The sequence below is a fragment of the Methylophaga sp. genome (assembly GCF_030651745.1).
In genome coordinates, this window is the sequence record NZ_JAUSCC010000025.1 from 1 (window position 1) to 57,671 (window position 57,671).

Sequence of the window (57,671 nt, forward strand, 5' to 3'; positions counted from 1 at the left end):
CTCAGTTTAGCTAATGATTTCATTTGTATCTCCTTAAAGTGTACTAGGGTTGGTAGCATTTCCATTTCGTTTGTAAATGCAAGCCTGACAAAAGGCTAGCAGGAAATATTTATGCTGTCTATTGCCACAAATTTAAACTGCTAACCGGTGGCGATAGTTGGTATAATTATGCTCTCTTTTTTTGGACTGGAATAGTATTTACTATTTCTGTCGCATTCTTTTTTTTGCTCTGGAAAAATTTGTTCTATGCATCCAATGCTGAATATAGCCGTACGTGCGGCTCGTCAGGCAGGTAGCCTGATTATGCGTTCTCTACAACATGTCGATCATTTGGAAATTACTGCTAAAGGATTGAATGATTTTGTCACCGATGTTGACCGCCTGGCGGAACAGGAAATCATCAACACGATTAAAAAATCTTATCCTGACCACGCCATCATGGCGGAAGAGTCGGGTGAAACAGGTGAAAACGATGTGGTCTGGATTATCGACCCATTGGATGGAACAACAAATTATCTGCATGGTTTTCCGCATTATTGTGTATCGATTGGTGTGATGGTCAAAGGCCGTATCGATCATGCTGTTGTATTTGATCCAATGCGCGATGAATTATTTACTGCAAGCCGTGGTGAAGGTGCCAAGCTCAATGATCGCCGTCTGCGTGTCACTAAACGCAAAGATCTCAATGGTGCATTGATTGCTACCGGTTTCCCTTTCAAATATCCGCAACATATTGATGTTTATATGCAGATGTTTGCTGCTGTGTTTCCTCAAGTGGCGGATATTCGTCGTGCTGGTTCGGCAGCATTGGATTTAGCCTATGTCGCCGCCGGCCGAGTGGATGGTTACTGGGAAATTGGCCTGGAAAACTGGGATTTAGCAGCTGGTAAATTGTTAGTTGAAGAAGCGGGTGGTTCGGTGACGAATTTTACCGGCGGTGACAAGGTTTTGGATAAGGGGCACGTAATTGCGGGCAACTTATCGATCCATGCTCATCTGCAAAAAAGTATTACCCCGTTTGTGTCGGGTAACCTGAAGTGATTGAGGTCCCCAACGGGACATTTTTTAACAGCGCATGCCTGACATGCCTTAATGAACTGATTTTATGAGTAATAATTCTAGAGATATAAACAAACTACGTAACATTGCCATCATCGCTCACGTCGATCATGGTAAAACAACATTGGTTGATCAGCTGCTGCGTCAGTCCGGTACCTTCAGTGAACATGAAGAGTTACAGGAACGGGTAATGGACTCTAATGATTTGGAACGCGAGCGTGGTATCACCATCCTTTCCAAGAATACGGCCATCCGCTGGAATGATTACCGTATCAATATCGTGGACACACCAGGCCATGCTGACTTTGGTGGTGAAGTTGAACGTGTTCTGTCTATGGTTGATTCAGTCTTGTTGCTGGTCGACTCTTCTGAAGGTCCGATGCCGCAAACCCGTTTTGTAACTCAAAAAGCGTTAGCGCTGGGCCTGAAACCAATTGTTGTTATCAATAAGATTGATAAACCAAGTGCTCGCCCAGGCTGGGTATTGGATCAAACCTTTGATCTGTTCGCTAATCTGGATGCTACCGACGAGCAGTTGGATTTTGACGTGATTTATGCATCAGGCCTGAATGGTTTTGCCGGTATGGAAGATACGGTTCGTGATGGTGATATGACGCCTTTATTCCAACTTGTTGTGGATAGAGTGAATCCTCCTGCAGTTGACCCTGAAGGTCCTTTCCGTATGCAGGTAACTTCACTTGATTACAACAGCTACGTTGGTGTTATCGGTATCGGCCGCATTGAACGCGGTAAGGTTAAAACCAATATGCCGGTGACCGTAATCGATCCTGAAGGCAAAAAACGCAATGGCCGCGTGATGCAGGTAATGGGCTTTATGGGCTTGCGTCGTGAAGAAGTTGAAGAAGCACATGCTGGTGACATTATTGCGTTTACCGGTCTGGATCCACTGAATATCTCCGATACATTGTGTGACCCCAGTGCGGTTGAAGCTCTACCACCTTTAAGTGTTGATGAACCAACTGTAACCATGACCTTCCAGGTAAACAACTCTCCGTTTGCCGGTAAAGAAGGTAAATTTGTTACCACACGTCAGATTAAAGAGCGTCTGGATCGTGAGTTGATTCATAACGTCGCGTTGAAAGTTGAACAGCTGGTTGAAGATCCAGACAAATTCCGTGTTTCTGGCCGTGGTGAATTACATCTTTCTGTATTGATTGAAAACATGCGTCGCGAAGGTTTTGAAATGGGCGTATCACGTCCTGAAGTAATTATTCGTGAAGTAAATGGTGTTAAAGAAGAACCCTACGAAGCTGTAACCATTGACGTTGAAGATACCCATCAAGGTTCGGTGATGGAAAAAATGGGAACGCGTGGCGGTGAATTAAAAGATATGTCGCCAGATGGTAAAGGCCGAGTGCGTCTCGACTTTATTATTCCGTCACGTGGTTTGATTGGTTTCCGTACTGAGTTTTTAACTGCCACTCAAGGCACAGGTTTGATTTACAGCGTTTTTGATCATTATGCGCCAGTTAAACCGGGTACCTTCGGTAAACGCATCAATGGTGTACTGATTGCCAATGGTGTTGGTAAAGCCGTGGCATTTGCCATCTTTAACCTGCAGGATCGTGGTCGTATGTTTATCGGCCATGGCGATGAAGTCTATGAAGGTATGGTTATCGGTATTCACTCACGTGATAACGATTTAGTGGTTAACCCGTTAAAAGGTAAACAGCTGACCAATATGCGTGCATCAGGTTCTGATGAAGCAGTGGCCTTAGTTCCGCCAATTCGCATGAGTTTGGAACAGGCGCTGGAATTTATCGGTGACGATGAATTACTGGAAGTAACGCCTAAATCCATCAGAGTACGGAAGAAATTCCTGCTGGAGCATGAGCGTAAGCGGGCTTCGCGTGGCTAGTTGTATCGCCAACTGAACAAGAAAGGGTATCCTATAACGGATGCCCTTTTTTTTGAGGTAAACCATGCGAATTTTGCTCCTGCTGGCGATAGGCCTGCTGCTATTTATAATCTTCCGGAATTTATATCGGCAGATAAAAAACGAAAGACAAATCGAAAAAACCGAAAAAATGGTGCGCTGCGAACAATGCGGATTGCATTTGCTGGAACAGGAAGCAATTCAGAAAAATCAGCATTATTTTTGTACTACCGAGCATCTTGAGGCTTATCAGCATCAAAAATAATGGCTGGCGAATATTTCAGCACTACTAAATCAGAACAGGATCAGGCCTCCTGGCGGGCGCTAACGTTATTTTCCGGCTACCGTCTATTTCTGGCGGCCATTTTGTTTGTTGTTTTTTATCTTGAATTAGCCCCTGAATTCATCGGTAATAAATACCCCTTATTGCATCATTTTGTCAGCCTGAGTTATTTGATGGTGGCAGTGTTGCTGATGATATTTTCCAGTCGACACTGGGGTGTATTTGTCACTCAATGCAGTATTCAGCTGATCATTGATATTATTGCGCTGGCATTAATTATTCATGCAGCCGGCGGTTTGCAAAGTGGTCTAGGGGCATTACTTGTCGTGGTGGTGGTTGCCGGTGGAGCGCTAATACCTGGTCGATTGGCCGTCTTTATCGCTGCAATAGCGACCTTATCAGTTTTACTTGAAGCGGTTTATGCTGAATTGACTGGAGTAGGTCAAAGCCATTTTGCTCAAGCCGGTATGTTGGGTGCGATATTTTTCATTACAGCACTGCTGGCACATCTACTGTCACGAACCATGCAACGTTCACAATTGCTGGCAGAACAACAGGCGCAGGATCTTAATAAGCTGGCAAGTCTCAATCAACATATTATCAGTCGCATGCAGGTGGCCGTTCTGGTACTTGATGAACAGGGAAGGGTGACGCTGTGTAATCAATCAGCAGCCAAGTTTATGGGCATTGAGCATGCACCCACAGCCTTTTTACTCAAACAATATGTGCCTGAACTGGCTGATCAGATATGGCGCTGGAAACAGCACTTACCTGACGCATTTGAACCGTTTCAGGCACGGGCGGATTTGCCTGAATTATTGGCTCGTGCCACCCAGCTGGATTCTGGTGAAGTGCTGGTATTTATCGAAAACACCACTGCACTGGCCCAACATGCCCAACAACTAAAATTGGCATCGTTGGGGCGTTTGACGGCGAGTATTGCACATGAAATCCGCAATCCGTTAAGTGCTATCAGTCATGCTGGGGAATTGTTAGCTGAAACCCTCAGCCATGATGCATCAGTAAGTAAGCTTACTGGTATCATTCAGCGTCACAGTGTCCGGATGAACAGTATTATTGAAACCATCCTGGAAATGAGCCGACGGAAGAATGTCGAGCCAAGTGTCGTGGTATTGAGCCCGTGGCTGGAAAAACTGTTGGAAGAATATTGTGAAATCAAACATATTCCACCACAGCAAATATTATTGACTTCAATGGCCCCGCTGGCGCGGATCTGCACTGATGAAGAACAACTGCATCAAGTGATGTGGAATTTGATTGATAATGCATGGCACTATGCTGATAAAGAACAGAATCAGCCTGTTGAAATCCGTATCACGCAGCAGTCCGAGGATATTCAAATTGATGTTATCGACAATGGAGCCGGTGTGAGTCCTCAAGCCATGCAGCATTTGTTTGAACCATTTCACTCAGAACGCACTGGCGGTACCGGCTTAGGGTTGTATCTGGCGCGAGAGCTATGTCAGGCCAATGGTGCCAGATTAAGTTATCTGCCTGAATTAGGCAGTTGTTTCAGAATCAGTTATCCACCGCAACGACAAGAGTTTATTCAATGAATCCACAAGCGTTGATCGTCGATGATGAGCCTGACATCCTTGATTTGTTGTCAATGACCTTGTCCGGCATGTCGATTGATTGTGTGACGGCAGAAAGCATCGCTGAAGCGGAGAGATTGTTGTCACAACAATCGTTTGATCTATGTTTCACCGATATGCGCTTACCCGATGGCGATGGGTTACAGCTGGTCAAAAGTATTCAGGCCACTCATCCCGAATTACCCGTTGCGGTGATAACCGCTTATGGCAATATGGATTTAGCAGTCACCGCATTGAAATCCGGTGCATTTGATTTTGTTTCCAAGCCATTGAAATTACGAGTTTTACGTGAGCTGGTGGAGGCCGCTTTAAAACTGTCGCCGAACAGACCGCATAAAAATGATCGTCGTTCGCGGGATCGTTTGTTAGGTGAAACCGAGGTGATGCGCGAGTTGCGTGGCAAAGTTGCCAAATTGGCACGCAGTCAGGCACCTGTTTATATCAGTGGGGAGTCTGGAACCGGTAAGGAACTGGTTGCTCGCTTAATTCATGATTTGGGAGCGCGATCAGATAAAGCTTTTGTACCGGTGAACTGCGGTGCGATTCCTAACGAGCTGGTGGAAAGTGAATTTTTTGGTCATAAAAAAGGCGCATTCACTGGTGCGGTCGCCGATAAACAGGGTCTGTTCCAGCATGCTGATGGCGGTACCTTGTTTCTGGATGAAGTCGCTGATTTACCTTTGATGATGCAGGTTAAATTGCTGCGGGCGATTCAGGAAAAAGCCATTCGGCCGGTGGGTGGACAAGAAGAAATCAATGTCGATGTACGGATTTTATCGGCAACCCATAAAAATCTGGCGGATTGTGTTGAGCAAGGAACATTTCGCCAAGATCTGTTCTATCGATTGAATGTTATTGAGCTGCAAGTCCCGCCATTACGTGAACGTAAAGCGGATATCCAGTTACTGGCCGAACATATTTTGCAAAATCTGGCTGGCAAAACCCATTCAGTTGTTACCAAGTTAACGCCAGAAGCGATTAGCGCTTTGCAGCAATATCCTTTTCCGGGAAATGTACGCGAGCTGGAAAACACGCTGGAAAGGGCGTTGACCTGGGCGGAAGGCACACGCATTACCTCAGCGGATTTAATGTTACCGGTGACCACGCAATCGACAAAAATCGATCTTTTGCTATCCGGTTTGAGTGAACCGCTGATGGATCAGGATCTGGAAAGTCATCTGGAAGATCAGGAGCGGGCCATTATTGAAAAAGCGCTTAATGAAACCCGCTGGAATAAAACGGCTGCTGCTAAACGCCTGGGCATTACTTTCCGTGCATTACGTTACAAACTCAAAAAACTGGATCTCGAATAACTTCTTTTAGACAGCAGATGGCTGAACTTGCTCAATAGCCGTGCCATCATTTAAAAATAAATTTAGATCGGCGCCCTCCAGCTTTAAGCTCAATTGCAATAACAGTTGTTGATCAGGGCCTTGAATAGCTCTAACAATATGGCCGATCACGGCACCATCTTTATCGTTAACTGTTTCACCCACAGCTGGCAGATTATTGGTATTTGCAACAGCATGAAACAAACGACGTTTAGGCTCGCCCAGATAGTGCAGGCGAGCAACCACTTCCTGTCCCGGATAACAGCCTTTACGAAAGCTGACACCGCCTATTAAATCCAGATTCAGCTGTTGTGCAGTAAACAGCTCACGGCTTTCCGGCAAAATATAAGGTATGCCAGCTTCAATTTCATGGATATGCCAACTTGCCTCTGCAGCAAGCGGCCAACCATTCTGAATTAATGGTTCCAGTTCTGAGGCCATCTGTTCAGGCGGTAAAACCAGCAAAGCACGTGATGTTACTGGTAAGGCAACTGCTGATGTGGATTGAGCATTGCCGAGTACACCACAAACCTGTAAATCTTCGCTATGGTCGGTAATTTCAACTTTGCTGCGTAATTTAAACATGTTCAGCCGCTGCGCCAGAAAAGCACATTGGCTTTTTGGTAACACTAACTGATAGCCGTCTGGTGTTTTTATCAAAAGGAAAAGCGCCAGCAAACGTCCTTTGGGATTACACATTGCGGTGATCTGCGCAGGTTGAGCGTCTAATTGTTTAACATCGTTGGTGAGCAGATTTTGCAGGAAGCTACCAGCTTCCTCACCTGTGACCGTGATGACGCCATAACCTGGTAATGGAATCAACGATGGGTTTTCATCATCCCGCTCTGCGAATCCGGCAGAAGCCTGTTGTTGCAAAATGGATTGATAGTCAGCAGTCATGAATTTACTCTTAAGCATAGGAAGAATGTGGGCGAGTCATTGTAACGAGTTTATGTCGAAAATATGGAATCAAGATGCAAGAAAAAGGATTTTCTCTACCGTTAAAGCGATCAACATATCTGGTGGTTTACAGCATTATCGTGCATTTTCTGGCGCTGTTAAGCGTGTCGTTACTGGCTGTCGAAGTCTTTTTAAAAATACTGTTTAGCTTGGCGCTGGTGGTAAGTCTGTTTTTTCATCTCTATCGTTTGGGCCTTATCGGCCAATATCCAAAACGTCCTGTTTTGTTATTGAACTCGGATAAGGAATTCTGGCAAATCAGATATGCTGATGAATCATCCTCCGTAGCTCTGATGCTGGAATCTGCATGGGCAACGCGATTAGCAGTTATTGTTAATTTCAAGTCAGTTACTAATCAGCGTTTGTCGATAATTGTAATGAATGACGCTGTTGATAAAGACCAATATAGACAATTACGAGTACGAATCAGATTGGCTTTTTTCCAGCAATAATACTGTTGCTGGCATTGTTATCAGACATTTCAGGATAATCCAGGGTGTAATGCAAACCTCGACTCTCTTTACGCTGTAAAGCCGATTCAATAATCAATTCCGCCACATCGGCAAGATTACGCAATTCCAGTAAATCGTTACTGATATGGTGCTGACTGTAAAACTCATGAATTTCCTGTTGCAAAAGAAACAGGCGCTGCTTTGCACGATTGAGTCGTTCAGTACTGCGGACGATACCTACATAATCCCACATAAAACGGCGTAGTTCATCCCAGTTATGACTGATGGCAACGGCTTCTTTGGCCGGATGCACGCGACTGTCATCCCAGTGAGGAATATTTTCCGGAAGCGGTTTTTTCACGCGGCTGGCAATATCTTTTGCAGCCGCATCGGCAAATACCAGACACTCCAACAGCGAGTTACTGGCCATCCGGTTGGCACCATGTAAACCGGTATGAGCCGTTTCGCCAATGGCATACAGGCCATCTATATCTGTTCTGCCCCGCATATCAGTCATGATGCCGCCACAGGTGTAATGGGCTGCGGGCACTACCGGTATTGGTTCTTTTGCCATATCCACACCAAATTGCAGGCAGCGCTTATATATGGTGGGGAAGTGGGAAGTAATAAATTCTTTGGGTTGGTGGCTGATATCCAGATAAACACAATCCTGGCCCAGGCGTTTCATTTCATGGTCAATGACTCGCGCCACAATGTCTCGCGGTGCCAGTTCAGCCTGTGGATGAAAAGCCGGCATAAATCGCGTGCCATCTGCCAGTTTTAAGGTAGCGCCTTCACCACGTAAGGCTTCACTGATTAAAAACGATTTGGCTTTCGGATGATAAAGACAGGTCGGGTGGAATTGAATAAACTCCATATTGGCAATACGGCATCCGGCGCGCCAACCCATGGCAATGCCATCGCCTGTCGATACGTCGGGATTACTGGTATAGAGATACACCTTTCCGGCACCACCGGTGGCGAGCACGGTGACTGGGGCCAGAAAGGTTTTGGGTTGATCTTTTTTGATATCCAGAACATAACAACCCAGGCAGCTATTATCTTCTGTAGACAGATGTTTACGTGTGGTAATCAGATCAATGCCGATATGGTACGGAAACAATGAAATATTCGGATGTGCTTTGGCTTTATCCAGCAGTGTGGTTTCTACCGCACGTCCGGTTGCATCTGCCGAGTGAATCACCCGTCGATGACTATGACCACCTTCCTGGGTCAGATGATAAGATTCGTTGGTCATATCATCACGGGTAAAGGAAACGCCTTGTTCAATCAGCCATTCAATACTTTCCCGCGCATGTTCAACGGTAAATCGCACCACCGCTTCGTCGCATAATCCGCCGCCGGCGCGCAAAGTATCATCAATATGGGATTGCAAAGAATCGGCTTTATCTAGTACAACAGAGATGCCACCTTGAGCATAAAGTGATGCGCCTTCCTCAAGCTGGCTTTTGGATAGAACGGCAACACGGGCTTGGTCTGCCATCTTTAATGCCAAGGTTAAACCTGCCGTACCGCTGCCGATAATCAGCAGATCAAAATGATGAGTTGTCGTCATGGGTCCTGTTACAGGTAGAATGCCAACAATTATTGTGCACTGATTGTGGAACAAAAATAAATGACAATGGTCAATCAAGCATTAAACAGAAATCGTCTCCGGCTTGTCGGAGTAGGCCGGATAAAAAAATGAACGTGGATCAGGAATTAGTTCAGCGGGTGCAGGCGGGCGATAAAAAAGCCTTTGATCTGCTGATCATGAAATATCAACAGCGAATAATACATGTGATAACCGGTTTTGTGCATGACCCCGTAGAAGCAATGGACGTTGCGCAAGAGGCTTTTATAAAAGCATATAGAGCATTGCCGAACTTTCGTGGCGACAGTGCTTTCTACACCTGGCTATATCGCATTGCTATCAATACCTCAAAAAATCATCTTACCGCCAGTTCGCGCCGCCCTCCCATGAGTGATGTTGACGCCATGGATGCAACTAATTATTACGATGCGCCAGAACTTAAGGAATTTGAGACCCCTGAAAACAGTCTCATGTGTGTACAGCTGGAAGAGGCTATTCAGCAAGCGATTGAAGACTTGCCTGAAGAAACCGCCACCGCAATAAAATTGCGGGAATTTGAAGGCATGAGTTATGAAGAAATCGCAGAAGCGATGGATTGTCCGATTGGTACCGTCAGGTCGCGGATTTTTAGGGCAAGGGAAGCTATCGATAAACAAGTTAAGTCAGTTATGGGTGAAGAGGAATAATAACAATGGCAATTAATCATCTCGAATTAGTGTCTGCATTGGTTGATGGCCAGCTGACCGGTAGTGAACTTGAACAGGCGTTGGTGTTGATAGCCAACGATAATACTGCCCGTGAAGCGTTTATGCGCTACCAGCAATCAAGTGACATCCTCCATGGATACACCCGAAGCATTAACCTGAGTCCTTTACAATTGACCTCTCGAATTTCTGCTGCGCTTGATGATGAGCCAGCTTATTCAATGGCAATCGATAACAAATCGACAGCAAAACTGATTCGTTTCCCGAAAAGTTTCTGGAAGCAGGCCACCGGATTGGCCATGGCGGCTTCAATAGGTGCACTTGCTGTAGTAGGTGTGGTCCAGCAGCAGTCTTCAACAAATAACATCCCGATAGCCAGTGTCATTGCCAATGAAGCCCCAACAACTATGGTCAGCCAAACATCTAATCGTTGGACAGTGGCGGAGCCGGAAATTGAAGACAGGCTCAATACCTATCTGGTAGATCACAACGAATATGTTGGTGCATCAGGTATGTTTTCTTACGGACGTGTCGTCTCTTACGGCACGGAGCGTTAAAAATGCACCAACGATTTCGTTTTTGCGTTGCACTGTTGGTGTTATTTATCCCGACAGTACAGGCAGAGTCCGCGTCGATAGCATTACTCGAGCGAATGAGCCAAGCAGCCAAGCAACTCAACTATGAAGGTGTTTTTGCCTACCAAAGTGGTAAAACATTCCAATCTGTTCGTATTTACCACCGTAATGATGACGGCACAGAATCAGAACGCCTTATTTCATTGAATGGTGCCGCTCGTGAAGTTATCCGTTCGGATGATACTGTTACCTGTATCAATCCAGACGGAAAACAAGTCAATGTAAGTCAACGTCCTTTAGGTCGAGGATTTCCCAGTGATTTACCAAGACGCTTAAGTTCAGCAACTGCTTTCTACGAGTTAAAGCTGGGTGATGAGGATCGGATTGCTGGTAAATTGACTCAGCGAGTGGATATCAAGCCGGTTGATAATTATCGCTACGGTTATCGGCTTTGGATGGATAAAGATACCGATTTATTGCTCAAATCAGAACTGATCGATGAACAAGGTGAAGTATTAGAAACCTTTGAATTTACCGATATTCAAACTGGTGTCGATATTCCGGACGCGTCTCTGAAAGCACAAATGTCTGGTAATGAAATGGTTTGGAATCGTACCGAACCAGGTGAAATGACAACTCAGGACCTCGCGACCTTTTCAAATTGGCAGACTAAATGGTTGCCCGAAGGTTTTACTCTGGTTGCTCATCAAAACCGTTTACGCTCCAACAATGGCGCGCACGTCGAACAACGTGTTTATAGTGATGGTTTGAGTTCAGTTTCGGTGTTTATCGAAAAAATGCGCGCTCAGCATAATCATTTTCATGGTGGTTCTCATATGGGCGCGGTCAATGCTTTTGGCAGTGTTATCCATGCACATTTTGTTACTGTTGTAGGTGAAGTGCCGGCAGTGACTGTGGAAAAAATAGGTGCGGCGATCGAATACGCTGGACCGGAATCGAGATGATCGAACAAAAAGCCAAAGTTATCCGCTCAGATGATTCAACCATCTGGCTGCAGGCTGAACGCCAATCCACCTGTGATAAATGCCAGGTTAAAAAAGGCTGTGGTACCGGACTGTTAAGTGAACACGTCGGACGACGTTTCTCTACGATTAGCGTACCTAAAAAACATGATGTGCAACCCGGCCAGCAAATGAATGTTTCTATTCCTGAAGAAGCCTTATTACACGGTGCCTACATGATGTATCTGTTACCGATACTGTTTATGTTTGCTGGTGCAGGACTCAGCCGATTTATGTTCGCCAATGAGTTACTGGAAATTATTACTGGATTGGCAGGTCTGATGCTTGGCTTTTATTGGGTTAAAAATCGACTCAAACACCAGAAAATTGCCATCGAAACTCAATTAATAGAGGAAAAATAATGACGCAATCCAAAACAACTGGCGCCATGATCATGGCATTGCTGATGTGGTTAATGTTGAGTTCAGCGGTTCAAGCGCGAGGTTTACCGGATTTTACGGAATTAGTAGCTGAAAATGGCGAAGCAGTTGTTAATATCAGTACCAAAAGTAAACCAAGTGAAGCAATGGCTTCCTCACCATTTCCGCCGGGTATGGAAATGCCGGAAGGCACACCGTTTGATGATTTTTTCAGACGTTTTTTTGGTGATCCTTCCCAACCCCGTGCGCCACAACCCAGTTCATTAGGTTCTGGTTTTGTGTTGTCGGTGGATGGTTATATTTTAACCAATCACCACGTTATCAAAGATGCTGACGAAATTATCGTCAGGTTCAGTGACCGTACTGAACTGGTCGCCGAATTATTAGGTAGTGATGAGCGCAGCGACGTAGCTTTATTAAAAGTCGATGCGGAAGGCATGGATTTAAAAGCCGTTAAACTGGGTGACTCAAATAATCTCAAAGTTGGCGAATGGGTACTTGCTATCGGTTCACCATTTGGTTTTGATTATTCTGCTACTGCCGGGATCGTCAGCGCCTTAGGTCGTAGCCTGCCAAGTGATAGTTATGTTCCCTTTATTCAAACCGATGTTGCCATCAATCCAGGTAACTCTGGCGGCCCGTTATTTAATCTTGATGGCGAAGTAGTGGGTATTAATTCACAAATCTACAGCCGTACCGGTGGCTTTATGGGGGTGTCATTTGCTATTCCGGTTGATGTGGTCATGGATGTGGTCGAGCAAATCAAATCTCAAGGTTATGTGAGTCGTGGCTGGTTGGGTGTGGTTATTCAGGATGTCACACGTGAATTGGCTGAATCATTTGGACTGAGCAAACCACGTGGTGCTTTGGTGTCCCGTGTGGTTGCCGGAAGTCCTGCCGAGAAAGCCGGTTTTCAAGCTGGCGACGTAATTCTTAAGTTTGACGAGCGCATTGTAGACGCTTCATCAGATTTGCCTCCGATTGTAGGTCGAACTGCAATTGGTAAAAAGTCTAAAGCGGAAATCATGCGTAATAACAAACTGATGACAATTTCAGTGGTTGTTGAAGAATTGCCGGAAGATGAGAAAATTGCCAGTGGCAGCGCTCCGCGGACGGGCCAGTTTCACGATAGTCGCCTGGCTATGGAAGTTACTGATTTATCAGCTGAACAACGTGCTGAATTAGGTCCAAACCAAAGTGGCGTGACCGTCAGAAAAATTGAGTCTGGTCCTGCTTCAGAAGCAGGTATTGCTCCAGGCGATGTTATTCTGAGCATTAATAACGAAAAGATTGTAGATGCAAAACAGTTTATTGAATTGGCTAAAAAGCTACCAGCCAATAAAGCGATCCCAGTGTTGGTTCAACGCGCAGGGGCATCTCAATTTCTGGCGTTAAAAATTCCGGAATAATTTATATGTAGTTTCATAAAAATTATTTCTGGCTTGTATGAAAAGCAGTTGATGGTCTTCCATCAGCTGCTTTTTTTTGCCTGCAATACCTGGCACCTAATAAAACAAAGTTTCTTATTTAGATGATTCGTTTTATCATTAATGATAATTATTATCATCTAGGTGCAAAACATCTCATATTCCATGACCGACAAAAATAAACTTGCTATCAGCATTCTCATTATTGAAGACGATCCGGTATTAAACCATCAGTTAAAGCAGCTGCTCACACAACAGAACTTTAGCGTAACCCAATGTTTTAATGGCGAAGAGGGCTTATTGACTGCGGTAAGCGGCCAGTTTGATTTGATACTGCTTGATGTCAGCCTGCCTGAACGTGATGGCTATTCTGTATTAAATATTCTTCGTCAGAGTCGACAAACGCCGGTGATTATCTTGACGGCAAATGGTGCAGAGGAAGAACGCATTATGGGTTTTAAAAACGGGGCGGATGATTATTTACCAAAACCGTTTAATTTCACCGAACTGGTATTGCGTATTGAAGCGATTTTAAGAAGAGTCGGAGTTATCGACCATTCGCAACACGACAGCTCAATTCTGCAGTATGAAGGACTAAAGCTGGATAGAAAAAAACAGCAGGTTTTTTTTCATGATCATGTTGTGCAGCTGACACCTATCCAGTTCAAATTGTTATGGACGTTGACCCAGCATGCCAATCATCTCTTGAGCAAACCGCAATTGTATAGATTAGTGATGGAGCGTGATTTCAGTCGTTACGATCGCAGTCTGGATATGCATATGAGCCGGGTTAGACGGAAATTAACGGAGGTCGGTATGCCCGTGGACAGACTGCAAACCGTTCACGGTACGGGCTATATGCTGCTATGAAGCGCCGTTTATTCTGGAAATTATGTGCGACGATTACCTTGGGCACAATTGTGCTGTTCTGGATAATCCATCATTTGATTGTACGGACTGAGCAGCATATGAGTTTTATTGATAAACAGTATCAACAACAGTTACTTGACTATGCCAGACATGCCGAAGAGCTCTATATGCAAGACGAGCATGAAAAGCTGGCCGAGTGGATTAAAACCATCCAGCAACAGGAAGACACATGGGTAGGGTTGGTGAGATCGCAACTCACTCTGCTAGCTGACAGTGAAATGGATGATTATTTTATTGAAAACTTCGCTCTGGGCAGAGATCTCAGCTGGAAAATACATCTTTATTTCGCTCAAAACCCGATTATGGATATCACCTTTGCAGATAGACATACCCATTTTCTGATTCGCTTGCCACAACGTATGCGGCCTGGCGGTTATTGGACTTATGCCAGTCTGTTATTACAGATTGCTTTGCCCATGCTACTGATGGCTATCTTGAGCATGGTGATTTACCGGCATGTGATTTCGCCATTAAGACAACTTGAAAAAGCCACCAAGCAATTCAGTGATGGAGATTTTGCGGTGCGGGTCCGAGATGATATGGGAAAACGTAACGATGAAATCGCTACTCTTGCCAGTACTTTCGATAGCATGGCAGAGAGAATTGGCGAGCAGATACAGACTCAGCGTCACCTGACTTCAGATTTATCACACGAATTACGTACCCCATTAACACGTGTTGAGTTAGCGCTTAGTATTGCTGAGCAAACCACTCCTGAAAATGACTCTTTGCAGCGGATCCGCTATGAGTGTCAGCAAATGCGAGAATTAGTCGAGGATGCATTAACACTTGCCTGGCTGGAAAACGAACGGCCAGCGTTACGAAATGAATCACTGGATCTGACTGATCTGATTGACAGTATTGTCGAGAATGCACGATTCGAATTCCCCAATCATATAATTACTGTGCAAACTCCAGAAACCGCTTGCCTTCATCAAAGCAGCGATCGGGCATTAGGTCATGCCATCGAAAATATATTACGTAATGCTCTTTCATATACTCCAGCGCACGGCACGGTAAGCATCAACTTGCAACAGCTTGCCGATCGATATGAGTTACATATCGATGATCAGGGGCCCGGGGTACCGGAAGAACATCTGCAAAATATTTTCAAACCATTTTTCCGTTTACCCAGTTCCCACTCCAGTGAACAAAAAGGCTTTGGGGTTGGGTTGGCACTTGCCCGGCGACAAGTTGAAGCAACAGGTGGCAAATTATGGGCAGAACTTCATCGATTTGGCGGATTACGAATGATTATGCAACTGCCCGTAACCACTGTAATTGACTGAACTGAAAAGCAGAGTAATTGTAACAATTGTAAATTTGATTTTAATCTCGCTTCACTCTGAATAGAATGCGAATCTGTTCTATTTGATAATGATTATTATTCGCGAGGTTAAAGTGAAATTAAACCGGAGTTTTGTAAGTCGGCCGACCATATTTACGTTGGCAATAGCAGCTGCTTTTTCAGGTCAAGCTGTATGGGCTGATGAAAATATTCAGCTTGAGATTGTAAAAGTTACTGGAAATACAATTACCCCAGAAACCAATAGCGTAACGGCAGAACAAATTGAAAAGCTACAAGCAAACGATTTAAGAGATCTATTCAGTCAATCACCAGAGGTAACTATTGGTGGTGGACCTGGTTTTGCCCAAAAACTCTATGTCCGTGGTATTGAAGACCAGCTGTTAAGCATCACAATCGATGGTGCTCAGCAAGCGACACGCCAATTTCACCATGCTGGCCGGATTAGTATTGAGCCTGAATTATTAAAACGTGTTGAAGTAAATGCCGGCGCGGGTAATGCATTGTCTGGTCCTGGCGCGTTAGGTGGCTCAGTCAAATTTGTGACTAAAGACCCGGAAGATATGTTGAAGCCAGGTGAACAGTTTGGCGGTTTAGTTAAAGGCATGTTTTCCAGCAATACCGATAGCTTCAAAACCAACACCAGTCTGTTTGGTCGTTTGACTGATGATTGGAGCGCCATGGTTTCCTATACGCAAGCAGACGTTAAAAACTATAAAGATGGTGATGGAAATGAGATGCTCGGAACTGAAGCGGACCAGGAGTATTTGTTTGCTAAAGTTGTTGGTCACTTAACCGATAGTCAGACCGTACGTTTAAGTTATGAAAAACATGAAGATGAAGGCGAGAGAACACAACGCCCTCAGTGGAAAGTGGCTGGTTTTAATCCTCTTTATCCTATAGAGTCTGAGCGTGAAACGGTCACGTTGAATTACAACCTTAATCCAATTGATAATCCCTATTTGGATTTGGGACTGACTGTTTATAATACCGAAACAGAAATGTTTCAAAATGGTAGGTATGGTCCATTCACCGGTTCCGGTGAAAGCGTAGGATTTGATTTACGTAACACCTCTATTTTAGGGATGCATAAAGTTACCTATGGTGTGGATTATCGTGAAGATAAAACGATTGCTAAGGAAGCGGTTGGCCCCAACAGTAAAGACGAATCAACAGTAAAGGGTATTTATATTCAGGATGATATCCAACTTTCTGATGATCTGCTGTTAAGTGCTGGTCTTCGCTATGATGACTATGAGTTGGATAATGAATTTGCCAATACCTCATATGATGAAAACGATGTTAGTTCTAATATCGGTCTGAATTATCACTTTACCGATAACTGGAGCGTATTTGCCTCCTATGCAGAAGCTTTCAAAGGCCCCTTGGCACAGGATGCATTTAAAATTGGTTTCACCAGTAATGCACCAGATCTGAAGCCTGAAAAAGCTAAGAATGTTGAATTCGGCGTGGCTTATGAGTCATTAACATGGTTCGGTTCTGCTAAAGCATACAGAAGTGAAATTCAAGACGTTATTGGGGTTTCTCCACTTAATAGCCGTCTGTTTGTCAATCTCGGTGACTTAGAATCTGATGGATATATTTTAGAGTTGGGTCGTCGCTGGGATAGCGTGATGGCACGAATCAGCTACCACTACAATGATGCGGAAGTTGATGGCGTTAAAGCAAATGCTTACGACCATAATGGTATTGCCAATACAGTCCGTGACACCTTAACTGCCTCGCTTGATTACCAGTATGACCCTCAGTGGAGTTTTGGCTGGAATGCACGCTTTGTGAAAGGAAATAAAGTGGATTCTCGAGTCATAGGTGAGGCAAATCAACCTGGTTTTGGTGTTCATGACTTATATGCTCAATGGATGCCATCTACTACTAAAGATGTTCGCATAGCATTGACTGTTCGAAATGTTTTCGACAAAAACTACATCGATCATTCAAGCGTAGCGGATTACGAGCCTGTTTTAAGTGGGTATGAGGAGCCCGGTCGTGATGTCCGGTTGAGCGTGGCATGGCAGTTCTAATCCATCAAGCTGTATCCCCTGAATGAATGCTTGATGAGCTTTGGCCGGATGTTGCAATGACATCCGGCTTTTTTTTGAGACAAACCAGCGGAGACAATCATGCTGAAAAAAACAGCTACCATCAAAACTGAACAAGCTCGACGTTATCTGCAAATGCTCTGCAAACACTTTAAACACAAAGTATCAGCAGGCTGGGATGAAGATCAGGGCTGGGTTGAATTTGCCATGGGACGTTGTGAACTGAACTGCACGAATGATTTATTGCAGGTTCATTGTCAGGCGGAGAATGCTGCTGATCTGCAAGAAATTACCGAGACCGTAAAGTCGCATTTTGAAAGGTTTGCACAAAAGCAGCAGCTCACCTTGCAATGGTCAAATTGACCATTGCAATTAGTATTAAGCTAGCTGGCCAGACGTTGTTGTTTGTATAGTTGTTGTAATTGCTGTGAATCATGTTGCAGCACTGAATGAACGGATGGACCAAACCATTCCAGAGAAGCCTCTATCTTGAAACTGTCTGATAGGGTTTGCAGGAATGACCGATAATCCAGTGCACCCTCAAACAAGCTCACCATCCCGTAGCGATCACCTGCCGGCGAGTAAACATTAGCAGGGGCAAACACCTCTAACTGCTGACTGGAAAGAATATTCTTAAGATGCATATGTTCCACATAAGGCAGCAATTTAATGAAAGACTCCTTAGGGTTTTCACCGGCTTCCCATAAATGTAATACATCAAAATTTACGGCAAGCGCCGGGTGATCAACTTCCTGGAGTAAACGTAACGTCGCTGCAGTACTATCAGCCAGCGTTTGTGGGTGTGTTTCAACCAGCAAACGTATGCCATGCTGATGAGTGCGTTCGGCTAACAAATGCAAACGTTCCGTCCAGCGCTGGCGTTCTTCATAGTTAACTGCCTCACTGGCCTTCTGACCGGCAAAAGTGCGTAATTTGCGACTTCCCCAGCGTTGTGCCAACAGGCATAAATCATCTACTTTCTGATAAGCCAGCTGCAGAGATCCTTGTAGTGGAAGATAGTCACTTATCATCGATACCGATAAGTCGTAGCTATCCAGCCACTGTGCATTCAACTGAGGTTGGTCGGCGAGATTAAGTGCATGAATTCCCCACAGTTCAATACCATCAAAGTGTTGCTGTTGCGCCCAACTTGCAATGTCTTCCATAGACGATAAGTGATGGCGAAAAGAGATAGTACAAAGTGATAAGTGCATTTTCAGATTCCTTCTGCTGTTGCCAGTTCATAACAATCTTCCGTCGGCGCTTGGCTGGCGGCCCATTGATTGAATACCTGTTGCAATTTATGTTTGATAGTAAATTCTCGTTGGTCCTGATCATCGAGTAACTTGAATATCGGGACTGCTTGTGTGGTCTGTTGGGTCATTGACAGTTTCATGCAGTGGTATTGAATTTTGGTGTAACCGGTCACCAGTGATTCGATCTGATCACACCAGTATTCAAATTCATCTGCATCCAGAGATAGGGCTTCCCAGAAATATGCAAAAGCATGCTCATAGGCATATTTGCGTATGGCCATTACTGGAATTTCCCTGAGTGCCTCGCTGAGTCGAATCAAGGGAAAATCTGAGTCATAAAGATGTTTTTCAACAATCCGCCGCAGGGCATCGGTAAACGGGTTTTGTTGTAGCTTGAGGCACTGTGCAAAATAGGCCTTAACGGTATCAATCTCTGTATGGCGAATATTGACTGTATCGAAATAAAAGCCACCGGCCACACTGGGTTGGTTAATCGCATTGAGAATACGATCTTTAGCTAAAGGACCTTCCCAGCGAAAATCCGGATCATGCATAAACCACATATCCGGATCATCGGTGGTTTCCAGCATCACGTAATGAGGGAACGGATTCTGGTTAAATTTGTTTTCCCGTTCGGGCAACTGGTACATATCCAGCATGACCATCACATGGCGGTCAGCGGGTTTGTTTTCCAATAAAGTCAGCAAGGTCTGGATATTGTCATGCTTGCTTTGCTGCGGCTGATACCAGGGAGTGATATCAATGCCGTAGAGCAATCGATACCAGGTGCGGAAAAATTCATGTTGTGTATGTTCCGAATGATAGGAAAGCTGCTGTTGTGGATTCACACTGAAATCAGCATCCCATACCCCAAAATAAAATGGACGGTGATCGACGCCGGGTGTTTTTTTGATGACTTCACAGACACAGCTGACAAAACAATGCACTTTAATCATGTGCTGGCTCCTGTTGTAGTTTGAGCAACAGATCCGCCAGACTGGCGACACTTTCAAACGCCTCGCCAGATAAGGCCTCATCTGGAATGAGATAGCCTTTTTCCAGTTCGAGACTTAACAGCAATTGTAAAAACAGCACCGAATCCAGATAGAGATCCTGATTTAACCGTGCTGATGGATGAAAGTTCTCAACGTGAGGTAGCCGCATGCTGTTAACCATAATCTGGCGTATATCTTCAATTACGTCTTCATGGTTCATGCCCGTAATAACTCCTTATCTTGTTCGGTTTTTATTTCGGTGAGTTCACGTCGATTGATTTTGCCATTCGCTAGTTTGGGGATTTGTGTTACTTGTTCAATTTCCAGTGGTATTTGATAAGGAGAAAGCTCAGTGGCACACCAATCACGTAATGCTCTGATGTTGATAGTGGAATCGGCTGTAAATTTCAGGCACACGCGTTCACCGGCAAACGTATCAGCACGTTTGTAGACAACGGCTTCATTAATGTCTGGATACTGCAGCAGTACGCTTTCCACTTCCTGCGGGTAAACATTGATCCCTGCCACATTAATCGTGTCATCAAGTCGTGCAACGAAATGCAGGTTTCCTTGTGAATCCAGATATCCCAAGTCCCGGGTAAAAATATCCTTATGTACAGTTTTAACGATGATTTCTTCCGGCTGCTGTGCATTTGAGCCGGCCTTGAGCTGAAAATGCGTCAGGGGTTTACCCATATCTGTCACCGATTGGCAGTTACTGGTCAGTGAAATACAGCCAGCTTCCGAACAACCATATTGCTGGAATAAATATTGGGTACGTGCCCCAATGGTCTTGAATTGAGTAACCGACATCATTGAACCTGAGGTCATCACCGCGTGAAAGCTTTGTGATGGCGGCATCAGTTTGGCTAATACATCCAGCATGGTTGGAGAGGAATACAACAGACTATTGCTAACTTGCTGCAGTTTTTTTAAAACATATTTGGGATTGAGCTCGGTCAGAATAATCGGTTGTTGACCACGTTTGAAACTGGCTAATACGCCGCATAACAAGCCATATGAATGGGTTACCGGGCAGCAGACAATCACATTCATCTGCTGAGCGTCCCGCAAAGCAATATTGTAATGCTGTAATTCTTGATTGATATCCGACCAACTGCGTTCGATACACTTCGGGGCACCTGTCGTTCCTGAGCTGAATTGCACCAGCCCTGGAGTGACCGAACCACTGCTATTCTCCAATACCTCTATCTGCTCAAGATGTTGATAAACAAGCAGATGGCTATCAGCCTGAATCGCTGTACGACGGGCGGCAGCGATGGGTAAAGTGGCCGGTAATGGTACTACCGAACCTCCACGTTCCTTGAGATACAGTACCAGTGCAATCCACTGTGCCGTATCCTGCAAACACACAGCCAGTCGATGTCCACGGCAATCTCGAATCAGTGGAATAGCATCAAACTGGCGGTAATAATGGCCAAATTGGTTGTTGTCATAAAAATCGTCATTGATATACATCATGAATTACAGACTCTGTTGTCGTTTCAGAAGAATAAAAAGGGTTGTTGATCAGATGATGTGATTCTGCTGTGGAATGCAGATGTAATTTACGGGTCAGCAGCGACTCAGTGTTGATGGTCTTTTGTTCAAGATTCAGCCTTGCCAACCGTGTCGGATCGGTATTCTGATCAAGATGGTAATGTTTGATTTCGGTTTGCAGCATTTGCCAAAAGCGGATTTCGTCAAACTGATAATGCTGAAGCAACAGGTTCGCTAGCTCTGCAAGGTTGAAGACAAACAATGTATCCACAAACAGCTCACGTAAGGCTTCAACGTTTTCCATCCAGTAATATTGATTTGGTTCAGCTTGCTGATAGCAGTCATCCAACGAGGTGAAATCAGGCGCCCATTCAGGATTTCGCAAAAAATCATCCACATATTCAATGCTTTCATGGAAATCACGGGCCGCAATTCTGGTCGGCCAGCCGTTTTGATGTAGCAGAATAAGATTCTGGGCATGCGCTTCAATAGCAATCCCATGCTGAATCAACAGATGCCAAACTGGTAATACGCTGGTTTTGAATAGTTGTCTTAACCAGCGTTGCAGACCATATTGTTGAATCCAGTCATCAATAAATGGCCGACCATCGGCTTCATTGACCAGAAGGGCTGTAAAAGGTACGGCGGCTTCGCCAGTATGCAAATGTGTTAATACATTGTCTCGCCAGATGGCGGCCACTTGCCCTTGCAGTTCAGCTTTATCTGTCACCAGTAGCATACCGGCATATTCCTGCAGGATAAGCAGTGGCTGTATTTGATTTAAATAGTCATCCTGTTCGACTATGTGTTGCAGCCAAACTGAAATAACTGGAGCAGTGCATACCGCATGTGGCTCCAAAGTTCTTAAGGAAGAGGTATTGACCATGTTCAGTGGCAATTTTAGATGTGCTGCTTTAGCCGACTCGACAGGTATAAGTGTTCTCACGGACTGGCTGGCACGATAAAGTGGGCCAGCTGCTCCAAGATAGATCAGCTGACCTTTTTCCAGTAATGATTCGAGCATGGTGTGTTGTAAGGTTTTCCACTGCCATGGATGAATTGGCATCAGAGCATGCTGCGTTGGATCTCCGCCAAGTAGTACCAATCGTCCACACAATAGTTGCCAATCTCTGACACCGATTTCCTGTTGCCAGAACTTATCTTCGTTCACCGGAAAATTACTTTTCAGACAATCACGTCTTACTGCTAGCCAATGCACCTGAAAGGATTGACCGGCTTCCGGCCCAAATTGCTGGTGATCCTCCAGTGTAAATCCACTACGTGCTCTGAAACAGGGATGATAGGGATGGCCTTCAGTAATGGCTTGTTCGAGATCGTTGAAAGATAAATAACGACGGTTTAAGGGAGTAAGCAGATTTTGCTGGTTCCACGCAGAGAGTTTGATGGTTTGCCGCAGTTCGTGGGTCAGTCGTGTTATCGCAAGCCCACTGGCTGGAAGTTGTTGAAGCAGAAGTTCGAGACTAATTGCACTGTTTGATAATGAGTCAGCGGTAATATGAATACGATCAAACCCACCGAGACAGCCTTTAAGCTTGAAAGATTTTGAAGCTATCTGCAGCTCGATAATCAGCTGATCAGTAATGCCATCTGCCGATTTTCGACACGTTAATAAACCTTCAAACAGCATGGCTTCCAACAGCTGGCGTGTCACTCGAAGCTCACTGTCTTGCAGGACTTCAGGCGGAGATTGATAACAAACGGTCGGCATCTTTAACAGATTGAGTAGTGGTAAAAAAAGGATTGTTAATAGTGATGTAGACGGCTTGTTCTTTATCCGCGGTCAGTTCATCCACATCATGAACCCGGGTCAGTAAGTTGGCCTTACATGGCAGCATCGTCGAGCTTAACAGGCGCTCGATAAGTCGGTAACCCGCTTTATGAAAGTGTTGTTGCAGTGAAAGCAATTTATGACGGCTTAGATCCACCAGACAGTCTTCACTCAACAAACCATCAGCACCAAAGCGGTGAATAACAGCTGCTAATTGATTGAGAAACAGGTAATAGCCAAATCGATCGGCAATCGTGGATTCCGGATAAAACAGTTCGTCACATTGAGCTATTTCAGCTGACAGGTTTAGCAGGGAAGGGCGATAAACTTCGTTTAAATAAAATCCCTGATTATCCCGATAAAAATACCGGCATGGATAACCGGAAGACACATCCAGCAGACTGTTCTGCTGATGGGCTTCCAGCGCAATACCATGTTTTTCATATAAATTTAATAAGGGCTCAATCGCACAACGCCAATAATGAGAAAACCAGTCCTGACTGACTTCTTTTATCGAACGCCCCTCACTTAATGCGAGGCCTTCTATCAAACTACGCAAACGGGAAGGACGATTTGTTAGCGGTTCCTGCAACAAGGCCGCCAGACAGTGGATGCCGTTATCCTGACCCGTCATAAAGGGATTTTCTCTAAACACCACCTCAAATCCGGAGAGTGGCATATCAGGAATATTAAGCGAGATATAAGCCGGATCATTGATCAGTTGAAAGTGTGGGAATTCGTCGCTGAATCCAGTGTTTTGAATCAATTTGGCAACCATCACACCAGCTTTTAATTCGTGGGTCTGGTTTACTCGTAATGAATTGGTAATTTTGACCGGGATGGAGAATTTGGCCATCCATTTGCAATCGGGGTTATAAAGGGTTCGGACCGAAGAGGTTGGCGTAAAATGAAGCCCGGCTGGTCCCAGTTCACGAATAATCCCTGTCGCAAAAGCTTGCTGTATCGCGGGTTGATGCTGTAACCAATATGCTTGCAGGGGATGCAGAGGAATCAGTCTTTCATGCGATTTAGCAGCAAAACGGGTTTTATCGGCCCCGAGCATGTTATGAATGATTTGTTGTGATGAGTCCTGATCCAGCGAAAATTCATCAACGTATTGTTGATCGACAGCGTAATAGATCAACTGAAACTGACCTTTCAGTTCCGGGCTATAGATGGATTGCTGCCAGTTATGGATACCTTGCCGACTTTTGGGAGTGGGATGATGCCAGTGTCCGAATAGCAGCGATTGTTCGGAGGCGATGAAATGATCTTTATTGAGTAATGGATCATTCCAGCGTTCGCTTATATAGCGTGACATCTGCTGATAGCTATCAATTAGTCGGTAGAGTAATTCAGTTTCCTGTTGGCAAGGCTGATCGATATGATTCTGCCATTGCAGATTAAAGATATGCCTTACCAGCATGATTAATACATTTAATGGGCTGATCGGAGCCCACTGATTATGTGATGATTGCTGGATCCAGCAGGTTCCAAACTGATGATGGCCGGTGAGTGACGAATAGGTAACATCAATGGCCACGGTTACCGGCGGACAGCTAATGGCGAGTTCTACAACCTGGGTTCCATGCACGAGACCGTGCATATTGTGTTGTTGTTGCCAGTGTTTGCCGTTATGCCAGTTTCCTGAGTCAACTTCACTGAGGTAACAATTAACAAAAGCTTTATAGGTGGCAGATTCTGCAATGAGAGGGGCAGATAGATTCATAAAACAATGTCCTGGAAACCTGAAGGTTTCGTATGCTTGTTTGCGGAGTGAATGTTTTACTATCTAAATGCAAATGAGTATTATTATCAATAAAATTTACAATTGTTACATTTTGAGCGGGTTCAGCTGCTTCTCTTAATAACTTTGCTGGGTGAAAAATGCCAGCAGAGCATCAATGCCAGAATAAAAGTCAGTGCTTCTGCCAGCGGCAAGGCGATAAGAAATTGTTTGTCGGGCAGCCATACAGAGAGCAGCAGCAATAAACTGACAGGCAAGATTAACCCCCGTGACAAAGCGACGCACATGGATGGCAATGGTTTTTGCATGGCCGTCAAATAGACTGATAAGGTGACATTTAGTCCATTTACTGCAAACAAGGGCCAAACTAATTGAATAAATTCAGCGGAGAGCTGTTGGCTTTCCAATGCACCTTCTTGTAAGAACAATTGGATCAACCACTGCGGATAAAGCAATAAAATGCTCACTAAAAACATTGAGATCACAAATACTGTGGCTAGGGAAATCGTGACAAAATCGCGGATCCGCCGCGCATTGCCTGCACCGTGGTTTTGACTGATTAACAAATGCAACGCGTCTGCAATGCCGTAATAGATCATCAGGCTGATGAAAATCAGGTAATTAATCACGGCAAATGCTGCTAAACCACTGACCCCTTGATAGATGATTAGCAACCAGTTCAGCAATAAAATAACCATGCCACCAGAAAGTTCGTTAACAAATTCTGATAGGCCGTTATAAGCAACTCTGCTGACTTCTGACCAGTTTCCAGGTCGTAAAATTAGCATTAAGCGCCGTTGTTTATTGAGAAAATAAGTTAAGAGGATCAGCATCTGGACAAGCTGGGCGATCAATGTGGCCCACGCTGCGCCGCTTAAGCCCATCTCCAGTCCAATAATGAACAGTGCATCGAGCCCGATATTGATGAACGCACCAGCAATCAGAGCTGCTGTGCCCAATTTCTGACAGTTATCCAGCCGGATAAAGTAATAAAGCACCATACTGGTTATCTGAATAACCAGCACCACACAAATAATATGAAAGTAAGGTAATACCAGAATTATTAATTCTTCTGGCGCACCGAGCAGCGCTAAGATCTGTTGATCCAGCGTTAATGAAATGCCCATAAACAACAGACCAACGATGAAAATGCTTATCAGACATTTACTGAAAACCGCAGAAGCGGCTTTGGTTTTATTTTGTCCGAGATAGCTTCCCGCCCGCACAGCACCACCAATTGACAACATCAGCGCTATGGCAAAAACCAGGGTAAAAAACGGAATCAATAAGGTAATCGCGGCCAGGCCTTCTGAACTGACAAATTGGCCGATAAAAATTCCGTCCACAATGCTGGCGGTTGTGATGGCCAGTAAACCCAGAATGGATGGGATAGCAAAGCGTAGAAAGGTGGAAATAATCGGACCGGTGAGGACGTCATTGTCGATTTGGCTAGCCTGCATGGAATTTCCGTTGTTAAAGATGAAATGCTTGAAAATGATTAATGCTAATGATTCTTATTAATTAAGCAATGTTTATACAGTGAACTTTCCGGACCAGTACCACAGATCAATTCAGTATCACAGTATTTATTATCGTTATAACTCAGTTAAGTGCGTATAATACCGGGTCATTTGCACGATGCGTGATTCGCGTTGGCAACACATTCTAAATCATGGAGCTGAACACATCTTGCCACACCCTATTTCTACCTCCGCTACGTTCATAATCGCTACTCAATGAAAAATATTAGAAACTTCTCAATCATTGCTCATATTGACCACGGTAAATCCACCATTGCAGATAGATTTATTCAAATCTGTGGCGGCCTGAGTGAACGTGAAATGTCTCAACAGGTTCTGGATTCGATGGATATCGAAAAAGAGCGGGGCATTACCATCAAGGCGCAAAGTGTCTCTCTTGATTACACTGCGAAAGATGGCGAAACCTATCATCTCAACTTTATCGATACGCCTGGCCACGTTGACTTTTCCTATGAAGTTTCCCGTTCGCTAGCGGCTTGTGAAGGCGCATTGCTGGTGGTTGATGCTGCGCAAGGTGTTGAAGCACAAAGTGTTGCTAACTGTTATACCGCTATTGATCTCGGTCTGGAAGTATTACCGGTGTTAAACAAAATTGATTTACCTGCAGCAGAGCCGGATCGGGTTGCTCAGGAAATTGAAGATATTATCGGTGTTGATGCTCTCGATGCGGTTCGCTGCAGTGCCAAGACCGGCATCGGTATTGATGAAGTTTTAGAAGAGCTGGTTGCCCGTATTCCACCACCCAAAGGTGATCCGGAAGGCCCGCTGCAGGCACTGATTATTGATTCCTGGTTTGACAGTTATGTCGGGGTTATCTCTCTGGTTCGGATCAAACAGGGCAGACTGAAAAATCGCGACAAAATCAAAGTCATGTCTACCGGACAGGAATATCAAGTTGATGAAGTGGGTGTGTTTACTCCCAAACGCAGCAAACGTCCCGCACTGAACTGCGGTGAAGTTGGCTATGTTATTTCCGGTGTTAAAGAAATTGATGGTGCGCCGGTGGGTGATACCTTAACCACCGCTCAACATGGCGCAACCGAAATGTTACCGGGCTTTAAATCGGTTACACCACAGGTGTATGCCGGTGTGTTCCCGGTCAGCAGTGATGATTACGATGCGTTTCGTGAAGCATTGGGCAAATTGCGCTTAAACGATTCTTCATTGTTTTTTGAACCGGAAAATTCACAGGCATTAGGCTTTGGTTTCCGTTGTGGTTTCCTCGGCTTGCTGCATATGGAAATCATTCAGGAACGACTCGAACGTGAATACGATCTGGATCTGATCACCACAGCACCAACCGTAGTATTTGAAGTAGTCACCAAAAAAGGTGATGTGATTAAGATTGAAAATCCGGCCTCATTACCGGATGCCGGCTCAGTTGAAGAAATTCGTGAGCCTATCGTTATTGCCGATATGCTGGTGCCGCAGGATTATCTTGGTGCGGTTATTACCCTGTGTATCGAAAAGCGCGGTGTACAGAAATCCATGCAGTATATGGGCAAGCAAGTTGCCCTGAGTTATGAATTGCCAATGAATGAAGTGGTCATTGATTTCTTTGATCGCATCAAATCGGTCAGTCGCGGTTATGCGTCACTGGATTATCACTTTATTCGTTTCGAAGCGGCTCCTTTGGTTAAGCTTGATGTGTTAATCAATGGTGAAAAAGTCGATGCGTTATCAATGATTGTGCATAAAGACCAAAGCGTGTCGCGTGGCCGTCAATTAGTTGAAAAAATGCAGGAATTGATCCCACGTCAAATGTTTGATGTGGCCATTCAGGCAGCCATTGGTGGGCATATTATTGCGCGCTCAACGGTCAAAGCAATGCGTAAAAATGTGTTAGCAAAATGTTACGGGGGCGACGTTTCTCGCAAACGTAAATTGCTAGAAAAACAAAAAGCCGGTAAAAAACGTATGAAATCCATCGGCAAAGTGGATGTGCCGCAGGAAGCCTTCTTGGCGGTTTTGCAGTTATCCAAGAAATCATAAAAGGAGCGTCAAGTGAGTTTCCCAGCAATAATGGTGTTACTGGTCGCGATAACCGGCCTGATATGGGTAGTTGATCGTTTCTGGTTAGCACGCCAGCGTCCTGCCAGTGAAAGTGAACCGGCGATGGTTGAATACGCCAAATCATTTTTCCCGATTATTTTATTGGTGCTGGTGATTCGTTCATTTGTCGCTGAACCGTTCCGTATTCCATCATCATCCATGTTACCGACCCTGCATATCGGTGATTTTATTTTGGTGAACAAGTTTTCCTATGGCATTCGTCTGCCGGTGGTTAACACTAAAATCCTCAATACCGGTAGTCCGGAACGTGGCGATGTGATGGTATTTCGTTATCCGCAACAACCTGAGATTGATTACATTAAACGGGTCATCGGTTTGCCTGGTGACACAGTGGGCTATTTCAATAAAACATTGTTTATCAACGGCCAGGAAATCAAACAACAAGCTGGTGAGAAACCGGCGGAGTTGGCGGGGATGATCGCACCGCGGGCTGAACTTAAGCATGAGCAATTAACGGATAATTCGCATGACATTTTGCTGGATCCTCAACGCATGTCGATGGAAGGCGAAATAACGGTTCCGGAAGGTCACTTTTTTGTGATGGGCGATAATCGCGATAACAGTAATGACAGCCGTGTATGGGGAACTGTGCCGGAAGAAAATCTGGTGGGTAAAGCCTTCTTCATCTGGATGAGCTGGAATTGGGATGATGGTGGTATTGTCTGGTCAAGGGTGGGGCGTTCTATTAATTAGAGGTGCATCATGAAAAAACAACAGGGAATGACGTTAATCAGCTGGGTAATCGTGCTGGCAATCATCGCTTTTTTTGCCACATTAACCATGCGATTAGTACCGATGTATCAGGAATACTACGGTGTTTTACAAATCATGAAGTCGATGGAAACCGAATTAAAAAATAATAAACTCACCAATGAACAGGTAATGTTATTACTCAGCCGTCGTTTTAACACTGGCTATATTTCCAGCGTTAAGAAAGAAAATATCGAACTCTTCCGTGGCAGAAGCAATACCTACGTCACTAAAATCGTTATTGATTATGAAGTGCGGAAACCGTTCATTGCCCATGTTGATTTAGTCGGACATTTTGTCACTGAAGTGGATGTGGAACCGGCCATTCGATGATCAATATCAAGCAGAAAAAACTATGCCAGCAACTTGGCATTCAATTTAATAACGACGATCTTTTATTGCAGGCCCTGACGCACCGCAGTGCCGCCCCGAAGAACAATGAACGACTGGAATATCTGGGTGACGCAATATTAAGCTTTGTCATCGCTGAAGAATTATTTAACCGTTTTCCACAGGCTAAAGAAGGCAAAATGAGCCGGCTGCGGGCCAGTCTGGTCAAAGGTGAAACACTGGCAGAAATCGCCCGTGAACTGAAATTAGGCGAAGTGTTAATTCTCGGTCAGGGCGAATTAAAAAGTGGTGGTTTTCGCCGTGAGTCGATTCTGGCGGATGCGTTGGAAGCTATTTTAGGCGCGCTGTTTCTGGATAGTGGTATCGACGTGGTCAAGCCATTGATTCTGAGACTTTATGATGAACGTCTGGATTCTATTGATGTGACCGAAACGGTTAAAGATCCCAAAACCCGTTTGCAGGAATTATTGCAAAGCCGCAAATTACCATTACCGCTCTATAGTGTAAAAGAGATTGAATCCGCCGATAACCAGCCTGTATTTGAGGCCTCCTGTCAGGTGAGTTTATTGAATAAATTAGTCGTGGCTCAGGGAAGCAGTCATCGTAAGGCTGAAAAAAAAGCCGCTGAACGTGCCCTGACGCTAATCGAGTCAAAATTATGAATGAAGAACCAGCTTTCCGTAGTGGCTATGTCGCTATTATAGGTCGTCCCAATGTCGGTAAATCCACTCTGATTAATCGGATATTGGGACAAAAACTCTGTATTACCTCTCGCCGACCACAAACCACCCGGCACCGTATTCTGGGCATTAAAACCACTGAGCAAAGTCAATTTATCTATGTGGATACGCCAGGTATTCACAGCGATGGCAAACGGGCGATGAATCGATATATGAACCGTGCTGCTGCCGCTTCGGTAGAAGATGTCGATGTTGTCGTATTTGTTATCGAGGGCATGAAGTGGACTGACGAAGACGAGCGAGTGCTGAAGAAACTGCAGGAAACCAGCAAGCCGGTCATTCTGGTGATGAACAAAATTGATAAATTAGAAGATAAAGCGACTTTGTTTCCACAGGTAGAAAAGCTCGCAGCATTGTTTAAATTTACCGATATCGTGCCTTTATCAGCGCGTAAAGGTATCAATCTGGAATCTCTTGAAGAGTCGATATATAAACTAATGCCTGAAGGCGAGATGATTTTTGATGAAGATCAGCTTACCGATCGCAGTTCACGTTTTCTGGCAGCCGAAATGGTTCGTGAAAAACTGTTCCGTCATTTAGGCCAGGAACTACCGTACTCACTGACGGTTGATATTGAACAGTTTGAAGATGATAACGGCATGTTCCGCATCAGTGCTGTGATTTATGTCGAGCGCAGTGGTCAGAAATCCATCGTTATCGGTAAAAAAGGCGAGCTGCTCAAGCAGGTCGGCCAAGATGCCCGTGAAGATATGGAAAAGCTGTTTGGCTGCAAAGTGTTTCTGCAATTATGGGTCAAAGTTCGCGAAGGCTGGTCTGACAATGAACGTATGTTAAGAAGTCTGGGCTACAACGACGATATTTGATTAGGTAACCCGGTGGAGTTCACCCAGGCATTTGTTTTACACCAACGCCCCTATCGGGAAACCAGTTTGCTGCTGGATGTTTTTACCGCAGATTATGGTCGCTTAAGTCTGGTAGCAAGAGGCATGCGACAAAATAAACGCCGTCACTCCAATCCACTGCAATTATTTCAACCGCTGTGGTTGAACTGGTTTGGTCGAGGTGATTTGCTGACACTAAGTAAAATTGAAACGACCACCGCCCCTTATTGGTTGCAGGGCCATGCCACCCTGTGTGGCTTGTACATTAATGAATTACTGGTCAGATTATTAACGCAGCAACAGCCTGAACCTTTGGTGTTTGATGCTTATCAAAAAGCATTAGAGGGGCTACAACAATCCGAACAAGCTGAACAAGTGCTTAGACTTTTTGAAAAACGCTTGTTAGAAGCATTAGGCTATGGGGTGGATCTGACAACCGATTGTCAGGGTGAGGCGGTGGAATCGCATCTGCATTACCACTATCAGCCAGATCTGGGCTTGCAGCCATGTTTAGAAAATGACACAAAACGTATTATTTCAGGTGCCAGTTTGATCCAATTGCATCAGGAAAATCTGAATGATCCGCTTAGCCTGACTGAAACAAAGCAGTTAATGCGTTTAATAATAAATTACTATTTAGATGGCAAACCGCTGAAAAGCCGGCAGTTGTTTGCTGAAATGCAGCGTTATGCCGGCACTAAAAACAGTTAATTAAGGAACATCATGTCGATTTATCTTGGCGTCAATATTGATCATGTGGCAACGTTAAGACAGGCTCGCGGTACCCGCTATCCCGACCCGATTCAGGCGGCTATTGAAGCTGAACAAGCCGGAGCAGACAGTATTACGCTGCATTTACGCGAAGATCGTCGGCATATTCAGGATCGCGATGTCAGAATGCTGGCGGATATCCTACAGACTAAAATGAACCTTGAAATGGCGGTCACCGAAGAAATGCTCAGTATTGCCGAACATTATCGACCAGCCGATTGCTGTCTGGTACCGGAACGCCGTGAAGAACTCACGACCGAAGGTGGATTGGATGTTGCCGGTCAGCAATCCCGTATGCACGATGCCTGCGTCCGCCTAGCAGAAGCTGGAATAACGGTTTCATTATTTATTGATCCCGAATTAAAACAGATTGAAGCGGCTGTTGCCTGTGGCGCACCAGTAATTGAACTGCATACCGGCCGCTATGCTGAGGCCAGTTCAGCTGCAGAAGCCAAAAAAGAATTGAAGATTATCCGTAAAGCGGCTGAACAGGCTCATGCGCTGGGATTGCAGGTTAATGCCGGCCATGGCTTGCATTACCATAATGTGCAGCCTATTGCGGCCATTAAAGAGTTGGTTGAACTCAATATCGGTCATGCCATTGTGGCTCGCTCATTTTTTACCGGCTTTCAGGCTGCGGTACGTGAAATGAAACAATTAATGATGGAAGCCCGTCGCGGATGATCAGTGGTATTGGCACGGATTTAGTGCATATTCCCCGCATAGCTGAAATGTTAGCAAAATACGGCGATAAAGCGGCGCAGCGCATCCTGGATATCACTGAATTCGAATTGTTTCAAAAAAACAAACAACCAGCAGCCTTTCTGGCCAAACGCTTTGCCGCCAAAGAAGCCACTGCCAAAGCTTTAGGAACGGGTTTTCGTGATGGGTTGAGCCTGCAGCATATCGCTGTGCGCAATAACAGTCTGGGTAAACCCGAGCTGGTATTTCATGACTATGCAGAGCAATTATTGTCTGAAAAAAATATTCAAACCGCCATGCTCAGTCTCAGTGACGACGGTGATTACGCCACTGCGTATGTTATTTTAGTGGAAGGCCACAATGACTGAGTATCCAACCATAGAATCATTCATTGGCAATACACCTCTGGTTCGTTTACAGCGCCTGCCCGGTAATACCAGCAATATTATCCTAGCCAAACTTGAAGGTAATAATCCGGCTGGTTCAGTTAAGGATCGCCCAGTTGCCAGCATGATTCGTCATGCACAGCAGCGAGGTGATATACAGCCAGGTGATACTTTGATTGAAGCCACCAGCGGTAATACCGGTATTGCTCTGGCGATGGTCGCTGCCATTCTGGGCTATCGAATGATTTTGATTATGCCGGAAAGCATGAGCCTGGAACGCCGGGCGTCAATGCGGGCTTATGGTGCTGAAATCATCCTGACCGATGGGATGGAATCTGCACGTGATTTGGCTTTGCAAATGCAGGCAATGGGAGAAGGCAAGGTACTGAATCAGTTTGGTAACTTTGATAATCCATTAGCACATTATGAAACCACTGGACCGGAAATCTGGCGTGATACAAAAGGTGAAGTAACCCATTTTGTCAGTGCCATGGGTACCACTGGCACCATTATGGGTGTTTCCCGATATTTAAAAGAACAAAATCCAGGGGTGCAGATTGTTGGTGTGCAACCGGTAGATGGCGCGAAAATCCCGGGAATTCGCCGCTGGCCGACTGCTTATTTACCGGAAATATTCGAGCCAGAAAGGGTCGATATCACACTGGATATGGAGCAAGAAGTCGCTGAGGAAACCATGCGTCGACTTGCCAGTGAAGAAGGCATTTTCTGTGGTGTTTCATCGGGTGGTAGTGTGGCTGCTGCTTTACGATTATCCGCAACCATCAGCAATGCGGTGATCGTCTGCATTATTTGTGATCGTGGAGATCGCTATCTTTCCACAGGTGTGTTTCCAGCAGACTAATGCCATTCAACACGAGAAATGTAATCGTTTTAATGGTTTTGTTACTCGTGGTAACCACCTCCGTACGTGCTATAGAACAGATCTCTATTCAGATTGGTCTCTGGTCAAGTGAGCAGCTTGATATCACTGATCTGCAAGTTGACATTACCCTCTTGGCTACAGGATTGGCTGTTTCCGCCAGTGCCAGCAAAGTTCGCTTGGTGGAACCCCTGGGGCAGTTGTCCAATGTCAGACTGCGTTGTGATAATTTGCGCTGGCTATCCGGCCAGCTTGATTGTCGGGCTGGTCAATTTGACTTCATTCATGCGCAATGGGGCAGTCAACAAATTAGTTTTGAAGTGCAATCCAGAGCGGAAGAAGAGAATTATCAGATAGCACTTAATGGTATTCGCATCGAGCAAGGTCATCTTGATGTCCGGGCAACTTACCATCAGGGCAAATGGCAAGCCGATCTGACGGGACAACAAATTGAGGTAGCGAGTCTCATCAACTTTGTCAGTGCCTATGTCTCAGAGCAGCAACTGAGTTTGCTTGCGCAATGGAATGTGAATGCCAAAGCAGATATCGATGCCAGACTTAACGGACTGCAACAACAACTTAATTCGGCTGATGTTAACGCTAAACTGAGCAATATCGCCTTCTCTGATCCGGCGGGAAGTTATGTTGGTGAGTCGTTGACAGCAGACGTTAGTCTGCAATTGCAAGCTGATACCGATAGCTGGAACTGGCAACAAACGCTCACGATAGATGAAGGTCAGGCGTATTTTGAGCCAATCTTTCTGGATTTAGCCGAGCAATCTGTAACCCTTCATAGTGAAGGTCGATTTGTTAAACACGATCAACAGTGGCAGGTAAACCATTTCAATTTTGAGCAGGGAGAATCTGTTCAGGCCGCAGGACGGTTACAAGGTAAAGCTTTGCAATTAACCAGCATGGAACTGTCGTTTAACAGCGATGATGTCGACTCGCTTTATAAAGGTTGGTTACAACCCTTTTTCCCAGGCTCATCGCTAAGTCGTTTGCAAACGAACGGACAAATTAAAGCCAACGTAGAATGGCTGCCAGAACAATATCAATTCAAAATGGATTTGCAATCTGTCAGTATCATCGATGAGGCGGGGCGGTTCAGCATCGAAAATCTGGAAGGACAGTTGGGATGGACGAATCAGGCAGCTATTTTACCGATAGCGTTAAATTGGCAATCGGCTTCGGTTCTGTCTTTACCGTTGGGTGGCTCGAAATTACTGGCCGAGGTTAGTCAGAATCAAATTCGTTTTATTGAAAGCCTGGCTCTGCCAATTCTGGACGGTGAATTATCGTTAAATAATTTCCAATTAAGTCTGGCAGGAGAGCAAGGGATGCAATGGCAGTTTCAAGGATTACTCAGTCCGATATCGATGTCTCAATTGAGTAGCCAAATGGGGTGGCCTGAGCTACAGGGAAAACTGTCCGGCATGATTCCAAACGTCAGTTACCGGGATGAAATCATCACAGTGGATGGCGCGTTATTGCTGAAAATATTTGATGGTACTACCGTTATCAGAGATTTACGTTTGCAGCAGCCATTTGGCAGTTTGCCGCAGCTCTATGCCAATATCGATATCAGTCGTCTGGATTTACAGACCCTCACCAGCACCTTTGATTTTGGTAATATAAGCGGCAAAATTGATGGGCGCATACATAATCTACGTTTATCAAACTGGGAGCCAGTGCAGTTTGATGCGGTCTTTATGACACCGGAAAAAGAGCCCGGGCGGCGACGAATTAGTCAGCGCGCAGTGAATAATATTTCGCAAGTCGGTGGTGGACCTTCGGCACTTTTATCTCGTGGATTTATGGGCTTGTTTGAAGATTTTTCCTATCAGAAAATTGGTCTAAGTTGCCGGTTGATGAATTCGGTATGTCAAATGGATGGTGTCGAACCCAGCGAGCAGGGTTACTATATTGTCAAAGGTGGTGGTTTACCGCCATGGATTAATGTGGTGGGCTATACCCGAGAAGTGGATTGGCCTGAATTAATTGCCAGATTAAAAGCGGTCAGTCAAAGTGACGGGCCAGTCATTCAATAAAGGAAATGCTAATGCGTTTATTAAAATGGTTAATGGGAAGCACAGCGGGCTTGATGCTGATTTCCTGCGTCACAATAAATATTTATTTTCCTGCCGCTGCTGCTGAAAAAGCCGCAGATCGGATCATTGAAGATGTCTGGGGCAGAGAAGTACAAACCCAGCCAAAATCGACTTCTCCGGAAGACACCAGTGAGCTGAAACAAACGCTTCCTATCGCTATGCAAGTTTTGAATTGGCTGGTCTCACCGGCACAAGCAGAAGTTAATCTAAATATTAATTCACCGGCGATTAATGCACTGCAGGCGAAAATGAAACAACGCCATGAACAGTTGCATCCGTTTTATCAAACAGGCGCGATTGGCTTGACCAGCAACGGATTGATAACCTTGCGTGAAGCCTCAGCGGTACCGCTCAAAGATCGCAATGCAGTGAATACATTGATTGCTGAAGAAAATCAGGATCGTAAAGCTTTATATGCTGAAATTGCCCGCGCCAACGGTCATCCGGAATGGGAATCTGATATTCAGGAAACCTTTGCCAGACGCTGGATAAGCAATGCTGCAAAAGGCTGGTGGTTCCAACAAGGCGGCGGTTGGCAGCAAAAATAATTTTTAAGCTAGTGAAAGTCCGGTCATGCAAAAACATGGCCGGACTTTTTTTATGTATTTTCAGTTTATAGGTTTGAATAAATGGCACGACGTAATCACAGACAACGGCTTCCAACTGAAGCTGTTCAGGCAACCATCGAAAGTTTTTCACATGACGGTCGTGGCATTGCTCGGATTGATGGTAAAACCGTTTTTGTCGATGGTGCGTTAGCTGGCGAAAACATCTCTTTTCTCTATACCCGCTTGCATAAAAAATATGATGAAGCCAAAACGATTTCTGTTGAAACAGCTTCAGCAGATCGTGTCGAACCTAAATGCCAGCATTTCGGTATTTGTGGTGGTTGCAGTTTGATGCATATGGCACCAGAAGCTCAGTTAAGCCTGAAGCAGGATACTTTAAAAGAACAATTCTCACATTTTGGTCAACTTACTCCAGAACATTGGCTGCCACCGTTAACAGGACCATTATGGGGCTATCGTCGTAAAGCTCGGTTGGGCGTGCGTTATGTGACCAAAAAAGAAAAAGTCTTGGTTGGTTTCAGAGAAAAAGGCACACCATATCTGGCTGAACTTACTCAATGTGAAGTGCTGGACCCTCGAGTTGGTTTACGTCTTGAAGAACTGGGCAAAATGATTGCCAGTCTGGAAGCCTATAATCGCATCGCACAGATAGAAGTAGCGATGGATGATGCTAATACGGCGTTGGTTTTTAGAAATATGGACCCATTGAGTGAGTCCGATACACAAATATTAATCGCTTACGGTCAACAGCATGATTTGTGGATCTATCAGCAGCCAGGTGGTCCGGATACCGTCAGTCCGTTATGGCCGGCAGCACCGCAATTGCATTATGCCCCAGAAGAAGGGCTCAGACTGGAGTTTGCACCGGGTGATTTTACTCAGGTCAATGCTGGTATTAATCATAAAATGATCGCCAAAGCGATTGAGTTACTGGATTTAAAGCAAACTGATCGAGTGCTGGATTTGTTCTGTGGACTGGGGAATTTTACCCTGCCTCTGGCCAAGCGGGTCAGCAGTGTCATTGGTGTCGAAGGTGATAAATCATTGGTAGCCCATGCGCAGCGTAATGCCACAATTAACAGCTTGAATAATGCTGTATTTGAATTGGCCGATCTTACCACTACACAACTTAAAGATTATCCATGGGCACAAGCCGGTTTCACTAAAGTGTTACTGGATCCACCGAGAAGTGGCGCTTTTGAAGTGCTCGGTCAAATTGCCGACCTGGGAGCCGAGACGATTGTCTATGTTTCTTGCAACCCGGCAACTCTGGCACGTGATGCCGGGGAGTTAGTCAATCAATATGGTTACACCCTTGTCAAAACGGGCATTATGGATATGTTTCCACACACCAGCCACGTTGAATCTATCGCTTTATTCAAAAAAATTATTAGCTAGTACCAAGGTACAATAGTTTTAATAATTTATTCCTCTAAGATTGGCACCATTGCTCCAGATGGGTATCGGGACAATATTAATTAACTGAGTGCCAACCTTGGTGTGAGCCAAGAGACGGAAAGCCACGGGTCTTGAATGAAAGATAGCCGGGTTGCTTTTTTTCTGAAAAGGAAGATTTATGAAAAATTTGCTACTTTTTGCTTCACTTTTGGCTGCTTCTCTGACAGCTAATGCTGCAACTTTCCAAGGCAGCACATCTGGAACATTTGAAAACCCTACTGGTCCTGCGGGTATGGTAACTACTGGAGTAGGTACCAATGTATTTACCTGGGGTGAAGGATATGAAGAATCAGTTAGATCTTGTTTTTTGTTCTTCTGTAATACCAAAGATATCAAACATGATCCTAGTAAATTAACCTACACTGGTACAGGTTTTAATACAGATGTGGATCAAACGTTTGTTGCCGGTTACCTGAACTTTTATAATGGAATCATCAATTTAGGATCGCAGGCGGAAAGTGTAGACCTTTCTTTAACATTCAATTTCACTTCCCCATCATTATTTTCTGAAGTCTTTACCTTTGGCTTTGCATTAGATAACACCGTTAATCCTGAAGGTGATACCACAACGCTTTTGACTTCAGTACCAACAAAATTCTATAGCTATGCTGGTACGGACTATTACTTTGAATTATTAGGTTTTGGTATCTATGACAAAAAAGGTAACTTGACCTTGATTGATCAGTTATTCCTGAAAGAAGGCAAAAATATAACAGCGAAATTGATTGGTCAGTTTACTTCAATGCCATCTGAAGTACCTCTACCTGCAGCAGTATGGTTGTTTGGTTCTGGTTTGATGGGCTTTATGGCGATTCGTAGAAGAGCAAAAACACAAGCTTAATTATTTCGCATTATTCCGCGATACCGTATAATAAAAAAACCGTGGCTTTTCAGCCGCGGTTTTTTTTGCGTGGTTTTTAAGAGTTTAGCGTAACTCGATATTGCTAAAAAATTCGATATGTTTATTCACTGCTGAATTTGTCATCAAATCTTAATATTGAACAATATAATTGAGTAACCTCTCGTCAATGACTGTTTATGGTGCAGGGATGAGAGGGAACTTGGTGACAAATGATCTATCCAGCAATGAGGCCTATGATGGAAAAATAGCCTCAAGTACCCAAGGTACAACATTAAGGTTTTTTATCACTAAGCTAACGTTCTTTACTCCAGTAGAAAACTGGAACAATACAAATGACAGCCAACCTTGGTGTGAACCAAGAGACGGAAAGCCACGGGTCTTGAATGAAAGATAGCCGGGTTGCTTTTTTCTGAAAAGGAATATTGATGAAAAATTTGCTACTTTTTGCTTCACTTTTGGCTGCTTCTCTGACAGCTAATGCTGCAACTTTCCAAGGCAGCACATCTGGAACATTTGAAAACCCTATTGGCCCTGACGCTATGGTAACCACTGGAGTAGGTACCAATGTATTTACCTGGGGGGAAGGATTTGAAGAGTCAGTTCAAACTTGCTCTTTTGGTACTTGTGAGACCAATCCAGTCAAATATGAACCTAGTAAATTGACCTACACTGGCGCAGAGTTTGACACAGATGTGGCTCAAACGTTTGTTGCCGGTTACCTGAATTTTTATAATGGAATCATTAATTTTGGTTCAGGAGCAGAAACTGTAGACCTTTCTTTAACATTCAATTTCACTTCCCCATCATTATTTTCTGAAGTCTTTACCTTTGGCTTTTCATTAAATGATACTGTCAATCCTGAAGGTGATACTGCGACGCTTCTGACTTCAGTACCAACAAAGTTCTACAGCTATGCCGGTACGGATTATTACTTTGAATTATTAGGTTTTGGTATCTACGACGAAAATAATAACTTGACTTTGATTGATCAATTATTCCTTGAAGAACGCCAAAATATAACGGCTAGATTGATGGGACAGTTTACTACTATGCCATCTGAAGTACCTTTACCTGCAGCAGTCTGGTTATTTGGTTCTGGTTTGATGGGCTTTATGGCGGTGCGTAGAAGAGCAAAAACACAAGCCTAATTATTCCTCGATATCGTACAATAAAAAACCGTGGTCTTTGTACCACGGTTTTTTTTATGTCTGAAATAAGTGAGTAGTACAGATGGCCAATATAAAACCGTCTGCTGATTCCACCACAGCACCTTTATTAAAAGATCATATCAATCCTGTCTCCATAGCCAGCTTGGGCCAATTAATCAAGCAATATCAGCCTGTATTTCCCATTAGTGAATTTATAGAACAGTCGGTTTATCAATTGGAACACATGGCGCTTAAAGACCGGGTAAATCACCTTAGTACGGTTTTATCCGGCGTATTGGTAGAAGATTATGCATACAATGCCAAATGGCTTAAAAAGCTTGCTGAAAACTGGCCAGATAGGGAGATTAACAACGGCTGGCACAGTTTTATGGGATGGCCATTAATCGACTATGCGGGCAAACAGGGGTTGCAGCAACCTGAAATAGCGTTGGATTTATTGAAACATTTGACACCGTTGTTTACTGCAGAATTTGCCATCAGACCCTATATCGAAACGCATTTTGAATTAACGTATGGCTATATGCTGAAGTGGTGTGATGATGCGGATGAACATGTCAGGCGTTTGGCGTCAGAGGGTATACGTCCACGGTTACCTTGGGGGGGGCATTTAAAGGCCTTACAGCAAAATCCGCAGCCCATATTTGAACTACTCAACCTGCTTAAAGATGACAACAGTCGTTATGTACAAAAATCTGTGGCTAATAATTTAAATGATATAAGCAAAGATCACCCTCAACAGGTTATTGAGATTTGTAGATCATGGCAAAAAAATGCTACGCCTCAGCGCAATTGGATCATCCGTCATGGACTCCGCAGTTTGATAAAGTGGGGTGAACCAGCAGTATTTCCGTTATTGGGATATAGCCAGAATCCAACAGTCAGCGTTGACTTTACCTTGCTGCAGCAACAGGTGAAATTAGGTGGGCTGGTGCATTTACAAGCCACAATTCACTCCTTATCCAGGCATCCTCAAAGACTGGTAGTGGACTATCGTGTTTGGCATATCAAAGCCAATGGCAGGAGTACTGCTAAAGTGTATAAATGGAGAAATGTTCAATTATCGGCAGGGCAGAGTATCGATTTTAATAAGTCGCATGGTTTTGTAAAACTAACCACGCGACAGTATTACAGTGGCAACCACCTGATTGAGCTACTTATCAATGGTGTGGTTTATGGTCAAGCCTCAGTGGATTTGGTGCTTGACTGAATCAATTGGCAAAAAGTCAATTAACTAACTCCAGAAACAAGATGAGCCCCGCAGGGCTCATCTTGTTTGCTATGCATGCTAGCAATTTTTACTGTTTAGCTAATGCCTGCCAAGTACTGACAACCGTATCCGGATTTAACGAAATACTGCTGATGCCGCGGTCAAGCAACCACTCTGCTAAATCAGGGTGATCTGATGGGCCTTGTCCACAAATACCGACATATTTATCCGCTTTATGACAAGCCTTAATCGCCATTTCCAGCATCGCTAATACGGCGGGATCGCGTTCATCAAATGCTTTAGCGATTTGGGCTGAATCACGATCTAAGCCTAATGTCAGCTGAGTCATGTCATTAGAACCGATTGAGAACCCATCAAAGAATTCCAAAAACTGATCGGCGAGTACGGCGTTTGAAGGCAATTCGCACATCATGATTAGACGCAGGCCATTTTTACCGCGTTCCAGGCCATTCTTTTGCAGAATTTTGATTACCGATTCAGCTTCACTCAAGGTGCGTACAAAGGGAATCATGACTTCAACGTTGGTTAAACCCATAACATCACGCACACGTTTAATCGCTTCACATTCCAGTTCAAAGCATGCTTCAAATTCCGGTGAACTGTAACGAGCTGCACCACGGAAACCAATCATCGGGTTTTCTTCATGCGGTTCAAATTGCGCGCCACCAACCAGGTTGCCATATTCATTCGATTTAAAATCGGACATACGCACAATAACTTTATGTGGATGGAATGCAGCAGCAATGGTAGAAACACCCTCAGTAATACGACTGATATAAAACTCAACTGGATCACCATAAGCGGTGGTTTTTTCGCGGATAATCTGTTGTACTTCAGCATCCATTTCATCTGCAGCCATCAATGCTTTAGGATGAATACCGATCATGTTATTAATGATGAATTCCAGTCGAGCCAAGCCAACCCCATCATTAGGAAGTTGCGAAAAGCTGAATGCACGATCGGGATTACCGACATTCATCATGATTTTGACAGGTAATTCAGGCATTTGGTCTAAGGACTGAATACGGTGTTCAAAATCCAGTAATCCTTGATAAATATAACCTTCATCACCTTCTGCACAGGAAACCGTTGCGGAAATGCCTTCAGCGACTTTTTCAGTGGCATCACCACAGCCGACAACTGCAGGAATACCTAATTCACGTGCAATAATGGCTGCGTGACAGGTACGTCCACCACGATTGGTAATAATCGCGGCTGCTTTTTTCATAATAGGTTCCCAATCGGGATCGGTCATATCAGTCAGTAAAACATCACCAGCTTCAAATTGATCCATTTGATCAAGACTGGTTAAAAGTCTAACCCGGCCACTGCCAATTTTTCTACCAATGGCACGGCCTCTAGCCAACAACTCACCTTTGTCTTTTAAAATGAATTGCTCAGTAACATTTATGCTACGGCTTTCAACTGTTTCCGGGCGTGCTTGAACGATGTAAATCTGGCCATCGTTGCCGTCTTTAGCCCATTCAATATCCATTGGTCTTTGGTAATGTTTTTCGATAATCATCGCCATACGGGCCAATGACTCGACTTCTTCATCATTCAGGCAGAAATGTAATCGCTCTTCGGCATCTACATCAATAGTTTTAACCGGTGATTTGGCATCACCAGAGTAAACCATTTTCAGTGCTTTCTGACCTAATGTTCTGCGTAATACCGCAGGACGATCTGCGCTTAATGTTGTTTTGTGTACATAAAATTCATCAGGGTTTACCGCCCCTTGAACTACCATTTCGCCCAGACCATAACTGCCTGTAATAAAGACTACGTCACGGAAACCACTTTCAGTATCCAAGGTGAAAGCGACACCGGCAGAAGCAATATCAGAACGAACCATCTTCTGAATACCGGCAGACAAAGCCACTTCACTATGCTCAAAACCTTGATGATCACGATAGGCAATTGCACGGTCATTAAACAGTGACGCAAAAACTTCCCTGATGGCAAACTTGATATGGTCTAAACCAGAAACATTCAGAAACGTTTCTTGTTGTCCGGCAAAGGAGGCATCCGGTAAATCTTCGGCGGTTGCCGATGAGCGAACAGCCCAACTGGTTGAAGTGCCATATTCTTGTTCCAGCTTTTGATAAGCCTCATCAATGGCTGCTTCCATTTTTTCCGGATAGGGAATGGTCATTATCCACTCGCGGATGGTTTTGCCTGCTTTTTGCAGTGCAACAACGTCGTCCACATCCAGTTCACGTAATAAATCGTTTATTTGGTCCTGTAGTCCGTCATGCTGTAAAAACTCTCTGTAAGCATCCGCTGTAGTCGCAAAGCCGTTAGGAACAGCTACACCCAAAGGTGCTAGATTCTGTAACATTTCGCCTAAAGAAGCATTTTTTCCGCCAACTCTCCCGACATCATTCATGCACAACTTATCGAGTGGAATTACATATTCGGTCATGACACCTACCTTAAATTTTTAGTTTTGTTAAATGTAATGGTTGATTCGCGGATGCGCTCACGCGCAAGCCCCAGAGTGCGAACAACACGACTGGATATTTCTTCAATTGAAGTATTCGTAGTATCAAATACTGGAATATCAACTTTCTCAAACATAATCATCGCTTTATCTAATTCTGCCTGACAAATCTCCAAAGAGGAATAATTACTATCAGGACGTCGTTGACGGCGAATGCGGCTCAGCGGCACAGGTTTAATCGTCAGGCCAGCAAGTTTATGTTTATGTATCTTCAGATACTCCGGCAGCTCTTCAGCTTCCAAATCTTCAACGGTCAATGGATAGTTAGCCACTTTAAGCGAGAAATTCATCGCTAAATATAAGCTGGTTGGCGTTTTACCACAACGTGAGACACCGACCAAAATAACATCTGCTTCTTCGTATTGATCAGGACGAATGCCGTCATCATGTGTCAGTGCATAATCAATCGCATCCAAACGTTTTTGATAGGTTGTATCGCTTATTAATATCCGAGAAACGCCAACCTTCTGGGAGGCTTGAATGCCAAGAAATTCTTCCATTGAACCGATAAAGTTATAAAACAGACTAATGACCAGGCCATCACTATCTTCGAGAATCTGCTGAGCCTCGTTATTTACTAAAGTACTGAAAACCAGCGGTGGTAATTCAGATTCTGTACACAACGAGTTAATTTGATCGCGGGCATCTTCTGCTTTTTCTTTGCTATCGACAAATGCCAGAGTAATCGTTTCAAATTCAATATCTGGGAATTGGGCTAATAAACATTTTCCGTAAGATTCGGCCGTCAAACCGGTTCGATCTGATACGAAAAATACGTTTCTAATTTGTTGACTATAGTTTTCGGTTTTATCGCTCATTTGTTAATAATGTGCTGAAATGACTGTATTTATCAACAAAAAGTTGGGGCATGAAGTCGACTGGTTCGAATGCTTGGCTTAGGAAACGAAGATAACTCATTGTATTGTAAATTGTGAGAGGTTATTTCCTTTCATCTTGCAGAAATAGAACAAAAAGTATTCTAAGTTGTGGTCAGGCTCGGCAAAGTTATTTTGGCGGCGTTCGGAAACAGAATTTTCGTCTATATAATGCAGTGTAAATGGCATATTTAGCTTTTTAAATGTGTGCTGGGAATGTGTGGACCAAAGTCGTGAATGACTTTTAAACGAAGAAAATCATGCTGCTAATCAAAAATATAGTGTATGGCAGATCAGTGTTTTGTTTTTGAAGCTCCATTTATCCCGCATCCCATAAACCGAGAAAAAGCACATTAACGATTAGGGGTAATCTCTGCAATGGGGTTTGGGGCTATGTGATGACTGAAAAAAAATAGCGGTTCCCGAAACAATCTTTTTCGTTATTCGTTTATGGAATATACAAGCAGACTCAATTTCGGGATACCGAAACAGCAACTAGAAATTTCTAACGGAGTAGCAGGGAAATTTGCTCCTGATTTACTCCAGCTTGGTAACTTATTTCATGTTGGGTTTAGGACATCACTAAACCATAAGCCACAAGTCCAATGCAGGCCAGCGACATTACGATAATGAATTCGATGAAGTGTTCCATTAACCATTCTTCTAATTTGTGCATGATAAAACTCCTTAACAGCGGGAAATATTTTGTTTCCGTTGTTGATTATCATGCTGACAGTGCTAGAAGGCATTGATCTGGATCAAATCATACTCGTGCGATGATTTACATTTTTTTCTGGCTATTTAAACCCGCATTGATTACTTGGATAAATACCATCCGATTGCTACTAAACCCAACCAGAAAACAGTAAAGAGTAAGATGATGTGTGGAAACTTTTGCATCAAAAATTCATCGATTTTTTTGAACATGATTACCTCGTACTTAATTCTTTTTAACTGATAAAGATACCAGTTGCGCATCAATTATACCAGTCTAAGGATACTGTTCTACAGTGTTGTCAATGATATGGCCGGGAACGCGATTAAATTAAAAATATTGCTTGAAACTACAGAATAAATTCTCTATATTTTCTCTTCTCTTTTTATTCTCAATGTGAGTGAACAGTCATGCTAACCAAAAGACAACAAGATACGCTCAATTTTATTCGTCAATACATCGAAAAAAACGGTGAAGCACCATTGGTGACTGAAGTCGCGGAAGGGTTGGGGATTGCCTCTCAGGGCACGACTCATCGTTATATTCAAGCATTGATTGATGGAGGATATCTGGAGCGGCTCACCGGTAGAACGCGCGGTTTACAATTAAACGAACAAGCGGTATCTGATCAATCTCTTATTTTGCCGATGATGGGTAAAATTGCCGCTGGCCGTTTGATTGAAGCTGTACCGGATGAGTCAGAGATTGACCTTGGCATCATGTTTAAAGGTAAAGGTCGATATGTTCTCAAAATCAGTGGTGAGTCGATGATCGGTAAAGGCATTATGTCTGGTGATTATGTGGTGGTTGAGTCAACCCGACAAGCTAAGCACGGTGACATGATTGTGGCTTTGGTGGATGGTTATGATGCCACCCTCAAAACCATGCTGGTTAATAAAGATGGCACCATTACCTTAATGCCAGCGAATGACACCTTTGAACCGGTAACGATTGATGCTAAACGACTCAGTATTCAGGGTGTCGTAGTCGGTCAGCTTCGAACTTATCCCTGAGGCAGGTTAATAAGAGTCCAGAATGAGTAAAGTCAAAGTAATAGTTATTGATTATGATCTGAGACTTATCTCTGCTTATGCAGAGATTAACCATACTGTTTTTTAAAATAATAGTTAGTGGCTTCGACATAACCAGCAATGCTGCCGCAATCAAAGCGATGGCCTTTGAATTTGACCGCCAGTACGGGTTTTTCCTGAGCCATGGCGCGAATGGCATCAGTAATCTGTACCTCACCATTAGCACCCGGTGGCGTATTGCGTAAGTACTCAAAGATATCTGGAGTCAAAACATAACGCCCGATGATGGCCAAATTACTTGGTGCATCTTCCGGCTTGGGTTTTTCAACCATGTCGGTAATACGATAAATATCGGGTTCAATTTCCTCACCGGAGATAACGCCATAACTGCCTGTTGCATCGGCTGGCACTTCTTCGATTGCTACGATGGTGCATTGATGTTTTTTATACAATTCAACAAGTTGACCTAATGCACGTTTGCCACCGGACTCCGGTGTGGCACATAAATCATCTGCCAGTAATACGGCAAAAGCTTCATCACCGATTATCGGTTCACCAGTCAGAATGGCATGCCCTAAACCCAACATCTCACGTTGACGCATAAATATAAAATCACAGGAATCCATAACATTCCGGATATCGGTAAGGTAAGACTCTTTGCTGGTTCCCTGGATCTGCTGTTCCAATTCAAAGCTGGTATCAAAGTGATCGGCTATAGCTCTTTTTCCTCGGCCGGTAATAAAACCCATACTGTGCAATCCGGCTTCCATGGCTTCTTCTACACCATATTGAATCAGGGGTTTATCAACGATAGGTAACATTTCTTTCGGCATGGCTTTGGTTGCAGGCAAAAAACGTGTGCCATAGCCGGCAACGGGAAAAAGACATTTACGAATAGAAACTTGATCGGTCATGAAAAAATCCTTAACGATAAAAATATGAGAATCAGCGATTACTTAGCCAGAGACTCTGATAGGGGGACAGCTGAATTTCACTTTGCCATGAGTCGATGGCATCGCCACTGATAAGATCGTGCCAATCATCTGTGGCAACCAGATTAAGATCGGCAATGCGAAGTGTTTGATATTGATCACTGATATTAAATATACAGAATATGCTTTGCTGACGGTCAATACTTTGTCGCCAAAAGCCAAATAAAGTATCGCCTAGCTGCAAAGTGTATTGTGTTGCATTGGGGTGAAAAGCAGGTTGTTGCATGCGAAGCTTAATGAGATCGGTGAGTTTTTGATACACCATCGAATGGTTATTAGCAGGGTGTTTTAATGCAGCCCGGATCGTTGCATCATCCCATTGATGGCGATTAATTGCGCGATTGTGTTGCTGCTGTTTTAGCCGCTGATAATCATTACCGGTGGCTAATAAGCTATGAATATAAATACCGGGAATACCTTCAAGAGCCAACATGACTGCATGGGCACAAACGAACCGAACTTGCTGCCATTGGTCGGGGCCTTTTACGGTTCCCTGCAGGGCATCAAACAATGAAATATTTATCTCATATGGTTTTTTGATGTTGTTCTCAGCAGCACGCCAGGAAATTTCACCACCAAAGCCCTGCATAGTTGAAATCAGTGCAGCAGTTTCACTATCCGTAAGCAGACCTTCGGCGGGACGTAGACCAATGCCGTCATGTGAGGCGATAAAATTAAAATAAGCCGTACCATTTTGAGCTGGCGGCATGCTCATTAACCATTGTCTTAAATAGCGACAATTCCCTGTTAACAAAGTATTTAATAACAGTGGTGGTAGCGAGAAGTTATAGATCCAGTGTGCTTCATTGGCATTGCCGAAATAGCTGAGATTTTCCCGATTCGGAATATTGGTTTCGGTAATGATTACCGAATCGCTTTGAGCTTGCTCTATCAATAAACGCAGCAATCTGACCAACTCATGGGTTTGAGGTAAGTTCAGACAATTGGTGCCTGCCTGTTTCCACAAAAATGCAACAGCATCAAGGCGAAACAGCCGTATTCCCTGATCCAGATAAAACCGAACAATCTTTACAAAGGTTTTAAGTACTTCGATATTACGAAAATCAAAATCCACTTGTTCATGGCTGAAGGTACACCAGACATGTTTAATACCCTGGGCGGTTTCGGTTTCACGTAACAGTGGTGTGGTTCTCGGACGCACCACTAATGATGTCGGGGTATCTGCCTCACAAGTGAAAAAATAATCGTGGCCTTCACCCTCACCAGCGATAAAATTCTGAAACCATTGGCTACTGCTTGAACCATGGTTAATCACTAAATCTGCCATCAGGCGGTAATCTTTTGCGATGGCATTGATATCTGACCATTGCCCCAATTCCGGATTGACTTGAAAAAAGTCCTTCACTGCAAAACCATCATCACTGCAAAAAGGAAAAAATGGCAGGATATGCACTGTATTAATGCAGTCGGCAAAATAATCATCCACAAACCGTTTGAGCGTCTGTAACGGGGCTTCGTCTTTTTTCAGTACGCTATTACCGTAAGTAATCATGGCGATATCATTAGACTGCCATTTATTTTGATACGGTTGAGGAGCCTGTGCTTCGGGACTGACTTGCATAATGTCCAATAACTCGCTGGCTAAGGCAGACAGGGTTTGGGAGTCCTGAATTTCACCATAAACCGTCGTTAGATGATAAAGCACATTCTGGTAAACAGCTGGGCGTTCGGGTGTTTGTGTCATAACTATCCCTTACGCAGAATATTCCAGATAATCATCTTCCACCGCCTGATAGATCCGTTCGAAAATATCCGGTAAGGCACTTTGGACCCGATTCCAACTGGGAATAAAAGGTGTTTCCATCGGGTTATCCAGAAAAACCTGTCCAGCATCCATAATGTTTCGGGCAAACATTTCTACCGAAGCTTCTTCCTGGTGGATATCAAATTTCAAACCATTCATTACAGCATCATTACGATAGGTTTCCACAAAATCCAATGCGATTCGATAATAGGTGGCTTTAATACTACGAAAATGCTCAGGGCTGAAGACAGTACCTTTGGTGGCGAGTTTACGGAACAGTGCTTTGGAAATATCTACTGACATTTTCGATAAACCGCCTTGCTGATCATCGGTAGAAAGATCCTGATGTTTGTGATCGTAAATATCGGCAATATCTACCTGACATAAGCGATTGTTGGCATAGTTTCGATGCATTTCGGACAGTACACCGATTTCCAATCCCCAGTCACTGGGAATACGAATATCACTCAACACATCACGGCGGAAGGAAAACTCCCCGGCTAATGAATAACGAAAACTATCCATATAATCCAGATAATCACTCGGTCCCATTACCGCCTTGAGCGCTCTTAAAAGGGGTGTGATTAACAAACGGTTCACCCGTCCGTTTAATTTGCCACCTGAAACCCGGGCGTAATAACCTTTGCAAAATTCATAATTAAACATGGGATTGGCGACTGGATAGATCAGTCGGGCCAATAACTCGGTGTTGTAAGTGACAATGTCACAATCATGTAAAGCAATCGATTCCGCTTTACCTGAGGCTAAAATATATCCCATGCAGTACCAGACATTACGTCCTTTTCCTGCTTGATGTGGTGCCAGATTCAAAGCCTGTAATTCGGCATCAATCGCTCGTAACCGAGGCCCGTCATGCCACATAATCCGGTGATGCTGTGGTAAATCACTAAAGAAACCTACCGCGTGTTTAAACTCATCCGCATTAGCTCTATCTAAACCAATAACAATTTCTGATAAATACGGAACAGTTTTTAATTGTTGAACAATGGCGGGCAGGGCCTCACCTTGCAGTTCTGAAAATAGAGAAGGCAACAATAAGCCCATCGGGCGTTGCTGACTGAACTGCACCAGATCCTGTTCCAAATCTGCCAAGTGTCTATGCGTCAGATTGTGTAATGTTGTGATAATACCGTTTTGATGAAAGTCTGCCATGGGAGCCCTTTATTATTAATGCACTACTGCTGTGCCTAGGTGGAGCTGCTGTAAGACTTGCTGGACACCTTCCGCCCAACCGCGGGGACCACAATGTGCTGCCTGCATCACATCATGGTGACGTTTTAAAGATGGCAACGCATTAACTGGAGAAGGAATCAATAAAGCCATATCGGCTGTTTCCAGCATGGCGACATCGTTCTGACTATCGCCAATGGCCAAACTGGTAAAACGTTTGTCTGGGCAGAAATGTTCATAAATCCGTTTGAGCCATTGAATAGCTTTGCCTTTATCGCATTGACCCGAGACATGCAGAAAACGTCCACCTATCAATACATGAGCACCACGTTTACGTACTTCTTCGATAAATTGTTTCTGCTTGCGAGGATTGCCATGCCAAGCCAAGGCTTCACCATATTGCCTTCGCGCAGCACGAGCTGCAGCATGTACATCCAAACCAGTCATGGCGATGATGCCATCGATACCTGCTTGAGCAAATGTTGTGAAATCATCGTTGAACAATGGTTCCACCGAATTGATAATGGATTGCCAATGGGAGCGGGGTTGAACAAATTCCTTTATCCAATATTTACCACTGGTTTTAGTGTCTGGAGGTTGATTGGGAAAATAATTCACTGGAATAAACACCGCCGCACCATTTTCACAGATAAAAGGATGCGGGTTTTCCAGTGACTCACTTATCTGTTCAATTTCTGATTGGGTTTTGCTGCTGACAGGAATAAGCGGAATTTGCAGTTGTTTAAGTTTTGCCAATACGGGATCGGCTTCATCATGACGATAATTATGGTGATCCAGCAGACTGCCATCCAGATCGGTAAACACCAGCAGCGAGGCTTTTGGGCACGATGCGGGAGCTATAAATTGTTTAGGACGTTTCAAAGCCACGATATCTCTTTCCATATTGAGTTCAAAAACATAATCCATTTGTTCGGGAAGTGAATCCAGACAGTGCTGTGTGACACGTTGGTAATATTGAATAAACCGTGCGATCTCATCTGCATTCATAATTTTGTTTTCAGTTGAACTGACTACTTTCTGCAGTTTTTCTTCCTGCTCGAGCCGCCAGTCATAGATGCATTCAAAATTAGGTGCTTTGAGCATGATCCAGCTATCAACTCTTTGGAATAATGCTGGATATTCCTGCTCAAGTTTTTGATTCACAAAGCGTCGCCAGTAAGCATCTGGATCTTCACTTTGTTCCAGTGCGTTAATTGGGGTGGTCAACACCTCATCAGGTTGTGGGCAGGCCCCCATGCACCAGCCTTCCAATACAATAAATTTTGGGGCGTTTTCTAACACTGGCCATTGATCAATAGGAAAACGGTCATCATGGGCTTTATCAAAACGCGGTATCGCAATATTTTTTCGTTCTGAAAGTAGTTTATCCAGGATTGATAATGCCAGTTCAACATCATGGGTTCCTGGTACACCGCGAGTGGCTAATAAGGGATGAACCGTATTGGCCAGCTCGACTCGTTGTTGATGAGTGAGATAGAAATCATCCAAGGACAAAGCGATCGCAGACTGATGGTGTTGGGTGGTCAGTAGATGGACTAAACATTCAGCTAAAGTGCTTTTGCCAGAGCCCTGCGCACCATGGATACCGATGATTATGGGGCGTTTTGCTTTCTTTTGGTGCAAAACCAGTTCTTTAGCCATATCGGCAAACCAATCATCAATTTGTTTTGCATATTTAGCTGAGAGCTGATGCTCGCTCAGAAAAGTCTGAATGTTTGTAGAGGGATTGACCATCACCATTGCCTGTTCCAATCGATATTGAAATAGCCTGACGCAAGTTTCATACCGGTATAGTGAAAAACTCCAGAGAGCTTTGTTTACACGATAGTTACTCGTGTGCTGGATTGACTGGATTGGCTTAGAAAAATCCACAGGAATGTCGTATGAAGATTAAACCGTAGAATTTAGAGAGTGAGAATGGATTGGAAAGAAGTGCTTTTTTCACAGGGACTGTTCTGATGGGAAAAATTTACATGGCATTGGATTCTGTTGAGAACCCGCCTTAACCATTCAACAAAAACAACGCAAAAAAAAGGGTAAACCCGAAGGTTTACCCAAAGCTCAGCACGCAGCGAGAGAGAACGAACATGCACTGAAGAAAACTACAATTGTGTTATTGCAGGAACAATGCCAAAAAAATAAATCATTACAAAACAGTTGTTTATAGTTTTTGTGGGATGGGGGCTTGAGTCTTTCGCACCACAAAACAGCAGCTTTGCACCTCAGCAGCGCATTAAATTGGTTGTTAACAGAATTTTTCGAGCTTTTAGGTTGGTCGAAAAGCCAATACAACTTTTTTAACGAGTCATCGAAAAATAATGAACATCAATATTGGTACAGTACTTTTAGTGTTTTCGGCGACTTTATGGGCTGCAGATATGCAGAGTCCACAGAGCTTAATCACTGATTGTTATCAGGAATGGCAGAGTAGGGGATGGACATTAGGTGAAGATCAGCGCCTTGCTGATGAGGTTGAAAACTTCCGTAATGGAATTATCAGGATTTGCGAGGTGCGGGCAGAATTGTTTTTGCAAGGTGAAAATATTTCCCCTTATATCCAGGGCCGTCTTCGAGATTTGGCACCTTATATTTTTACGGCTGATAAAGAGGATATTAAACAACGGATCCTGATGGTCAATGGCCAAATGTCCTATCCCGGAGCTTCAGACTTTTTATCAGAATAATTAATGTATCTCTTCGGGTATGATTAAAAAAGAAAGCCAGATGCTTAGATACCAAAAACAGTATTAATGTGGAAAAATCTCTGCTTTCAGGACGATGTTAAAGCAAGATTGTCCTGGCCAAGGCTACATACTTTACTAATTAAAAATCGTAGACAATGAATCAATATCCATTATTTAAACTCAGCAAAGCAGCTTGTGGACTATTCTTTCTGGTCGCTATAACTGGTTGTTCAGAGAAAACTGATACTGAATCTTCAGCCATGTTTAGAGCTGATTTACATCGTAGTGGTGATTTTCTTACCCAAGGCCCACAGCAAAAACCTGAAGTTGTATGGCGCTATCATGCGGATGTTGGAGCGTCATCATCACCTATTAGTAGTGGTAACTTAGTGTTTTCAGGCAGGTTTGACGGCTTGATGTTGGCATTAAATAAAAGGACTGGCCAAGTGCAATGGCAGTTTGCTACTCAGGGTGGACTTTTTTCAACGCCAGCGGTTGCAGAAGAGCAGTTAGTATTTGGCAGTGATGATAAAAATATTTATGCCTTGAATAAGTTTACCGGCAGTTTCTTGTGGGCATTTGAAACCCAAGACAGAGTGTTTGCCTCACCTTTAATTGCCAAAGGTACGGTATTTATCGGCAGCCTTGATCACAACTTCTATGCAATTGATCGGCATAGTGGCGAACTCAAATGGCATATTGAAACACAAGGGCAGGTCGATTCATCAGCTGCTATACATAATGATCAATTATATTTTGGTAGTGATGATGGTTCTTTGTATGCAGTCTCCATTAACGGCGAACTGTTATGGACCTTGGATACTGGAGCTGCCATTGATGCATCGCCGGTTATTTCTCCAGCAGACAATATGCTCTATGTCGGTAATGATGCAGGAGTGTTGTTTGCAATTGATCTCGAATCCGGTAAGCCAGTATGGACGTTTGAGTCTGGCTCCAGATTGTTTGCTTCACCGGGGTTAAAAGATCAGCAGATTATTTTTGCAGCCACAGATGGCCGGGTATTTTCTTTAAACAAGGAAAGTGGTGAACCTTTTTGGCAGTTTGACGCTCAAGCCGTTTTATTTTCATCACCTGCACTAGCCGGTGAACAGGTTTATATAGGTTCAATGGATGGTTATCTATATGCGATTGATATAAATAATGGTGAGCAAATATGGCGATTTGATTCCGGTTGGGCCATATTTGCTTCACCATTTGTCGATAATGGAACGCTTTATATCAGTAGCGATGATGGCGATTTATTCGCGTTACGCTGATTTATTCAGATGTTCGTGTTCGTAATAATAGTTGGTGGCTTCTACAAAACCTTCAACGCTACCGCAGTCGAAACGACGGCCTTTGAACTTAACTGCTAAGACTAATCGATCTTGTGCCATCAAACGCAAAGCATCAGTGATCTGGATTTCACCATTGGTACCTGGTTTGGTTTTACGTAGATATTCAAAAATTTCAGGCGTTAAAATATAGCGGCCAATAATTGCCAGGTTGCTCGGCGCTTCTTCTGGCTTGGGTTTTTCTACCATGTCTTTGATTTGATAAATGCCAGGGGCGATTTCATCACCGGAAATAACTCCATAGCTGTGTGTTTCTTCGGCTGGTACTTCTTCAATGGCCACAATGCTGCATTGATAACGTTCATATAGAGCAATTAATTGGCTAAGTGCACGATCGCCACCTTCATCAGGTTTGGCACATAAATCATCCGCGAGGATGACTGCAAAAGGTTCATCGCCAATCATCGGTTCGCCAGTCAGGATGGCATGGCCAAGCCCTAACATGTCGCGTTGGCGCATAAATACAAATTCACAGTTATCCATCAGATAACGAATGTCATCGAGAAATTTTTCTTTTGGAGTGCCTTTAATTTGATGCTCAAGCTCAAAACTGGTATCAAAGTGATCTGCAATCGCTCGTTTACCACGACCGGTAATAAAGCCTACTTGAGTTATTCCTGCCTCCATGGCTTCTTCAACACCATATTGAATCAATGGTTTACTAACTATTGGCAACATTTCTTTTGGCATGGCTTTGGTAGCTGGCAAAAAACGCGTGCCATATCCTGCTGCTGGAAATAAACATTTTCTTATAAGACTTTTTACAGCCATTGACGAGATCCTTATCAAACTGTTGTAGAAAAAAGTGATGACGTTAAGCTAAAGTAATTGCCTGTGAAGTTCAAGAACAGGCTAAACAAACATTTTAGATTTAGTCACCTTTGGACTGATATATTGTAATCATTCAACATTACTATTTAATTTCGTTTTACAGAAATCTCCAAATTTAAATACTCGGGTTAATGACGACATTGAAATTTGCGTGAGCGAATAGCGATGATTTTATGTGAGACAAGGAAAGTAATAAATGAAAGTTTTAGTTCTTGGTGGAGCCGGTTATATCGGTTCACATATTTGTAAAGCCCTTGCGTTGATGAACCATGAGACTGTTGTTTTAGATAATCTAAGCACAGGCCATCGTGAAGCAGTGCGTTGGAGTCGCTTTATTGAGGCAGATATTCTTGATTCAACTGCGCTTATAAATATACTACAAAATGAAGGCCCGTTTGATTTGATAATGCATTTCTGTGCTAAGTCATTGGTGGGTGAGTCAGTACAAAATCCAGCACTTTATTATCGAAATAATGTGGTCGGTACCTTGAATTTGCTGGATGCCATGGTGGCAACTAAACATGATAAGTTGGTATTTTCATCAACTGCTGCGGTTTTCGGAATGCCGGAAAAAGACTTGATAGATGAACAACATAACCGATTACCAATTAATCCTTATGGCCAATCTAAAAAAATAATTGAAGAGGTATTGGGTGACTACCATCAGGCTTATGGTATAAAGTCGGTTGCATTACGCTATTTTAATGCCTGCGGTGCTGATCCCGATGGTGAAATTGGCGAACGTCACGAACCCGAAACACATTTAATTCCAAATATTCTTAAATCTGCCATTGCGGGCAAGAGCTCAGAATTGAAGGTGTTTGGTGATAATTATCCAACACCCGATGGGACCTGTATTCGGGATTATATTCATGTAAACGATTTGGCTTCAGCACATATTCTGGCTGGCGAATATTTACAGGGTAATAATGGTGCGTTTGCATTTAACCTTGGAAACGGCAGTGGCTTCAGTGTTTTTCAAGTGATTGAAGCCGCTAGGAAAGTTATCAAACAGGATATTGTATTTTCAATTGAGGCCCCAAGAGTGGGAGATCCTCCTATTCTAGTTGCTGATTCAGCCAAAGCAAAACAGGTTCTTGGTTGGCAACCAACTTATAGAGATATTGAGTCAATCATTGCTACGGCCTGGACGTGGCATCAAAACGAACGGTTTTAGTTAAGGATAGCTTGAGATGATTCCTGTCATAATTTCTGGTGGAACTGGCACACGTCTGTGGCCATTATCGAGAAAAAACAAACCGAAACAGTTTTTATCTCTGTTTGGTGAATTCTCATTATTTCAAAACACACTAACCCGCTTATCAGGATTGGAGGCGATTGAAGCTCCATTAATTGTCTGCAATAACGATCATCGTTTTATGGTTGCTGAACAGCTACAGGCAATCGATCTCAAAGCGAAAGACATCATTCTTGAGCCATGTCCTCGAAATACTGCGCCGGCAATAGCCTTAGCGGCACTCCGAGCCCTTCAGACAGATAAAGATCCTTTGCTTTTAGTGTTAGCTGCAGATCATTTGATTCAAGATATTCCAGCGTTTCATTTAACTATCGAACAAGCTATTAAACTTGCCGAAAAGGACAATTTGGTGACGTTTGGAATACAGCCTCAATCTGCACATACGGGTTATGGTTATATCGAGGCAAAAGAAAAAAGCTCCCCAAGCAACGTTAAACAATTCGTGGAAAAACCCGATTTGGCAACAGCAGAGTCCTATCTGGCTGCAGGAAACTTTTTCTGGAACAGTGGCATGTTTTTGTTTAAGGCATCAACCTACATCAACGAATTACAAAAGTATTCACCTGAAATGGTGAGCGCTTGTAAAAAAGCCCTTGAAAACTCCATTACTGATCTCGATTTTATACGAGTGGATGCCGAAGCCTTTGAGCAATCTCCAAGTGACTCAATTGATTATGCCGTGATGGAAAAAACAACCAAAGCGATGGTTGTTCCATTAGATGCCGGTTGGAGCGATGTGGGGTCATGGTCGTCTCTGTGGGAATCTTTTCCACAAGATGAAAACAATAATGTGTTAATTGGAGATGTGATTGCCGACTCGGTTCACAACTCCTATATACACAGTGAAAATCGTCTTGTGACGGTACTTGGTCTGGACAATATCGTAGTCGTGGAAACACATGATGCCATCATGGTGGCACACAAAGACCAGGCTCAAAATGTAAAAAATATTGTAGAAGCACTCAGTAAACAAGATAGAAAAGAAGTACACACACATCGCAAATGCTATCGACCATGGGGCAGTTATGATTCTGTCGATATTGGTGAACGTTTTCAGGTAAAACGCATTACCGTTAATCCCGGTGCATCTTTATCATTACAAATGCATTATCACCGTGCCGAGCATTGGGTGGT

51 protein-coding genes and 2 riboswitches (1 of these 53 running past the window's edge) are annotated in these 57,671 nt (G+C 43.9%); of the genes, 35 read left to right on the forward strand and 16 right to left on the reverse strand.

What is annotated here, in order from left to right; translation table 11 throughout:
• Positions 1-246 precede the first annotated feature (246 nt).
• From suhB to Q7V21_RS02190, 5 genes are all read left to right on the forward strand, one after another.
• Positions 247-1,041 carry an inositol-1-monophosphatase gene (gene suhB / locus Q7V21_RS02170; RefSeq protein WP_304915703.1) on the forward strand — a complete coding sequence of 265 codons (795 nt, stop codon included), beginning with the start codon at positions 247-249 and terminating at the stop codon, positions 1,039-1,041.
• 64 nt (positions 1,042-1,105) lie between these two features.
• Positions 1,106-2,938, forward strand: a complete 1,833-nt coding sequence (gene typA / locus Q7V21_RS02175; RefSeq protein ID WP_304915704.1) for a translational GTPase TypA — start codon at positions 1,106-1,108, stop codon at positions 2,936-2,938.
• Positions 2,939-3,002: 64 nt separating this feature from the next.
• Positions 3,003-3,221: a PP0621 family protein gene (locus Q7V21_RS02180; protein ID WP_304915705.1), complete on the forward strand. Its 219-nt coding sequence runs from the start codon at positions 3,003-3,005 to the stop codon at positions 3,219-3,221.
• Positions 3,221-4,816, forward strand: coding sequence for a PAS domain-containing sensor histidine kinase (locus Q7V21_RS02185; protein WP_304915706.1), 1,596 nt, complete (start codon positions 3,221-3,223; stop codon positions 4,814-4,816). The genes Q7V21_RS02180 and Q7V21_RS02185 overlap by 1 nt, the downstream gene beginning before the upstream one ends.
• Positions 4,813-6,168: a sigma-54 dependent transcriptional regulator gene (locus Q7V21_RS02190; RefSeq protein WP_304915707.1), complete on the forward strand. Its 1,356-nt coding sequence runs from the start codon at positions 4,813-4,815 to the stop codon at positions 6,166-6,168. Before Q7V21_RS02185 ends, Q7V21_RS02190 begins: the two co-directional genes overlap by 4 nt.
• A 6-nt stretch (positions 6,169-6,174) precedes the next feature.
• On the opposite strand, the gene Q7V21_RS02195 is transcribed toward Q7V21_RS02190, so the two are convergent.
• A complete protein-coding gene (locus tag Q7V21_RS02195; protein ID WP_304915708.1) occupies positions 6,175-7,086 on the reverse strand; it encodes a folate-binding protein YgfZ in 912 nt (303 codons plus the stop codon).
• Positions 7,087-7,160: 74 nt separating this feature from the next.
• On the opposite strand from Q7V21_RS02195, the gene Q7V21_RS02200 reads away from it, so the two are divergent.
• Positions 7,161-7,598, forward strand: a complete 438-nt coding sequence (locus Q7V21_RS02200; protein ID WP_304915709.1) for a protein YgfX — start codon at positions 7,161-7,163, stop codon at positions 7,596-7,598.
• Here Q7V21_RS02200 and nadB read toward each other — a convergent pair.
• Complete coding sequence (gene nadB, locus Q7V21_RS02205; protein WP_304915710.1) at positions 7,573-9,174, reverse strand: L-aspartate oxidase; 1,602 nt, start codon at positions 9,172-9,174, stop codon at positions 7,573-7,575. The genes Q7V21_RS02200 and nadB overlap by 26 nt on opposite strands.
• 128 nt (positions 9,175-9,302) lie before the next feature.
• Between nadB and rpoE the strand changes: the two genes are divergently transcribed.
• The 9 genes from rpoE to Q7V21_RS02250 all read left to right on the forward strand — a co-directional run bounded on the left by rpoE (position 9,303) and on the right by Q7V21_RS02250 (position 17,959).
• A complete protein-coding gene (rpoE, locus tag Q7V21_RS02210) occupies positions 9,303-9,878 on the forward strand; it encodes an RNA polymerase sigma factor RpoE (RefSeq protein WP_069296220.1) in 576 nt (191 codons plus the stop codon).
• A 5-nt stretch (positions 9,879-9,883) separates the two neighbouring features.
• Positions 9,884-10,453 (forward strand): sigma-E factor negative regulatory protein, encoded by a 570-nt coding sequence (locus Q7V21_RS02215; protein WP_304915711.1) that lies wholly within the window; start codon positions 9,884-9,886, stop codon positions 10,451-10,453.
• 2 nt (positions 10,454-10,455) lie between these two features.
• Positions 10,456-11,436 (forward strand): MucB/RseB C-terminal domain-containing protein, encoded by a 981-nt coding sequence (locus Q7V21_RS02220; RefSeq protein WP_304915712.1) that lies wholly within the window; start codon positions 10,456-10,458, stop codon positions 11,434-11,436.
• Positions 11,433-11,855: a SoxR reducing system RseC family protein gene (locus Q7V21_RS02225; RefSeq protein WP_304915713.1), complete on the forward strand. Its 423-nt coding sequence runs from the start codon at positions 11,433-11,435 to the stop codon at positions 11,853-11,855. The genes Q7V21_RS02220 and Q7V21_RS02225 overlap by 4 nt, the downstream gene beginning before the upstream one ends.
• Positions 11,855-13,282, forward strand: coding sequence for a DegQ family serine endoprotease (locus tag Q7V21_RS02230; protein ID WP_304915714.1), 1,428 nt, complete (start codon positions 11,855-11,857; stop codon positions 13,280-13,282). Before Q7V21_RS02225 ends, Q7V21_RS02230 begins: the two co-directional genes overlap by 1 nt.
• A gap of 183 nt (positions 13,283-13,465) precedes the next feature.
• A complete protein-coding gene (locus Q7V21_RS02235; protein ID WP_304915715.1) occupies positions 13,466-14,170 on the forward strand; it encodes a response regulator transcription factor in 705 nt (234 codons plus the stop codon).
• Entirely contained in the window at positions 14,167-15,519 is a 1,353-nt protein-coding gene (locus Q7V21_RS02240; RefSeq protein ID WP_304915716.1) for a sensor histidine kinase, read from the forward strand. The genes Q7V21_RS02235 and Q7V21_RS02240 overlap by 4 nt, the downstream gene beginning before the upstream one ends.
• 88 nt (positions 15,520-15,607) lie before the next feature.
• The gene (locus Q7V21_RS02245) at positions 15,608-17,578 is read left to right on the forward strand and encodes a TonB-dependent receptor domain-containing protein (protein WP_304915717.1); all 1,971 of its coding nucleotides are present in this window, start codon (positions 15,608-15,610) and stop codon (positions 17,576-17,578) included.
• A 99-nt stretch (positions 17,579-17,677) separates the two neighbouring features.
• Positions 17,678-17,959, forward strand: coding sequence for a DUF2218 domain-containing protein (locus Q7V21_RS02250; protein WP_304915718.1), 282 nt, complete (start codon positions 17,678-17,680; stop codon positions 17,957-17,959).
• A 20-nt stretch (positions 17,960-17,979) separates the two neighbouring features.
• Here Q7V21_RS02250 and Q7V21_RS02255 read toward each other — a convergent pair whose 3' ends face one another.
• The 7 genes from Q7V21_RS02255 to Q7V21_RS02285 all read right to left on the reverse strand — a co-directional run bounded on the left by Q7V21_RS02255 (position 17,980) and on the right by Q7V21_RS02285 (position 26,343).
• The gene (locus tag Q7V21_RS02255) at positions 17,980-18,810 is read right to left on the reverse strand and encodes a sugar phosphate isomerase/epimerase (RefSeq protein WP_304915719.1); all 831 of its coding nucleotides are present in this window, start codon (positions 18,808-18,810) and stop codon (positions 17,980-17,982) included.
• Positions 18,811-18,812: 2 nt separating this feature from the next.
• Positions 18,813-19,808: a DUF6005 family protein gene (locus Q7V21_RS02260; RefSeq protein ID WP_304915720.1), complete on the reverse strand. Its 996-nt coding sequence runs from the start codon at positions 19,806-19,808 to the stop codon at positions 18,813-18,815.
• On the reverse strand, positions 19,801-20,067 hold the full coding sequence (locus Q7V21_RS02265) for a hypothetical protein (protein WP_304915721.1): 267 nt from the start codon (positions 20,065-20,067) through the stop codon (positions 19,801-19,803). The genes Q7V21_RS02260 and Q7V21_RS02265 overlap by 8 nt, the downstream gene beginning before the upstream one ends.
• Complete coding sequence (locus Q7V21_RS02270) at positions 20,064-21,329, reverse strand: AMP-binding protein (RefSeq protein ID WP_304915722.1); 1,266 nt, start codon at positions 21,327-21,329, stop codon at positions 20,064-20,066. Before Q7V21_RS02270 ends, Q7V21_RS02265 begins: the two co-directional genes overlap by 4 nt.
• Positions 21,313-23,019 carry an IucA/IucC family siderophore biosynthesis protein gene (locus Q7V21_RS02275; RefSeq protein WP_304915723.1) on the reverse strand — a complete coding sequence of 569 codons (1,707 nt, stop codon included), beginning with the start codon at positions 23,017-23,019 and terminating at the stop codon, positions 21,313-21,315. The genes Q7V21_RS02270 and Q7V21_RS02275 overlap by 17 nt, the downstream gene beginning before the upstream one ends.
• 25 nt (positions 23,020-23,044) lie before the next feature.
• Complete coding sequence (locus Q7V21_RS02280) at positions 23,045-24,865, reverse strand: IucA/IucC family siderophore biosynthesis protein (protein WP_304915724.1); 1,821 nt, start codon at positions 24,863-24,865, stop codon at positions 23,045-23,047.
• A gap of 122 nt (positions 24,866-24,987) precedes the next feature.
• On the reverse strand, positions 24,988-26,343 hold the full coding sequence (locus tag Q7V21_RS02285; RefSeq protein WP_304915725.1) for an MATE family efflux transporter: 1,356 nt from the start codon (positions 26,341-26,343) through the stop codon (positions 24,988-24,990).
• Between the two features lie 276 nt (positions 26,344-26,619).
• Between Q7V21_RS02285 and lepA the strand changes: the two genes are divergently transcribed.
• From lepA to Q7V21_RS02360, 15 genes are all read left to right on the forward strand, one after another.
• Positions 26,620-28,416, forward strand: a complete 1,797-nt coding sequence (gene lepA, locus Q7V21_RS02290; protein WP_304915726.1) for a translation elongation factor 4 — start codon at positions 26,620-26,622, stop codon at positions 28,414-28,416.
• A gap of 12 nt (positions 28,417-28,428) precedes the next feature.
• The gene (lepB, locus tag Q7V21_RS02295; RefSeq protein ID WP_304915727.1) at positions 28,429-29,190 is read left to right on the forward strand and encodes a signal peptidase I; all 762 of its coding nucleotides are present in this window, start codon (positions 28,429-28,431) and stop codon (positions 29,188-29,190) included.
• Positions 29,191-29,199: 9 nt separating this feature from the next.
• A complete protein-coding gene (locus Q7V21_RS02300; protein ID WP_304915728.1) occupies positions 29,200-29,580 on the forward strand; it encodes a DUF4845 domain-containing protein in 381 nt (126 codons plus the stop codon).
• Complete coding sequence (rnc, locus tag Q7V21_RS02305) at positions 29,577-30,260, forward strand: ribonuclease III (RefSeq protein WP_304915729.1); 684 nt, start codon at positions 29,577-29,579, stop codon at positions 30,258-30,260. Before Q7V21_RS02300 ends, rnc begins: the two co-directional genes overlap by 4 nt.
• Positions 30,257-31,162: a GTPase Era gene (gene era, locus Q7V21_RS02310; protein ID WP_304915730.1), complete on the forward strand. Its 906-nt coding sequence runs from the start codon at positions 30,257-30,259 to the stop codon at positions 31,160-31,162. Before rnc ends, era begins: the two co-directional genes overlap by 4 nt.
• 12 nt (positions 31,163-31,174) lie before the next feature.
• Positions 31,175-31,891 carry a DNA repair protein RecO gene (gene recO, locus Q7V21_RS02315; protein ID WP_304915731.1) on the forward strand — a complete coding sequence of 239 codons (717 nt, stop codon included), beginning with the start codon at positions 31,175-31,177 and terminating at the stop codon, positions 31,889-31,891.
• 12 nt (positions 31,892-31,903) lie between these two features.
• Entirely contained in the window at positions 31,904-32,635 is a 732-nt protein-coding gene (pdxJ, locus tag Q7V21_RS02320) for a pyridoxine 5'-phosphate synthase (RefSeq protein WP_304915732.1), read from the forward strand.
• Positions 32,632-33,021, forward strand: coding sequence for a holo-ACP synthase (acpS, locus tag Q7V21_RS02325; protein WP_304915733.1), 390 nt, complete (start codon positions 32,632-32,634; stop codon positions 33,019-33,021). The genes pdxJ and acpS overlap by 4 nt, the downstream gene beginning before the upstream one ends.
• Positions 33,014-33,901, forward strand: coding sequence for a cysteine synthase CysM (gene cysM / locus Q7V21_RS02330; protein WP_304915734.1), 888 nt, complete (start codon positions 33,014-33,016; stop codon positions 33,899-33,901). The genes acpS and cysM overlap by 8 nt, the downstream gene beginning before the upstream one ends.
• Before the next feature lie 47 nt (positions 33,902-33,948).
• The gene (locus tag Q7V21_RS02335; protein ID WP_304915735.1) at positions 33,949-35,970 is read left to right on the forward strand and encodes a hypothetical protein; all 2,022 of its coding nucleotides are present in this window, start codon (positions 33,949-33,951) and stop codon (positions 35,968-35,970) included.
• A gap of 11 nt (positions 35,971-35,981) precedes the next feature.
• Positions 35,982-36,578, forward strand: a complete 597-nt coding sequence (locus Q7V21_RS02340) for a YdbL family protein (RefSeq protein ID WP_304915736.1) — start codon at positions 35,982-35,984, stop codon at positions 36,576-36,578.
• A gap of 81 nt (positions 36,579-36,659) precedes the next feature.
• On the forward strand, positions 36,660-37,997 hold the full coding sequence (gene rlmD, locus Q7V21_RS02345; protein ID WP_304915737.1) for a 23S rRNA (uracil(1939)-C(5))-methyltransferase RlmD: 1,338 nt from the start codon (positions 36,660-36,662) through the stop codon (positions 37,995-37,997).
• A gap of 80 nt (positions 37,998-38,077) precedes the next feature.
• A riboswitch (cyclic di-GMP riboswitch) is annotated at positions 38,078-38,156 on the forward strand.
• 19 nt (positions 38,157-38,175) lie between these two features.
• On the forward strand, positions 38,176-38,898 hold the full coding sequence (locus tag Q7V21_RS02350; RefSeq protein ID WP_304915738.1) for a choice-of-anchor K domain-containing protein: 723 nt from the start codon (positions 38,176-38,178) through the stop codon (positions 38,896-38,898).
• A gap of 349 nt (positions 38,899-39,247) precedes the next feature.
• Positions 39,248-39,326: riboswitch (cyclic di-GMP riboswitch) on the forward strand.
• Positions 39,327-39,344: 18 nt separating this feature from the next.
• Positions 39,345-40,067 carry a choice-of-anchor K domain-containing protein gene (locus Q7V21_RS02355; protein ID WP_304915739.1) on the forward strand — a complete coding sequence of 241 codons (723 nt, stop codon included), beginning with the start codon at positions 39,345-39,347 and terminating at the stop codon, positions 40,065-40,067.
• A gap of 82 nt (positions 40,068-40,149) precedes the next feature.
• Positions 40,150-41,295: a DNA alkylation repair protein gene (locus tag Q7V21_RS02360; protein WP_304915740.1), complete on the forward strand. Its 1,146-nt coding sequence runs from the start codon at positions 40,150-40,152 to the stop codon at positions 41,293-41,295.
• Positions 41,296-41,383: 88 nt separating this feature from the next.
• On the opposite strand, the gene ppsA is transcribed toward Q7V21_RS02360, so the two are convergent.
• Together ppsA and Q7V21_RS02370 are read right to left on the reverse strand one after the other, a co-directional pair.
• Complete coding sequence (ppsA, locus tag Q7V21_RS02365) at positions 41,384-43,741, reverse strand: phosphoenolpyruvate synthase (protein WP_304915741.1); 2,358 nt, start codon at positions 43,739-43,741, stop codon at positions 41,384-41,386.
• Between the two features lie 5 nt (positions 43,742-43,746).
• The gene (locus Q7V21_RS02370) at positions 43,747-44,637 is read right to left on the reverse strand and encodes a pyruvate, water dikinase regulatory protein (RefSeq protein ID WP_304915742.1); all 891 of its coding nucleotides are present in this window, start codon (positions 44,635-44,637) and stop codon (positions 43,747-43,749) included.
• Positions 44,638-45,819: 1,182 nt separating this feature from the next.
• Between Q7V21_RS02370 and lexA the strand changes: the two genes are divergently transcribed.
• Positions 45,820-46,422, forward strand: coding sequence for a transcriptional repressor LexA (gene lexA, locus Q7V21_RS02375; RefSeq protein ID WP_304915743.1), 603 nt, complete (start codon positions 45,820-45,822; stop codon positions 46,420-46,422).
• 86 nt (positions 46,423-46,508) lie between these two features.
• Here lexA and galU (Q7V21_RS02380) read toward each other — a convergent pair whose 3' ends face one another.
• Genes galU (Q7V21_RS02380) through Q7V21_RS02395 form a run of 4 tightly spaced genes read right to left on the reverse strand, consistent with a single transcriptional unit; the run spans position 46,509 to position 52,143 of the window.
• Positions 46,509-47,354, reverse strand: coding sequence for a UTP--glucose-1-phosphate uridylyltransferase GalU (gene galU / locus Q7V21_RS02380; protein WP_304915744.1), 846 nt, complete (start codon positions 47,352-47,354; stop codon positions 46,509-46,511).
• Positions 47,355-47,385: 31 nt separating this feature from the next.
• Complete coding sequence (locus tag Q7V21_RS02385; RefSeq protein WP_304915745.1) at positions 47,386-49,137, reverse strand: sugar phosphorylase; 1,752 nt, start codon at positions 49,135-49,137, stop codon at positions 47,386-47,388.
• A gap of 9 nt (positions 49,138-49,146) precedes the next feature.
• A complete protein-coding gene (locus Q7V21_RS02390; RefSeq protein ID WP_304915746.1) occupies positions 49,147-50,370 on the reverse strand; it encodes a glycosyl transferase in 1,224 nt (407 codons plus the stop codon).
• A 15-nt stretch (positions 50,371-50,385) separates the two neighbouring features.
• Positions 50,386-52,143 (reverse strand): HAD-IIB family hydrolase, encoded by a 1,758-nt coding sequence (locus Q7V21_RS02395; RefSeq protein ID WP_304915747.1) that lies wholly within the window; start codon positions 52,141-52,143, stop codon positions 50,386-50,388.
• 584 nt (positions 52,144-52,727) lie between these two features.
• Here Q7V21_RS02395 and Q7V21_RS02400 point away from each other — a divergent pair.
• The gene (locus tag Q7V21_RS02400; RefSeq protein WP_304915748.1) at positions 52,728-53,093 is read left to right on the forward strand and encodes a hypothetical protein; all 366 of its coding nucleotides are present in this window, start codon (positions 52,728-52,730) and stop codon (positions 53,091-53,093) included.
• Positions 53,094-53,248: 155 nt separating this feature from the next.
• Entirely contained in the window at positions 53,249-54,370 is a 1,122-nt protein-coding gene (locus tag Q7V21_RS02405; RefSeq protein ID WP_304915749.1) for a PQQ-binding-like beta-propeller repeat protein, read from the forward strand.
• Here the strand turns inward: Q7V21_RS02405 and galU (Q7V21_RS02410) are convergent.
• The gene (gene galU / locus Q7V21_RS02410) at positions 54,362-55,219 is read right to left on the reverse strand and encodes a UTP--glucose-1-phosphate uridylyltransferase GalU (RefSeq protein ID WP_304915750.1); all 858 of its coding nucleotides are present in this window, start codon (positions 55,217-55,219) and stop codon (positions 54,362-54,364) included. The genes Q7V21_RS02405 and galU (Q7V21_RS02410) overlap by 9 nt on opposite strands.
• A 256-nt stretch (positions 55,220-55,475) precedes the next feature.
• Between galU (Q7V21_RS02410) and galE the strand changes: the two genes are divergently transcribed.
• Together galE and Q7V21_RS02420 are read left to right on the forward strand one after the other, a co-directional pair.
• Positions 55,476-56,456: a UDP-glucose 4-epimerase GalE gene (gene galE / locus Q7V21_RS02415; RefSeq protein WP_304915751.1), complete on the forward strand. Its 981-nt coding sequence runs from the start codon at positions 55,476-55,478 to the stop codon at positions 56,454-56,456.
• A gap of 16 nt (positions 56,457-56,472) precedes the next feature.
• A protein-coding gene (locus Q7V21_RS02420) for a mannose-1-phosphate guanylyltransferase/mannose-6-phosphate isomerase (protein WP_304915752.1) crosses the window boundary here: on the forward strand, positions 56,473-57,671 show its 5' portion. 202 nt of this gene lie beyond the right edge of the window; the window shows 1,199 of its 1,401 coding nt (coding positions 1-1,199); the start codon lies at positions 56,473-56,475; its stop codon lies off the right edge, out of view.

Bases quoted from the DNA above. Each gene is read 5' to 3' on its own strand.
- Q7V21_RS02180 (WP_304915705.1), top strand. From the start codon at position 3,003: ATGCGAATTTTGCTCCTGCTGGCGATAGGCCTGCTGCTATTTATAATC.
- Q7V21_RS02385 (WP_304915745.1), bottom strand. From the start codon at position 49,137: ATGACACAAACACCCGAACGCCCAGCTGTTTACCAGAATGTGCTTTAT.
- Q7V21_RS02235 (WP_304915715.1), top strand. From the start codon at position 13,466: ATGACCGACAAAAATAAACTTGCTATCAGCATTCTCATTATTGAAGAC.
- Q7V21_RS02215 (WP_304915711.1), top strand. From the start codon at position 9,884: ATGGCAATTAATCATCTCGAATTAGTGTCTGCATTGGTTGATGGCCAG.
- Q7V21_RS02255 (WP_304915719.1), bottom strand. From the start codon at position 18,810: ATGCACTTATCACTTTGTACTATCTCTTTTCGCCATCACTTATCGTCT.
- Q7V21_RS02270 (WP_304915722.1), bottom strand. From the start codon at position 21,329: ATGATGTATATCAATGACGATTTTTATGACAACAACCAATTTGGCCAT.
- Q7V21_RS02300 (WP_304915728.1), top strand. From the start codon at position 29,200: ATGAAAAAACAACAGGGAATGACGTTAATCAGCTGGGTAATCGTGCTG.
- cysM (WP_304915734.1), top strand. From the start codon at position 33,014: ATGACTGAGTATCCAACCATAGAATCATTCATTGGCAATACACCTCTG.
- Q7V21_RS02225 (WP_304915713.1), top strand. From the start codon at position 11,433: ATGATCGAACAAAAAGCCAAAGTTATCCGCTCAGATGATTCAACCATC.
- rpoE (WP_069296220.1), top strand. From the start codon at position 9,303: ATGAACGTGGATCAGGAATTAGTTCAGCGGGTGCAGGCGGGCGATAAA.
- galU (WP_304915744.1), bottom strand. From the start codon at position 47,354: ATGACCGATCAAGTTTCTATTCGTAAATGTCTTTTTCCCGTTGCCGGC.
- Q7V21_RS02230 (WP_304915714.1), top strand. From the start codon at position 11,855: ATGACGCAATCCAAAACAACTGGCGCCATGATCATGGCATTGCTGATG.
- Q7V21_RS02195 (WP_304915708.1), bottom strand. From the start codon at position 7,086: ATGACTGCTGACTATCAATCCATTTTGCAACAACAGGCTTCTGCCGGA.
- Q7V21_RS02340 (WP_304915736.1), top strand. From the start codon at position 35,982: ATGCGTTTATTAAAATGGTTAATGGGAAGCACAGCGGGCTTGATGCTG.
- Q7V21_RS02185 (WP_304915706.1), top strand. From the start codon at position 3,221: ATGGCTGGCGAATATTTCAGCACTACTAAATCAGAACAGGATCAGGCC.
- Q7V21_RS02390 (WP_304915746.1), bottom strand. From the start codon at position 50,370: ATGGCAGACTTTCATCAAAACGGTATTATCACAACATTACACAATCTG.
- Q7V21_RS02370 (WP_304915742.1), bottom strand. From the start codon at position 44,637: ATGAGCGATAAAACCGAAAACTATAGTCAACAAATTAGAAACGTATTT.
- rnc (WP_304915729.1), top strand. From the start codon at position 29,577: ATGATCAATATCAAGCAGAAAAAACTATGCCAGCAACTTGGCATTCAA.
- galE (WP_304915751.1), top strand. From the start codon at position 55,476: ATGAAAGTTTTAGTTCTTGGTGGAGCCGGTTATATCGGTTCACATATT.
- lexA (WP_304915743.1), top strand. From the start codon at position 45,820: ATGCTAACCAAAAGACAACAAGATACGCTCAATTTTATTCGTCAATAC.
- Q7V21_RS02250 (WP_304915718.1), top strand. From the start codon at position 17,678: ATGCTGAAAAAAACAGCTACCATCAAAACTGAACAAGCTCGACGTTAT.
- acpS (WP_304915733.1), top strand. From the start codon at position 32,632: ATGATCAGTGGTATTGGCACGGATTTAGTGCATATTCCCCGCATAGCT.
- Q7V21_RS02395 (WP_304915747.1), bottom strand. From the start codon at position 52,143: ATGGTCAATCCCTCTACAAACATTCAGACTTTTCTGAGCGAGCATCAG.
- suhB (WP_304915703.1), top strand. From the start codon at position 247: ATGCATCCAATGCTGAATATAGCCGTACGTGCGGCTCGTCAGGCAGGT.
- era (WP_304915730.1), top strand. From the start codon at position 30,257: ATGAATGAAGAACCAGCTTTCCGTAGTGGCTATGTCGCTATTATAGGT.
- lepA (WP_304915726.1), top strand. From the start codon at position 26,620: ATGAAAAATATTAGAAACTTCTCAATCATTGCTCATATTGACCACGGT.
- Q7V21_RS02200 (WP_304915709.1), top strand. From the start codon at position 7,161: ATGCAAGAAAAAGGATTTTCTCTACCGTTAAAGCGATCAACATATCTG.
- Q7V21_RS02190 (WP_304915707.1), top strand. From the start codon at position 4,813: ATGAATCCACAAGCGTTGATCGTCGATGATGAGCCTGACATCCTTGAT.
- nadB (WP_304915710.1), bottom strand. From the start codon at position 9,174: ATGACGACAACTCATCATTTTGATCTGCTGATTATCGGCAGCGGTACG.
- Q7V21_RS02405 (WP_304915749.1), top strand. From the start codon at position 53,249: ATGAATCAATATCCATTATTTAAACTCAGCAAAGCAGCTTGTGGACTA.
- pdxJ (WP_304915732.1), top strand. From the start codon at position 31,904: ATGTCGATTTATCTTGGCGTCAATATTGATCATGTGGCAACGTTAAGA.
- Q7V21_RS02245 (WP_304915717.1), top strand. From the start codon at position 15,608: ATGATTATTATTCGCGAGGTTAAAGTGAAATTAAACCGGAGTTTTGTA.
- Q7V21_RS02260 (WP_304915720.1), bottom strand. From the start codon at position 19,808: ATGATTAAAGTGCATTGTTTTGTCAGCTGTGTCTGTGAAGTCATCAAA.
- typA (WP_304915704.1), top strand. From the start codon at position 1,106: ATGAGTAATAATTCTAGAGATATAAACAAACTACGTAACATTGCCATC.
- Q7V21_RS02355 (WP_304915739.1), top strand. From the start codon at position 39,345: ATGAAAAATTTGCTACTTTTTGCTTCACTTTTGGCTGCTTCTCTGACA.
- Q7V21_RS02220 (WP_304915712.1), top strand. From the start codon at position 10,456: ATGCACCAACGATTTCGTTTTTGCGTTGCACTGTTGGTGTTATTTATC.
- ppsA (WP_304915741.1), bottom strand. From the start codon at position 43,741: ATGACCGAATATGTAATTCCACTCGATAAGTTGTGCATGAATGATGTC.
- rlmD (WP_304915737.1), top strand. From the start codon at position 36,660: ATGGCACGACGTAATCACAGACAACGGCTTCCAACTGAAGCTGTTCAG.
- Q7V21_RS02280 (WP_304915724.1), bottom strand. From the start codon at position 24,865: ATGAATCTATCTGCCCCTCTCATTGCAGAATCTGCCACCTATAAAGCT.
- galU (WP_304915750.1), bottom strand. From the start codon at position 55,219: ATGGCTGTAAAAAGTCTTATAAGAAAATGTTTATTTCCAGCAGCAGGA.
- Q7V21_RS02265 (WP_304915721.1), bottom strand. From the start codon at position 20,067: ATGAACCATGAAGACGTAATTGAAGATATACGCCAGATTATGGTTAAC.
- Q7V21_RS02360 (WP_304915740.1), top strand. From the start codon at position 40,150: ATGGCCAATATAAAACCGTCTGCTGATTCCACCACAGCACCTTTATTA.
- Q7V21_RS02350 (WP_304915738.1), top strand. From the start codon at position 38,176: ATGAAAAATTTGCTACTTTTTGCTTCACTTTTGGCTGCTTCTCTGACA.
- Q7V21_RS02285 (WP_304915725.1), bottom strand. From the start codon at position 26,343: ATGCAGGCTAGCCAAATCGACAATGACGTCCTCACCGGTCCGATTATT.
- Q7V21_RS02400 (WP_304915748.1), top strand. From the start codon at position 52,728: ATGAACATCAATATTGGTACAGTACTTTTAGTGTTTTCGGCGACTTTA.
- Q7V21_RS02240 (WP_304915716.1), top strand. From the start codon at position 14,167: ATGAAGCGCCGTTTATTCTGGAAATTATGTGCGACGATTACCTTGGGC.